This is a genomic window from Pandoraea nosoerga, assembly GCF_902459585.1.
Classification (GTDB): Bacteria; Pseudomonadota; Gammaproteobacteria; order Burkholderiales; family Burkholderiaceae; genus Pandoraea; species Pandoraea nosoerga.
In genome coordinates this window covers 168,393-213,331 of record NZ_CABPSC010000010.1, presented here as the reverse complement: position 1 = coordinate 213,331, position 44,939 = coordinate 168,393, and the positions used below count along the sequence as shown (strand labels likewise).

43 protein-coding genes (1 of these 43 only partly in view) are annotated in these 44,939 nt (G+C 67.1%); 28 read left to right on the top strand and 15 right to left on the bottom strand.

Translation table 11 applies throughout. From position 1 onward, the window contains the following. Positions 1 to 248: 248 nt before the first annotated feature. Together PNO31109_RS14535 and PNO31109_RS14530 are read right to left on the bottom strand one after the other, a co-directional pair. The gene (locus tag PNO31109_RS14535; protein WP_150556172.1) at positions 249 to 1,049 is read right to left on the bottom strand and encodes a basic amino acid ABC transporter substrate-binding protein; all 801 of its coding nucleotides are present in this window, start codon (positions 1,047 to 1,049) and stop codon (positions 249 to 251) included. Between the two features lie 84 nt (positions 1,050 to 1,133). Further along, entirely contained in the window at positions 1,134 to 1,910 is a 777-nt protein-coding gene (locus PNO31109_RS14530) for an enoyl-CoA hydratase (RefSeq protein ID WP_150556171.1), read from the bottom strand. Between the two features lie 502 nt (positions 1,911 to 2,412). Here PNO31109_RS14530 and paaN point away from each other — a divergent pair. The 5 genes from paaN (at position 2,413) to paaK (ending at position 8,350) form a co-directional block, all read left to right on the top strand. After that, positions 2,413 to 4,107 (top strand): phenylacetic acid degradation protein PaaN, encoded by a 1,695-nt coding sequence (paaN, locus tag PNO31109_RS14525; RefSeq protein WP_150556170.1) that lies wholly within the window; start codon positions 2,413 to 2,415, stop codon positions 4,105 to 4,107. A gap of 196 nt (positions 4,108 to 4,303) precedes the next feature. Beyond that, positions 4,304 to 5,506 carry a 3-oxoadipyl-CoA thiolase gene (pcaF, locus tag PNO31109_RS14520; protein WP_150556169.1) on the top strand — a complete coding sequence of 401 codons (1,203 nt, stop codon included), beginning with the start codon at positions 4,304 to 4,306 and terminating at the stop codon, positions 5,504 to 5,506. 46 nt (positions 5,507 to 5,552) lie between these two features. After that, a complete protein-coding gene (gene paaG / locus PNO31109_RS14515; RefSeq protein ID WP_150556168.1) occupies positions 5,553 to 6,335 on the top strand; it encodes a 2-(1,2-epoxy-1,2-dihydrophenyl)acetyl-CoA isomerase PaaG in 783 nt (260 codons plus the stop codon). 143 nt (positions 6,336 to 6,478) lie between these two features. Then, positions 6,479 to 6,937 carry a hydroxyphenylacetyl-CoA thioesterase PaaI gene (paaI, locus tag PNO31109_RS14510; protein ID WP_174966395.1) on the top strand — a complete coding sequence of 153 codons (459 nt, stop codon included), beginning with the start codon at positions 6,479 to 6,481 and terminating at the stop codon, positions 6,935 to 6,937. A 117-nt stretch (positions 6,938 to 7,054) separates the two neighbouring features. Beyond that, positions 7,055 to 8,350 (top strand): phenylacetate--CoA ligase PaaK, encoded by a 1,296-nt coding sequence (gene paaK, locus PNO31109_RS14505; RefSeq protein ID WP_150556167.1) that lies wholly within the window; start codon positions 7,055 to 7,057, stop codon positions 8,348 to 8,350. 82 nt (positions 8,351 to 8,432) lie between these two features. On the opposite strand, the gene mltA is transcribed toward paaK, so the two are convergent. Next, the gene (gene mltA, locus PNO31109_RS14500; RefSeq protein ID WP_150556166.1) at positions 8,433 to 9,575 is read right to left on the bottom strand and encodes a murein transglycosylase A; all 1,143 of its coding nucleotides are present in this window, start codon (positions 9,573 to 9,575) and stop codon (positions 8,433 to 8,435) included. Between mltA and PNO31109_RS14495 the strand changes: the two genes are divergently transcribed. Then, the gene (locus tag PNO31109_RS14495) at positions 9,574 to 9,828 is read left to right on the top strand and encodes a hypothetical protein (protein ID WP_150556165.1); all 255 of its coding nucleotides are present in this window, start codon (positions 9,574 to 9,576) and stop codon (positions 9,826 to 9,828) included. The genes mltA and PNO31109_RS14495 overlap by 2 nt on opposite strands. A gap of 31 nt (positions 9,829 to 9,859) precedes the next feature. On the opposite strand, the gene apaG is transcribed toward PNO31109_RS14495, so the two are convergent. Further along, positions 9,860 to 10,234, bottom strand: coding sequence for a Co2+/Mg2+ efflux facilitator ApaG/CorD (gene apaG / locus PNO31109_RS14490; RefSeq protein ID WP_039375444.1), 375 nt, complete (start codon positions 10,232 to 10,234; stop codon positions 9,860 to 9,862). Positions 10,235 to 10,531: 297 nt separating this feature from the next. Between apaG and rpe the strand changes: the two genes are divergently transcribed. The 8 genes from rpe to PNO31109_RS14450 all read left to right on the top strand — a co-directional run bounded on the left by rpe (position 10,532) and on the right by PNO31109_RS14450 (position 18,752). Next, positions 10,532 to 11,212 carry a ribulose-phosphate 3-epimerase gene (rpe, locus tag PNO31109_RS14485; protein ID WP_150556164.1) on the top strand — a complete coding sequence of 227 codons (681 nt, stop codon included), beginning with the start codon at positions 10,532 to 10,534 and terminating at the stop codon, positions 11,210 to 11,212. After that, on the top strand, positions 11,209 to 11,928 hold the full coding sequence (locus tag PNO31109_RS14480; protein WP_150556163.1) for a phosphoglycolate phosphatase: 720 nt from the start codon (positions 11,209 to 11,211) through the stop codon (positions 11,926 to 11,928). The genes rpe and PNO31109_RS14480 overlap by 4 nt, the downstream gene beginning before the upstream one ends. Positions 11,929 to 12,428: 500 nt before the next feature. Then, complete coding sequence (gene trpE / locus PNO31109_RS14475; RefSeq protein WP_150556162.1) at positions 12,429 to 13,934, top strand: anthranilate synthase component I; 1,506 nt, start codon at positions 12,429 to 12,431, stop codon at positions 13,932 to 13,934. A gap of 370 nt (positions 13,935 to 14,304) precedes the next feature. Beyond that, positions 14,305 to 14,892 carry an anthranilate synthase component II gene (locus tag PNO31109_RS14470; RefSeq protein ID WP_150556161.1) on the top strand — a complete coding sequence of 196 codons (588 nt, stop codon included), beginning with the start codon at positions 14,305 to 14,307 and terminating at the stop codon, positions 14,890 to 14,892. A 54-nt stretch (positions 14,893 to 14,946) separates the two neighbouring features. Continuing rightward, positions 14,947 to 15,975 carry an anthranilate phosphoribosyltransferase gene (gene trpD, locus PNO31109_RS14465; protein WP_150556160.1) on the top strand — a complete coding sequence of 343 codons (1,029 nt, stop codon included), beginning with the start codon at positions 14,947 to 14,949 and terminating at the stop codon, positions 15,973 to 15,975. Between the two features lie 142 nt (positions 15,976 to 16,117). Beyond that, positions 16,118 to 16,930: an indole-3-glycerol phosphate synthase TrpC gene (gene trpC / locus PNO31109_RS14460; protein WP_150556159.1), complete on the top strand. Its 813-nt coding sequence runs from the start codon at positions 16,118 to 16,120 to the stop codon at positions 16,928 to 16,930. A gap of 143 nt (positions 16,931 to 17,073) precedes the next feature. Beyond that, the gene (locus PNO31109_RS14455) at positions 17,074 to 17,769 is read left to right on the top strand and encodes a CYTH domain-containing protein (protein WP_150556158.1); all 696 of its coding nucleotides are present in this window, start codon (positions 17,074 to 17,076) and stop codon (positions 17,767 to 17,769) included. 119 nt (positions 17,770 to 17,888) lie between these two features. Next, positions 17,889 to 18,752, top strand: coding sequence for a uracil-DNA glycosylase (locus tag PNO31109_RS14450; RefSeq protein ID WP_150556157.1), 864 nt, complete (start codon positions 17,889 to 17,891; stop codon positions 18,750 to 18,752). Positions 18,753 to 18,808: 56 nt separating this feature from the next. On the opposite strand, the gene PNO31109_RS14445 is transcribed toward PNO31109_RS14450, so the two are convergent. Both PNO31109_RS14445 and PNO31109_RS14440 read right to left on the bottom strand, forming a co-directional pair. After that, entirely contained in the window at positions 18,809 to 19,771 is a 963-nt protein-coding gene (locus PNO31109_RS14445) for a pirin family protein (RefSeq protein ID WP_150556156.1), read from the bottom strand. Positions 19,772 to 19,811: 40 nt separating this feature from the next. Continuing rightward, a complete protein-coding gene (locus tag PNO31109_RS14440) occupies positions 19,812 to 20,411 on the bottom strand; it encodes an FMN-dependent NADH-azoreductase (RefSeq protein ID WP_150556155.1) in 600 nt (199 codons plus the stop codon). A gap of 271 nt (positions 20,412 to 20,682) precedes the next feature. Between PNO31109_RS14440 and PNO31109_RS14435 the strand changes: the two genes are divergently transcribed. After that, positions 20,683 to 21,636 carry a LysR family transcriptional regulator gene (locus PNO31109_RS14435; RefSeq protein ID WP_150556154.1) on the top strand — a complete coding sequence of 318 codons (954 nt, stop codon included), beginning with the start codon at positions 20,683 to 20,685 and terminating at the stop codon, positions 21,634 to 21,636. A gap of 69 nt (positions 21,637 to 21,705) precedes the next feature. Here PNO31109_RS14435 and PNO31109_RS14430 read toward each other — a convergent pair whose 3' ends face one another. From PNO31109_RS14430 to PNO31109_RS14420, 3 genes are all read right to left on the bottom strand, one after another. Next, positions 21,706 to 23,514 carry a M61 family metallopeptidase gene (locus tag PNO31109_RS14430; protein WP_150556153.1) on the bottom strand — a complete coding sequence of 603 codons (1,809 nt, stop codon included), beginning with the start codon at positions 23,512 to 23,514 and terminating at the stop codon, positions 21,706 to 21,708. Positions 23,515 to 23,553: 39 nt separating this feature from the next. After that, positions 23,554 to 24,336, bottom strand: a complete 783-nt coding sequence (locus PNO31109_RS14425) for a DsbC family protein (protein WP_150556152.1) — start codon at positions 24,334 to 24,336, stop codon at positions 23,554 to 23,556. 85 nt (positions 24,337 to 24,421) lie between these two features. Beyond that, positions 24,422 to 25,612, bottom strand: a complete 1,191-nt coding sequence (locus PNO31109_RS14420; protein WP_150556151.1) for a UbiH/UbiF family hydroxylase — start codon at positions 25,610 to 25,612, stop codon at positions 24,422 to 24,424. A gap of 191 nt (positions 25,613 to 25,803) precedes the next feature. Here PNO31109_RS14420 and ypfJ point away from each other — a divergent pair, with 191 nt between their 5' ends. Both ypfJ and ychF read left to right on the top strand, forming a co-directional pair. Then, entirely contained in the window at positions 25,804 to 26,667 is an 864-nt protein-coding gene (ypfJ, locus tag PNO31109_RS14415) for a KPN_02809 family neutral zinc metallopeptidase (RefSeq protein ID WP_150556150.1), read from the top strand. 201 nt (positions 26,668 to 26,868) lie between these two features. Next, positions 26,869 to 27,963 carry a redox-regulated ATPase YchF gene (gene ychF, locus PNO31109_RS14410; protein WP_150556149.1) on the top strand — a complete coding sequence of 365 codons (1,095 nt, stop codon included), beginning with the start codon at positions 26,869 to 26,871 and terminating at the stop codon, positions 27,961 to 27,963. Positions 27,964 to 27,973: 10 nt separating this feature from the next. Here ychF and PNO31109_RS14405 read toward each other — a convergent pair whose 3' ends face one another. Beyond that, a complete protein-coding gene (locus PNO31109_RS14405) occupies positions 27,974 to 28,672 on the bottom strand; it encodes a GntR family transcriptional regulator (RefSeq protein WP_150556148.1) in 699 nt (232 codons plus the stop codon). Positions 28,673 to 29,123: 451 nt separating this feature from the next. On the opposite strand from PNO31109_RS14405, the gene PNO31109_RS14400 reads away from it, so the two are divergent. Then, positions 29,124 to 30,425, top strand: coding sequence for a glycosyltransferase family 87 protein (locus PNO31109_RS14400; RefSeq protein ID WP_150556147.1), 1,302 nt, complete (start codon positions 29,124 to 29,126; stop codon positions 30,423 to 30,425). Positions 30,426 to 30,430: 5 nt separating this feature from the next. Further along, positions 30,431 to 31,576, top strand: coding sequence for a glycosyltransferase family 2 protein (locus PNO31109_RS14395; RefSeq protein WP_241014205.1), 1,146 nt, complete (start codon positions 30,431 to 30,433; stop codon positions 31,574 to 31,576). A 22-nt stretch (positions 31,577 to 31,598) separates the two neighbouring features. Here the strand turns inward: PNO31109_RS14395 and PNO31109_RS14390 are convergent, their stop codons facing one another. Then, positions 31,599 to 32,033, bottom strand: coding sequence for a GtrA family protein (locus PNO31109_RS14390; protein WP_150556146.1), 435 nt, complete (start codon positions 32,031 to 32,033; stop codon positions 31,599 to 31,601). 206 nt (positions 32,034 to 32,239) lie between these two features. Between PNO31109_RS14390 and PNO31109_RS14385 the strand changes: the two genes are divergently transcribed. Continuing rightward, positions 32,240 to 34,693 carry a penicillin acylase family protein gene (locus PNO31109_RS14385; RefSeq protein WP_150556145.1) on the top strand — a complete coding sequence of 818 codons (2,454 nt, stop codon included), beginning with the start codon at positions 32,240 to 32,242 and terminating at the stop codon, positions 34,691 to 34,693. A gap of 97 nt (positions 34,694 to 34,790) precedes the next feature. Here PNO31109_RS14385 and PNO31109_RS14380 read toward each other — a convergent pair whose 3' ends face one another. Continuing rightward, positions 34,791 to 36,290 carry an MDR family MFS transporter gene (locus PNO31109_RS14380; RefSeq protein WP_150556144.1) on the bottom strand — a complete coding sequence of 500 codons (1,500 nt, stop codon included), beginning with the start codon at positions 36,288 to 36,290 and terminating at the stop codon, positions 34,791 to 34,793. Between the two features lie 409 nt (positions 36,291 to 36,699). Then, the gene (locus tag PNO31109_RS14375; RefSeq protein ID WP_150556143.1) at positions 36,700 to 36,954 is read right to left on the bottom strand and encodes a GlsB/YeaQ/YmgE family stress response membrane protein; all 255 of its coding nucleotides are present in this window, start codon (positions 36,952 to 36,954) and stop codon (positions 36,700 to 36,702) included. A gap of 309 nt (positions 36,955 to 37,263) precedes the next feature. On the opposite strand from PNO31109_RS14375, the gene hemA reads away from it, so the two are divergent. From hemA to PNO31109_RS14345, 5 genes are all read left to right on the top strand, one after another. Next, positions 37,264 to 38,556, top strand: a complete 1,293-nt coding sequence (gene hemA / locus PNO31109_RS14370) for a glutamyl-tRNA reductase (RefSeq protein WP_150556142.1) — start codon at positions 37,264 to 37,266, stop codon at positions 38,554 to 38,556. Continuing rightward, positions 38,557 to 39,639, top strand: coding sequence for a peptide chain release factor 1 (gene prfA / locus PNO31109_RS14365; RefSeq protein WP_150556141.1), 1,083 nt, complete (start codon positions 38,557 to 38,559; stop codon positions 39,637 to 39,639). It abuts the gene before it with no gap. Then, positions 39,639 to 40,499 (top strand): peptide chain release factor N(5)-glutamine methyltransferase, encoded by an 861-nt coding sequence (prmC, locus tag PNO31109_RS14360; RefSeq protein WP_150556140.1) that lies wholly within the window; start codon positions 39,639 to 39,641, stop codon positions 40,497 to 40,499. The genes prfA and prmC overlap by 1 nt, the downstream gene beginning before the upstream one ends. 137 nt (positions 40,500 to 40,636) lie before the next feature. Beyond that, positions 40,637 to 40,951, top strand: a complete 315-nt coding sequence (grxD, locus tag PNO31109_RS14355; RefSeq protein WP_150556139.1) for a Grx4 family monothiol glutaredoxin — start codon at positions 40,637 to 40,639, stop codon at positions 40,949 to 40,951. A 76-nt stretch (positions 40,952 to 41,027) separates the two neighbouring features. After that, positions 41,028 to 41,630: a UbiX family flavin prenyltransferase gene (locus PNO31109_RS14345; protein WP_150556138.1), complete on the top strand. Its 603-nt coding sequence runs from the start codon at positions 41,028 to 41,030 to the stop codon at positions 41,628 to 41,630. Positions 41,631 to 41,657: 27 nt separating this feature from the next. Here PNO31109_RS14345 and PNO31109_RS14340 read toward each other — a convergent pair whose 3' ends face one another. Beyond that, positions 41,658 to 42,170 (bottom strand): VOC family protein, encoded by a 513-nt coding sequence (locus tag PNO31109_RS14340; protein WP_174966394.1) that lies wholly within the window; start codon positions 42,168 to 42,170, stop codon positions 41,658 to 41,660. 227 nt (positions 42,171 to 42,397) lie between these two features. Between PNO31109_RS14340 and PNO31109_RS14335 the strand changes: the two genes are divergently transcribed. Together PNO31109_RS14335 and PNO31109_RS14330 are read left to right on the top strand one after the other, a co-directional pair. Then, a complete protein-coding gene (locus PNO31109_RS14335; protein WP_150556136.1) occupies positions 42,398 to 42,691 on the top strand; it encodes a hypothetical protein in 294 nt (97 codons plus the stop codon). 404 nt (positions 42,692 to 43,095) lie between these two features. Next, positions 43,096 to 43,401, top strand: coding sequence for a hypothetical protein (locus tag PNO31109_RS14330; protein WP_150556135.1), 306 nt, complete (start codon positions 43,096 to 43,098; stop codon positions 43,399 to 43,401). 134 nt (positions 43,402 to 43,535) lie between these two features. Here the strand turns inward: PNO31109_RS14330 and PNO31109_RS21950 are convergent, their stop codons facing one another. After that, positions 43,536 to 43,673 (bottom strand): hypothetical protein, encoded by a 138-nt coding sequence (locus tag PNO31109_RS21950; RefSeq protein WP_174966393.1) that lies wholly within the window; start codon positions 43,671 to 43,673, stop codon positions 43,536 to 43,538. 721 nt (positions 43,674 to 44,394) lie between these two features. Here PNO31109_RS21950 and PNO31109_RS14325 point away from each other — a divergent pair. Further along, on the top strand, positions 44,395 to 44,939 hold the beginning of the coding sequence (locus tag PNO31109_RS14325; RefSeq protein WP_150556134.1) for a methyl-accepting chemotaxis protein. It continues 1,153 nt past the right edge of the window; 545 of the gene's 1,698 nt are visible here — the first part of the coding sequence; it begins with the start codon at positions 44,395 to 44,397; its stop codon lies off the right edge, out of view.

Here is a 44,939-nt window from a genome sequence, read left to right as displayed (position 1 = left end):
GTTTTTTCGCACCTCCCGCTCGCCGCCGTAGCGACTCGCCCGCTCAAAACCGCCAACCACCGGGGCCTCTCGGCCCCTCCCGCCCCGTCGCTTCGCCGCTTGCGCCGCGTCGCCGTCGTTGCGAGAGACGAGATATTAGTGAAAACCCCGAAGCCGTGCAAGGCCTTTGTGAAAATAATTTGAATGCCCATGAAAAAACCCCGTCGTGACGGGTTTTTTTCCATGCGGGCGGCTTACGCCGCGACTTCTCATTTCTTGCCGAAGTAGCGCTCGTAGATGGCGTCGTACGTGCCGTCGGCCTTGATCGCATCGATACCCTTGTTGATCTTGGCGAGCAGCTCCGCATCTCCCTTGCGCACGGCAATGCCGTAATACTCCTTCGGGAAACTGCTATCGGAAACCGTGCGCAGCTTGGCGTTCGGATTGTTCGAGATGAAATTCACGACCACGCCGTTATCGGCGACCACCGCGTCCACACCGCCAGCCTCGAGTTCCTTCATCGCAAGCGGCGTGCCTTCGAAGCGCTTTACGGACGGATTGTTCTTGCCCATGAGCTTCTGCACGACTTCGTCGCCCGTCGTGGCCGTCTGCACACCGACCTTCAACGATTTCAGGTCGTCGAATTTCTGAACGGTCGAGTTGACCGGCACCGCGATGAGCTGCGACGCCTCGAAGTACGGCGTCGAGAAGTCCATCTGTTTGCGACGCTCGTCCGTGATCGTGATCGCCGAAATCAGAATATCCCTGTCGCCCTGTACCAACGAGTTGAAGATTCCCTCGAAAGGCGTATTGATGAACCGGACGGAAATGCCCGCCTTGTCGGCGACAGCCTTCATGACATCGATGTCGAAGCCGGCGATCTGGCGGGTATCGGTCTCGAACTCGAATGGCGCGTAGGCCGCGTCCGAGCCCACGACGTACACGGGTTGCGAGCCTTCAGGCCCCACCGACCGGCCCGCGGCGGATTCCTCCTTCTTTCCGCAGGCGCCCAACAGCAGCCCCGAGGCCAACATCAAGGCCAGCGCAAATGCACGTCGGTTGATCGACATCGTTTTGTCCCTTGCTGAAAAAACCGGCAGCCTATCACAGGACGGCCTCCAAAAAGGAAGCCGTCGCGGTTTTTCACCGACGCGTCAGCGATGCTTGAAAACCGGCTTGCGCTTTTCGACGAACGCCGCCATGCCTTCTTTCTGATCTTCCAGTGCGAACAGCGAATGAAACAGCCGGCGCTCGAACTGCACGCCCTCGTCGAGCGTCGATTCGAAGGCACGATTGACGGCCTCCTTGGCGGCCATGACGACCGGCAGCGAGTATTCACAGATGGTGTTGGCCGCGCCCACGGCCTCATCGAGCAGTTTGTCGAGCGGCACCACGCGCGACACCAGTCCGGCACGCTCGGCCTCCGTGGCGTCCATGAAGCGGGCCGTGAGACACATGTCCATGGCCTTGGCCTTCGACACGGCGCGCGTGAGACGCTGCGTGCCGCCCGCCCCCGGTATCACGCCGAGCTTGATCTCCGGCTGACCGAACTTCGCGTTGTCCGCCGCGATGATGAAATCGCACATCATCGCCAGTTCGCAGCCGCCGCCCAGCGCGAAACCCGCCACGGCCGCGATGACCGGCTTGCGGATACGGCGCACGGTTTCCCAGTTGCGCGTAATGTAGTCGCCCTTGAACACGTCGGCGAAGGTGTACTTCGACATCATGCCGATGTCGGCGCCCGCGGCGAACGCCTTCTCGCTGCCGGTGATCACCATGCAGCCGATGGCGTCGTCGGCGTCGAAAGCGCTGAGCGCCGCGCCCAGTTCGTCCATGAGCGCGTCGTTGAGCGCGTTGAGCGCTTTCGGACGATTCAGCGTGATCAGGCCGACGCGGCCGCGCGTCTCCACCAGAATGTTCTCGTAAGTCATCCTCTTCTTCCTCCAGTCAAAGTCTCGTCTTGTGATAGGGGCTGATGGCCGCGAGGCAGCGGCAACCCAGCGGCAACGCGGCGGCAGCGCGGCGGCGCACGCGACGAACCAGCAGTAGCGGCTCACCGGGCGTCGACTGCAGTGGTTAGGCATGATGCCATCGATCCCCGGGGGACGCACCTCTCGTTCCGCCACGCAGACAACGCCCCCCCTTATTGCGCCCTCATTGCCCCGCTCATCGCCCCCCCCCGCGCCGTGCCCACCGGCGCGGCGCCGCAGCGCCGCTGGCGTCGGGGAAAACCCGGCGTCATCGCATGCCACGCCGAAAAGATTTGATGCTATATTAACAAACCAACCGGTCGGTTAATTAATGTCGACAAACGATATCGACGACGACCGCCGGGGCCGTCCCGGCGTCTTGCCGCGCGCGTCGTGCACGACCGTGCCCGCCGGCAGACAACGAACCCGCCAGCCGCATCCCGACACGGACAGATCCACGACCATGACCCATCCCTTCTTCGCCAAACACCAGGAGACCCTCGAGCGCGCCCTGCAGGCCATCGCCACGCGTGGTTACTGGAGCCCGTTCACCGAAATGCCGAGCCCGCGCGCCTATGGCGAAACGGCCGCCGCCGATGGTGAAGCCTCCTTCAAGCAATATCTGAATGCCGCATTTCCGCTGGCGCAGCGCGGCAGCACGGGCAGCGTCGGCCAGGAAGTCTCGCCGTTCGGCTTTGCGCTGGGTACGACTTATCCCGGTTTCGAGATCGACGCCCTGCTCGCCCGCGTAAGCGACGCCCACAAGACCTGGCGCGCCGCGCCGCCGCAGACCTGGGTGGGCGTGTCGCTGGAAATCCTCAAGCGCCTGAACGAGCGCAGTTTCGAGATGGCCAACGCGGTCATGCACACCACGGGCCAGGCTTTCATGATGGCCTTCCAGGCCGGCGGCCCGCATGCCCAGGACCGCGGCCTCGAAGCCGTGGCCTACGCCTGGGACGAGCTGCGCCGCATTCCGGACACGGCCTACTGGGAGAAGCCGCAGGGCAAGAACCCGCCGCTGGCGATGGAAAAGCGTTACACCGTCGTGCCGCGCGGCGTGGCGCTGGTGCTGGGCTGCTGCACGTTCCCGACATGGAACGGCTACCCGGGCCTGTTCGCGAGCCTCGCAACCGGCAACGCCGTGATCGTCAAACCGCATCCGGGCGCCATCCTGCCGTTGGCCATCACCGTGAAGGTCGCGCGTGAAGTGCTCGAGGAGGCCGGCTTCGATCCGGACGTCGTGACCCTCGCCGCCACCAATCCGAACGACGGCGCCCTCGTCCAGCAACTCGCCAGGCGCGACGAAGTGCGCGTGATCGATTTCACCGGCAGCACCGCCAATGGCGACTGGCTCGAGACTCACGCCCGCCAGGCGCAGGTCTACACCGAGAAGGCCGGCGTGAACCAGATCGTGATCGACTCGACGGACGATCTCAAGGGCATGGCACGCAACATCGGCTTCTCGCTGGCGCTGTACTCGGGCCAGATGTGCACCGCGCCGCAGAACATCTACATCCCGCGCGACGGCATCCAGACGCCGGACGGCAAGGTCTCGTTCGACGAAGTGGTCGCGGCCATTGCCGCGAGCGTGCAGAAGACCTGCAGCGACCCGGCCAAGGCCGTGGAACTGCTCGGCGCCATCCAGAACGAGGGCGTGCTCGCACGCATCGACGAGGCGCGCAAGCTCGGCCGCGTGGTGCTCGACAGCCAGCCGTTGCAACACCCCGCGTTTGCCGACGCCCGCGTGCGCACGCCGCTCATCGTGGCGCTCGACGTGGCCGACGAAGCCACTTACACGCGCGAATGGTTCGGCCCGATCACCTTCGTGATCGCCGTGGACAGCAGCGCCCAGGCCTTCGCACTGGCCGGACGCACCGCCGCCCGGCATGGCGCGCTCACGCTGTCGGCCTACACGACGAGCGCCGAGGGCGAGGCCCAGGCGCTCGACGCCGCCCTCGAAGGCCGCGTTGCCCTGTCGCTGAATCTCACCGGTGGCGTCTTCGTCAACCAGTCGGCCGCCTATTCGGACTACCATGGCACGGGCGGCAACCCGGCCGCGAATGCCAGCCTGGCGGACGCCGCCTTCGTCGCCAACCGTTTCCGCGTCGTGCAAAGCCGCCACCATGTGGCGGCCCGGTCCGAAGCGGGCGGCGCCTGAGCGGCACGCGGCCCTACTGAGCGGCACACGACCCCTATATTAGAGAGAGGACACCGGGCGAAGTCACCGCACACGCGCCCGCGCGACAGGAAGTCATTACCATAGTCACTCGCCGTCGCGCGGACCGCCGCCGGCCGCACCACGCGCGCCGCCGCCCCCTCTTCTATAGCTCACGACAAGACAGGAACGAGACATCATGACCGAAGCCTTCATCTGCGACGCGATCCGCACGCCCATCGGCCGATACGGCGGCGCCCTGAAGGACGTGCGCGCCGACAACCTTGGCGCGATCCCGCTCAAGGCGCTCATGGCGCGCAACCCGAACGTCGACTGGACGCAGGTCGACGACGTCATCTACGGCTGCGCGAACCAGGCCGGCGAAGACAACCGCAACGTGGCCCGCATGGCCGCGCTGCTCGCCGAGTTGCCGATCGACGTGCCGGGCGCCACGCTCAACCGCCTGTGCGGCTCGGGCATGGACGCCATCGGCACCGCCGCGCGCGCCATCAAGGCGGGTGAAGCCGGCCTGATGATCGCCGGCGGTGTGGAATCGATGACGCGCGCGCCGTTCGTGATGGGCAAGGCGGACAGCGCCTTCTCCCGCCAGGCGGCGATTTTCGACACGACCATCGGCTGGCGTTTCATCAATCCGCTCATGAAGGCGCAGTACGGTGTGGACTCGATGCCGGAGACGGCCGAGAACGTGGCCGACGACTTCAAGATCAACCGCGAAGACCAGGACCGGTTCGCGCTGCGCAGCCAGGAAAAGGCGGCGCGTGCGCAGGCCGACGGCACGCTCGCGCAGGAAATCACGCCGGTCTCGATCCCGCAGAAGAAGGGCGACGCCATCGTCGTCGAGCGCGACGAACACCCGCGTGGCACGAGCCTCGAAGCGCTGGCCAGGCTCAAGGGCGTGGTGCGCCCGGACGGCACCGTGACGGCCGGCAACGCCTCGGGCGTGAACGACGGCGCCTGCGCCCTGCTGCTCGCGAGCGAGAGCGCCGCCAGGCTGCATGGCCTTACGCCTCGAGCCCGCGTGCTCGGCATGGCGACGGCCGGCGTGGCGCCGCGCATCATGGGCATCGGCCCGGCGCCGGCGACCGTCAAGCTGCTCAAGCAGTTGAACATGACGCTCGACCAGTTCGACGTGATCGAGCTCAACGAAGCGTTTGCGAGTCAGGGTCTGGCCGTGCTGCGTCAGCTCGGCGTGGCCGATGACGACGCCCGCGTGAACCCGAACGGCGGTGCGATCGCGCTGGGTCACCCGCTGGGCGCCTCGGGCGCGCGTCTGGTGACGACGGCCATGTACCAGTTGCACCGCACGGGCGGCCGCTACGCGCTGTGCACGATGTGCATCGGCGTGGGCCAGGGCATCGCCATCGCGATCGAGCGCGTCTGATTTCGCGCGCCGTTCGTCACTACAAGACATCCGGAGGAAGACACCGATGACCGCCACGGTTCAACTGACGCTGCAAGCCAACGTCGCGACGATCACGCTCAACCGCCCCGAGAAGCTCAACAGCTTCACACGGCAGATGCACGCCGAGCTGCGCGACGCACTCGACGCCGCCCAGGCGCAAGGCGCGCGTGCGATCGTGCTCACCGGAGCCGGCCGCGGCTTCTGCGCCGGCCAGGATCTGGCGGATCTCGACTTCACGCCGGGCGCCTCGACCGACCTCGGCGCGCTGATCGACGAGAACTTCAACCCGCTCGTGCGCAAGCTGCGCGCGATGCCGCTGCCGATCGTGGCGGCGGTAAACGGTATCGCCGCCGGCGCGGGGGCGAACCTGGCGCTCGCCTGCGACATCGTGCTGGCAGGCGCTTCCGTGAATTTCCTGCAGGCATTCGTGAAGATCGGCCTGCTGCCCGATACGGGCGGCACGTGGTTCCTGCCGCAGCGCGTCGGCATGGCGCGCGCCATGGGCCTCGCCATGCTCGGCGACAAGCTCTCGGCCGAGCAGGCGCAACAGTGGGGCCTGATCTGGCGCTGCGTGGACGACGACGCCCTGATGCCCGAAGCCCAGAAGCTCGCCGCGCACCTCGCCACGCAGCCCACGCTTGCGCTGGCGACCATCAAGCAGGCGCTGTACGCGTCGGCGACCAACACGCTCGACCAGCAACTCGATCTCGAGCGGGACGGCCAGCGCGCGCTGGGCGCCTCGTATGATTACGCCGAAGGGGTGAATGCGTTCCTCGAGAAGCGCGCCCCGAAGTTCGAGGGCCGCTGAGCCCCGCCCCCTCAGGGCAAGCCAACCGGATCGCCATCACGAACGGCCCCACAGACAACACCAGCGACGCACCGAACGCCAGGACCGCACGCACCGCGCGGCAGACCATAACAAGCGCAGCACAACGAGACGAGACAGACACGATGAGCCCGAGCACCCCCGCCACCATGGCGACCGCCGAGATGACCCCGGAAGCACTGGCCCGCGCCACGGGCGAGGCCATGTACCGCAGCGACCGCGCGAGCCAATGGCTCGGCATGGAACTGCAGGAAGTGCGCCCGGGCTACGCCCGCATGACGATGCGCGTGCGCGACGAGTTCCTCAACGGTCACGCCATCTGTCACGGCGGCCTCATGTTCACGCTGGCGGACTCGACGTTCGCTTTCGCGTGCAACAGCTACAACGTCAATGCCGTCGCAGCCGGTTGCAGCATCGAATTCCTGAAGCCGGTCGCCGGTGGCGATACGCTCACGGCCGAGGCACAGGAGCAGGTGCTCTCGGGCCGCCATGGCATCTACGACATTCGCGTGACGAACTCGGCCGGCGATGTGGTCGCCATGTTCCGCGGCAAGTCCGCACAGATCAAGGGCAGCGTCATCTGAGCTGGCGGCCCGGCAGTACGCGCTTTCGCTTCGGTCCCGGGACACACGACCAGGGCCATGAGAGCGCGAGACACACGTTTGAGCACTAGTAAGTTGCAAGTCCCCAAGGAGACAGTCATGACCACCGCCTTGCCGCTCGAGCCGATCGAGAAAGCGAGCCTCGACGAACTGCGCGCCCTTCAGCTCGAACGTCTGAAGAAGACGTTGCGGCATGCCTACGACAATTCGCCGGTCTACCGCCGCAAGTTCGACGAAGCCGGCGTCCATCCCGACGACGTGAACTCGCTGGCCGATCTGGCCAGATTCCCGTTCACCACGAAGCAGGATCTGCGCGACAGCTACCCGTTCGGCATGTTCGCCGTGCCGATGGAGCAGGTCTCGCGCGTGCATGCGTCCTCGGGCACCACCGGCAAGCCGACGGTCGTGGGCTATACCGCCAACGACATCAGCACGTGGGCCGACCTGGTGGCGCGCTCGATCCGCGCATCCGGCGCGCGACGCGGCGACAAGGTGCATATCAGCTACGGCTACGGGCTCTTTACGGGCGGCCTGGGCGCGCACTATGGCGCCGAGCGCGCGGGCCTCACCGTGATTCCGTTCGGCGGCGGCCAGACCGAGAAGCAGGTGCAGCTCATTCAGGACTTCAAGCCGGACATCATCATGGTCACGCCGAGCTACATGCTCGCGATCGCCGACGAGCTCGAGCGCCAGGGCATCGTGGCCGCCGAGTCGTCGCTGCGCATCGGCATCTTCGGCGCGGAGCCGTGGACCAACGACATGCGCTCGGCCATCGAAAAGCGCATGGGCATCGACGCCGTCGACATCTACGGCCTGTCCGAGGTGATGGGTCCGGGTGTGGCGTGCGAGTGCGCCGAGACCAAGGACGGTCCGACCATCTGGGAAGACCACTTCTACCCCGAGATCATCGATCCGGAAACCGGCGAAGTGCTGCCCGACGGCGAGTTCGGCGAACTGGTGTTCACTTCGCTCACCAAGGAAGCGCTGCCGATCATTCGCTATCGCACGCGCGATCTCACGCGTTTGCTGCCGGGCACGGCGCGCACGATGCGCCGCATGGAGAAGATCACCGGCCGCTCGGACGACATGATGATCATCCGTGGCGTGAACGTCTTCCCGTCGCAGGTCGAGGAGCTGCTGCTGCGCCAGCCGGTGCTCTCGCCGCACTACCAGATCATTCTGGACAAGGAGGGCCCGATGGACACGATGGCCGTGGAAGTCGAAGCCGCCGTGGGCTGCGACGACGCCGCAGCGCTGCAGACGGCGGGCAACGAGCTCAAGCGCGACATCAAGACGCTGATCGGCGTGTCGTGCGCCGTGCGCGTGAAGCCCGTGGGCGGCATCGAACGCTCGGTCGGCAAGGCGCGCCGCGTGATCGACAAGCGCACGCGCTAACGCCACGAGCGCGCACGTCGCCATGAAAAAGCCCGCGAATTCGCGGGCTTTTTTTGCGTCCTGGCGGCCGTGCCGCCGCGGCTTACTGATTCGGCAGGAACACCCACATGCGGCCGCTTTGCCGCATGCGTCCGGCCAGGTCGCCCGCGTCGTCGCCGAGCCCCCAGAAGAAGTCGGCGCGCACGCCGCCCTTGATGGCGCTGCCGGTGTCCTGCGCGAACATGAGCCGGTTGATCGGGGCGTTCGCCTGCGGACCAAAGGGCGGACGCGTCGTCGAGAGAAACACCGGGCTGCCCAGCGGAATCGACGCCGGATCCACCGCGATGGAGCGCTCGGCCGTGAGCGGCACGCCCAGCGCGCCGATCGGGCCTTCGATGCCGCCCACGCCGTGATTGGGCATCTCGCGAAAGAAGACGAAGCGCGGGTTCACGTCGAGCAGCGCATCGACGCGCGAGGGATTGGCGCGCGCCCAGGCGCGGATGCCCTGCATGGTCGCCTGCGCGGCCGTGATCTCGCCGCGATCGATCAGCCAGCGGCCGATCGACTTGTACGGCTGATCGTTGCTGCCCGCGTAGCCCACGCGCATGACGCTGCCGTCGTCGAGCAGAATCTGTCCCGAGCCTTGCACCTGCAGGAAGAACGCTTCGATGGGATCGTCCACGTAGACCAGTTCGTTGCCGCGCAGCATGCCGCTGCGGTTGAGCTCCGCCCGGGCGGGCAGCGTGCCGGGCTTGCGACCGGAGGGCCATTTGTAGAGCGGCGTCTGGTACACGCCGCCGCGCACGCGCGAGCCGTGCAGCAGCGGCTCGTAGTAGCCGGTGATCAGGCCGGTCTGCGTGCCGTCGGAGTTCGCAATGCGGAACGGCGTAAAGTATTGTTCGAAGAACTGCCGGACGGCCGCCGGATCGAGATCGTCGAGGCGCTCGGAGGCGCGGCACGCCGGCTGCCAGGACGGCTGGCGGCTCAGTTTGACGCAGCTCTGCGCGAGCGCCAGACGCGCGCCGATGAGCGAATCGTCCTGCCAGCCCTCGACCTGAGACCACGACACGGGCTGCATGCGGCCGGCGCCGGCAGGCGGCGTCGCCACGTTCGAGGGCGGCGCGCCTGGACGATAGGTGCCCGACGGAGGCACACTGGAACAACCATAGAGCAATGCGGCAAACGCGGCGAGCGCCAGGCCCCGGCCGGCGCGCCACCGCCCGAACACATTCAGGAAAAGCGTCATGGGTAATCTGTTCGATGAATATCCGGCCTTGCTGGTCCTGCCGGAGGTGTTGCTGGCGATCGTGATCGTCGCCGCGATCGTGATCCTGCGTCGCAAGCCGTCGCCCACGCGCCGCAGGCGCCACACACGCGTGGTGCAACCGATGCCGAGCGACACCGTCGAGGGCATCGACCCGCTCGAGCCCGATCCCGCCGCGCGCGCGACCTCCGGCGATCCGCTCAAACGGGAAGACTGGTCCGACGACCGTCGCTGACGTTCGGTGAGCGCTGCGCGCATGCCGCGGCTCAGTGCAGGGTGCGCGGCATGGTGAGCGCGAATTCGGCAATCGGCGCTTCGAAGCGCGTGCCGTCTTCCGCCACGCAGAAGTACTCGCCTCGCATGGTGCCCACGGGTGTGGCGACCATGGCCCAGCTCGTGTATTCGAACTGTTCGCCCGGTTGCAGGAACGGCTGATGACCGACCACGCCCAGGCCGTTGACCTCCTGCACGTGGTTGTCGCCGTCGGTGATGACCCAATGGCGCGAGATCAGCTGGGCCGGCACTTCTCCGCTGTTGCGAATCGTGATCGTGTAGGCGAAGGCGAACTGCCGACGGTCCGGTTCCGATTGCTCCGGGAGGTATTGCGGGCGCACCGTGACGGTAAATTCGTACTGGCTCATCGCGTGTTCCTGTTGCGCATGCGTGCTCTGTGTTGGCGTTCTGGTCTGGCGGCTCGCGCCGCTCGTTCGATGACGGCCTGCCGGGTGTGCGAGGCACACGGGCCGTCTCGTTTTGCAAGGCATTCTGCGGCAAGTCGCGACGGGTCGCAATGGGTCGCAATCGGTCGCAGCGGGCCGCCGCCGGCCTCGGGCGGGCCCCGGCAATCGGCGCCGGCGCGGCGCCCGGTCGGCCGGCGGCGGACAGGCGCCATGCGAAAGCTTTAAAATACCGGTTTTGACGCTACTCCCCCGCCCGCCATGACGCAATTCTGTATCGCCCCCAGTATCCTGTCCGCCGACTTTGCCCGGTTGGGCGAAGAAGTCCGTAACGTCGTGGCGGCGGGCGCCGACTGGATCCATTTCGACGTCATGGACAACCATTACGTTCCCAACCTGACGATCGGCCCGATGGTTTGCGAGGCGATCCGTCCGCACGTGGACGTGCCCATCGACGTGCACCTGATGGTGCGCCCGGTCGATCGCATCGTGCCCGACTTCGCCAAGGCGGGCGCGAACCTCATCACGTTCCACCCGGAAGCCTCCGAGCACATCGACCGGACGCTCGGCCTGATCCGCGATAACGGCTGCAAGGCCGGCCTGGTGTTCAACCCGGGCACGCCGCTGCATTACCTCGATCACGTGATGGATCGCCTCGACATGGTCCTGATCATGTCCGTGAACCCGGGCTTCGGCGGCCAGTCGTTCATTCCCGAAGCGCTCAACAAGCTGCGCGCCGTGCGCGCGCGCATCGACGCCTACACCGCCGACACGGGCCGCGAAATCCGTCTCGAGATCGACGGCGGCGTAAAGGTCGAGAACATCGCCGAGATCGCGGCGGCGGGCGCCGACACCTTCGTCGCCGGCTCGGCCATCTTCGGCAAGCCCGACTACAAGGCGGTGATCGACCAGATGCGCGCCCGACTCGCGAGCGTGGCATGACACAGTCGCAAACCCCACCGCGCCTGGACGGCATTCGCGCAGTCCTGATCGACCTCGACGGCACGCTCGTCGACACGGCCGGCGACTTCGGCGTGGCACTCAACGCCATGCTGGCCGATCTGGGCGCCGAACCTGTGCCGACCGAGCGTCTGATGACGTTTGTGGGCAAGGGCACCGCGAACCTCGTGCGCAAAACGCTGGCCGAGCGCTTTCCCGCGGACGAGATCGACGCCCTGTTCGAGCGCGCTCAGGACAAGTACGAAGCCGTCTACACGTCGATCAACGGCCAGCACACGGCGCTTTATCCGGAAGTGCGAGAAGGTCTCGCGGCCCTGCGCGCCGCCGGCCTGCCGGTGGCGTGCATCACCAACAAGCAGCATCGCTTTGCGGTCGATCTGCTCGCGCACTACGGCCTGTCGGATCAGTTCGACCTGGTGTACGGCGGCGACTCGTGGCCCAGGCGCAAGCCGGACCCGATGCCGCTCGTCAAGGCATGCGAGGCGTTCGGTGTGCCGCCGTCGCAGGCGGTGCTCGTGGGCGACTCGGGCAACGACGCGCAGGCCGCCCGGGCGGCGGGCTGCCGCTCGCTCACGGTGCCATACGGCTACAACCACGGCGAATCTATACAAACGATCGACACGGATGGTATAGTCGCCTCAATTCTGGGCGCGGCCAGGGTGATCCTGCCCGATGCAACGCCCACACTGGCGAGCTGAATTCGTCATCTTCCACCGTGCATTCAAACGCATGTTCCTGAACAAGAAACGGAGTCTGAGCGTGATCGACCGGGGGGCCTGGCCCTGGCGACGCTGGTCCTGCTAAACCCTTCCAAGGGGTGGCCGGGACCGCTGGAGCTCGTCTTCAGCAACCCGTTTCTTGCATCGTTGTCGTTCCCAAGAGTCAATGCATCGGCGCGCCGCGTTCACGGCGTGCGTGTTCGTCGAGGTCGGCCGACGCTTGCCGCAAGGCAGCGCCGCGTCCGCCCAAGCGCCTGACGTCGCGCGCCTGCGGCCCACGGGCCTCGACCCACGTCCTTGCCCGGCCTGTCGCCGCGCAAGCGCCGCCGGTACGGGTGACGACGCAAGCCATCATCCGGCCCGGCGGCGCGCATCGATCTCCCGGTCAGGCCACCCCGCAAGCGACTCAGGTATTCTCAACGCCAACCACGCCGATTCCGCGGGACCGCCCGCCGGCAAACCTTCAGGCAGAGTGCAACATGACCGAACTCGAATTCAAATCGCTGGCCAACCAGGGCTACAACCGTATCCCGCTGATCGCCGAGGCATTCGCCGACCTCGACACGCCGCTCTCGCTCTACCTGAAGCTCGCGCTGGGCGACCGGCGCGGCGCCAACACGTTCCTGCTCGAATCGGTGGTGGGCGGCGAGCGTTTCGGGCGTTACTCGTTCATCGGCCTGTCCGCGCATACGCTGCTGCGCAGCTTCGGCCCGAAGACCGAAGTGGTGCGCGACGGCACGGTCGTCGAGACGCACGAAGGCGACCCGCTCGAGTTCATCACCCGGTTCCAGGCGCGCTTCAAGGTGGCGCTGCGCCCCGGCATGCCGCGCTTCTGCGGCGGCCTGGCCGGCTACTTCGGCTACGACGCCGTGCGCTACATCGAGAAGAAGCTCGCGCACAGCACGCCGCGCGACGATCTGCATCTGCCCGACATCCAGTTGCTGCTCACCGAGGAGCTGGCCGTGATCGACAACCTGACGGGCAAGCTCTACCTCATCGTCTACGCCGACCCCACGCAGCCCGAAGCCTATTCGAAGGCCCGTTTGCGTCTGCGCGAGCTGCGCGCGCGCCTGAAGGCGCCGGTCGACGCGCCGGTAACGTCGGGCAGCGTGCGCACCGACACTTTCCGCGAGTTCGCCAAGCCCGACTATCTGGCGGCCGTCGCCAAGGCGAAGGAAGCCATTGCCGCCGGCGAGCTCATGCAGGTGCAGGTCGGTCAGCGGCTCATCAAGCCCTACCGCGACGCCCCGCTCTCGCTCTATCGCGCGCTGCGCTCGCTCAACCCGTCGCCGTACATGTATTTTTACAACTTCGGCGACTTCCAGGTCGTGGGCGCTTCGCCCGAGATCCTCGTGCGCCAGGAGCGCCGCCAGACGCCGGACGGCGAGCACGAAATCGTGACGATCCGCCCGCTGGCCGGCACGCGTCCTCGCGGCGCCACGCCCGAGCGCGACGCCGAACTCGCCACCGAACTGCTCGGCGACCCGAAGGAAATCGCGGAGCACGTCATGCTCATCGATCTGGCGCGCAACGACGTGGGCCGCATCGCGCAGACGGGCACCGTCGAAGTGACCGACAAGATGGTCATCGAGAAGTACTCGCACGTGCAGCACATCGTCAGTTCGGTGGAAGGTCGCCTGCAACCCGGCCTGTCGAACATCGACGTGCTGCGCGCGACGTTCCCGGCCGGCACGCTCACCGGCGCGCCGAAAGTGCGGGCGATGGAACTGATCGACGAGCTCGAGCCCGTCAAGCGCGGCCTGTATGGTGGCGCGGTCGGTTATCTCTCGTTCGGCGGGGAAATGGACGTGGCCATCGCGATCCGCACCGGCGTGATCAAGGACGGCAACCTGTACGTGCAGGCCGCGGCCGGCATCGTGGCCGACTCGGTGCCCGAATCGGAATGGCAGGAAACGGAGAACAAGGCGCGCGCCGTGCTGCGTGCGGCCGAGCAGGTGCAGGACGGTCTCGACGCCGAGTATTGAGCACACTGGCGAGAGGGCGGCCATCGCAGAATCATCGAACGACCATGGCCGCCGCACGCAAATTCTTGCACAAAACGCCGAGACCACGCCTGAAACGCCTCGATCGACCGCTTTTTACGACACCCCGCCCACGGCACCCCATGCTTGCTGCTACAATCGACGCCACCATGAAGTCGTACCTGTCTTCCTCCCTCCTCTGGTCGCCCCTGACCGCTGCCCTGCGCTGGTGGCGGTAACCCGCCACGTCCATCTCATCCCCATAGCGCCCTCCCCCCGCGGACACGCGACTCAATGTGGGGGCATGCTCAGGGGGAATTCGCAAATCTCACGCGTTCGACAATCCTTTGTCACCAGACGAACAGGGACCATCATGCTGCTGATGATCGACAACTACGACTCGTTTACCTACAACATCGTCCAGTACTTCGGTGAGTTGGGCGAAGACGTGCGCGTCTTTCGCAACGACGAGATCACGCTCGACGCGATCGCCGAGCTCTGTCCCGAGCGCATCTGCCTCTCGCCCGGCCCGAGCTGCCCGGCCAACGCGGGCATCACGCTCGACGTCCTCAAGCGCTTTTCCGGCGAGATCCCGATTCTCGGCGTCTGTCTCGGTCATCAGGCCATTGGCGAAGCGTTCGGCGCCAAGGTGGTGCGCGCGCAGCAGATCATGCACGGCAAGGTGAGCGAGATCGAGACCACGCAGCAAGGCGTGTTCGCCCATCTGCCCAAGCGTTTTACCGTCACCCGCTACCACTCGCTTGCCATCGCGCGCGACACGCTGCCCGACTGCCTCGAGATCACCGCGTGGACCGACGACGGCGAGATCATGGGCGTGCGCCACAAGACCCTCGACGTCGAAGGCGTGCAATTTCACCCCGAGTCGATCCTGTCGGAGCATGGTCACGCCGTGCTGCGCAATTTCCTGCAAGCCGCGCCGCGCGCCGCACGCGCTGCCTGAACCCACGCCCGCCACTCCGGGCCACGCCCCCGGGACAGAGGAGAACCGCATTCCATGATTACCGCACAAGAAGCCCTGCAGCGCACCATCGAACACCGCGAGATCTTCCACGACGAGATGCTGCACCTGATGCGTCTCATCATGAAGGGCGAGATTTCGCCGGTCATGTCGGCGGCCATCATCACCGGCCTGCGCGTGAAGAAAGAGACCATCGGCGAGATCGCCGCGGCCGCGCAGGTGATGCGCGAGTTCGCCAATCACGTCGATGCACCGGCCGACGAGCACTTCGTCGACATCGTCGGCACGGGCGGCGACGTCTCGCATACGTTCAACATCTCCACGGCGTCGATGTTCGTGGCCGCGGGCGCGGGCGCGAAGGTCGCCAAGCACGGCAACCGCGGCGTGAGCTCGAAGTCGGGCAGCGCCGACGTGCTCGAAGCGCTCGGCGTGAACATCATGCTCTCGCCCGGACAGGTGTCCGAGTGCCTTCGCGAGGTCGGCATCGGCTTCATGTTCGCGCCTAACCATCACCCGGCCATGAAGAACGTGGCGGCCATCCGCAAGGAAATGGGCGTGCGCACGATCTTCAACATTCTGGGCCCGCTCACGAATCCGGCCGGCGCGCCAAACCAGCTGATGGGCGTGTTCCACCCCGATCTGGTCGGTATCCAGGTGCGCGTGATGCAGCGCCTGGGCGCCGAGCACGTGCTCGTGGTGTACGGCAAGGACGGCATGGACGAAGTGTCGCTGGGCGCCTCCACCCTGGTCGGCGAACTAAAGGACGGCAAGGTCACCGAGTACGAGATCCACCCGGAAGACTTCGGGTTGCAGATGGTGAGCAATCGCAGTCTGAAGGTGGGCAGCGCCGATGAATCGAAGACGATGCTCATCGAAGCGCTCGACGACACGCCGGGCACCGCGCGCGAGATCGTCGCGCTCAACGCGGGAACGGCGCTGTACGCCGCGAACCGCGCGGCCTCGATCGGCGACGGTATCAAGATGGCGCGCGAGTCCATCGCAAGCGGCGCCGCGCGCGCGAAGCTCGACGAGTTCGTCCGGTTCACGCAACGCTTCAGGGCCTGAGGCGAGCACGCGCACGGGCGGCACGGCGCCGCGCAGCGCGGGCGGCCGCCGAACACCCATATGGCACCGACATAGCCGATATAGCCGATATCACACCGGCATCGCACCGATATCTCAACGAAGCCCGAATTTCCCGATTGCCATGTCCACCGTTCTCGACAAGATCCTGGCCGTGAAGGCCGAAGAAGTCGCTGCTGCGAAGCGCGTCCGCGAGCTCGCCGGTCTGCGCCGCGACGCCGAAGCGACCGTTGGCGACAGCGCACTGCGCACGCGCGACTTCGTGGGCGCGCTGCGCACGAAGATCGGCGCCGGCGTGCCCGGCGTGATCGCCGAAATCAAGAAGGCCAGCCCGTCGAAGGGCGTGATCCGCGAGCATTTCGTGCCGCCGCAGATCGCCGAGTCGTACCAGCGCGGCGGCGCCGCGTGCCTGTCCGTGCTCACCGACGTGCAGTTCTTCCAGGGCGCTCCCGAGTATCTGAAGGCCGCGCGCGCCGCGTGCGAGCTGCCCGTGCTGCGCAAGGACTTCATGATCGACGCCTATCAGGTGTACGAGGCGCGCGACATGGGCGCCGACTGCATCCTGCTGATCGCCGCCGCGCTCGAGCTCTCGCACATGCGCGATCTCGAGGCGCAGGCGCACGAACTCGGCATGGCGGTAATCGTCGAAGTGCACAACGGCCGCGAGCTGGACGCCGGGCTCGAGTTGAAAACCCCGCTGCTGGGCATCAACAATCGCAATCTGCATGACTTCGAGGTCACGCTGGACATCACGCTGGGCCTGCTCAAGCACATCCCGGACGATCGTCTGGTGGTGACGGAGTCGGGTATCCTGTCGCGTGACGACGTGGCGCGCATGCGCGCGGCCAACGTCAACGCCTTTCTCGTCGGCGAGGCCTTCATGCGCGCGCCCGAGCCGGGCGACGCCCTCGCCACGCTGTTCGACATGCCCCGCTGACTCGCGCACGCGAGCGGCATCGGGCAATCGGGGGTGCGGCGTCCCGCCCGGACGCCGTCACGGCTTCCCGCGGGCGGGGCGCGTCGCATCCCGGCACGGCACCGCACCGGCCTAACCGTCCGACGCCCTCACAGGAGCGGCCCGTGGCCATCGAACGCGAACTCAAACTTGCCCTGCCGGGCGATCTTCCCGACCAGCGCGCCGACGCGCTGATCGCTCATCTGGACCAGTTGCCGGGCGCGCAGGCGCGCGGCGAACGCCATCTCGTCAACCGCTATTTCGACACGGCCACGCTGGCGCTCGCGCGCGCCAAAGCGGCGTTGCGCCTTCGCTATGTCGCGCGCGACGGTCATGCCGGCCAGTGGCTGCAAACGCTCAAGTCGGTGGGAGAAGCACGCGACGGATTGCATGTGCGCCATGAATGGGAGCAGCCGGTCAAAGGCGAGGCGCTGGACCTGCCGCAGCTGATTGCCGCGTGCGACGTGCCGGCCACGGCGGACATCCTGCGCCGCGAAGGCGCGAGCGTGGTGGCGCAGTTCGAAACCAATTTCGTGCGACGTCTGTGGCGCTACGTGGCGGGCGATGGCACCGTCGTGGAAATCGCATTCGACCGCGGAGAAGTGGCGGTCGAGGCCGATGGCCGGCGACACACCGAACCACTGCTGGAAGTGGAACTCGAATTGCTCGACGCCCCCGACGGGGATCGCGCCGGCCAAGGCGAACGCATGCTCCACGCCCTGGCTGAGGATTTGCGTCGGGTGCTGCCCGAGTTGCACGGCGACGACCTCAGCAAGGCGCAACGCGGCTACCGCCTGCGACAGAGGGTGCTCGGCGACTGAGCGTCTTCGTGCACGAGGCGCCTGGTTGGGGCGGCTGGCCCCACCGCTCGCCGTCGGGCATCGCTTACCGGCACATTGTCCGTCGACGCAACCCCACTCATCGTTTGACCGATCCACGCATGGCAACACGCTCACGCAAGCCTACTTCCAAGACGTCGGCGCATTCCGACGAACGCCAACGTTCCCTGTTCGACGACCCGGCATCCAAGCCGCGCGCCACTGCCGGCGCGAATGCTGCTCCCCCCGGCGCTCGCATCGAAGGCGCGCTCAGGGGGCGCGTCGAAGACCAGTTCGAAGCATTGCCCGCCGCGTGGCGATCGCTCGTGGCCCCGTTCGTGGACAGCGACGCCTACGCACCGCTATGCCGCTATGTCGATGCCGAGGTTGCCGCAGGCAAGACCGTCTATCCCGCGGATATCTTCCACGCGCTGCGCATGACGTCGCCGCAAGACGTGAAGGTCGTCATCCTGGGGCAGGACCCGTATCACGGCGACGACAACGGGATCGCGCAAGCGCACGGTCTGGCGTTCTCGGTGCAGCGCGGTGTGCGCGTGCCACCGTCGCTGCGCAACATCTACAAGGAAATCGAGCGGGATCTGGGCATCGCGCCGCCGTCGCACGGCAATCTCGACGCGTGGGCAAGACAGGGCGTCCTGCTGCTCAACACGACGCTCACCGTGGAAGCCGGCAACGCCGCGAGCCACGCCAAGCCGTTCAGGACCGGCGGCTGGCAGGCCTGCACCGACACCCTGCTCTCAGGACTCGCCGCGCGGCACGGGCCGCTGGTGTTCATGCTGTGGGGCGGCCACGCGCAGGCGAAGGCGCCGCTGCTCGAGGGTCACGGCCATCTGCTGCTCGAAGCGCCGCATCCGTCGCCGCTGTCGGCGCACCGCGGCTTTCTCGGCTGCGGGCACTTCAGCGCCGCCAACGCGTTCCTGGAGCGGCACGGCAAGCCGCCGATCGACTGGCGCGTGCCGGCGTGACTTCGCCAAATGGAGGCGGGTGGTGACGGGATGGGGGGCGAGATCGGCTTGCCCGCTCACTCGCCGGGGCACGTGAGCGTGCCCATGGCCCCTTGTTGATAGCGGCGCGTAAGCGCCACGAGATCGCTCTCGTCGCGCGCGGCGAAGTTGCCGCGATAGACGACCGGCTCGCCGAGCGGTTCGCCGCCCGCCAGCAACAGGCGGGTGCCGGCGCGGCCGGCCAGTTGCCACTCGCCGGGCGGTAGCGCCAGCGCCTGCGCCGCGCCGCCCTCTGCGCGCAGCGCATGCCCCGCCAGCGCGGCGTCGCCACGCACCATCAGCGCGATCCAGCGCCGGCCGTCGCACGGTACCCGCAGCGTGCGCAGATCGTCTTCCTGCCAATCGAGTTGCAGGAGCGTCGTGCGCTCGCCAACGTCATTCCGCTCGCCCTTCTCGCTGCCGCCACGTATCTCATGCGACGCATGCATCTCCTGCACCTCGCGCGGCACCCGACGCTCGTGCCACTGGCCGCAGACGAGCGTCAACGCCAGCGCGCCCTCTCGCCAGTGCGGCATTGCATCGGCGCGCACGACCGTCTGCGCGGGCGCACCGTGCGCGTGGCGCCCCGCCCGATTCACGATCATGCGCACGCCGCGCGCGATCGCGCCCGCATGCTCGGGCAGTTCCTCGTGCACCGTGCCGCAATTCGTGTCGAGCCACAGCAGGTCGCCGGGACGCACCACGTCGTCGCCGCCATGCGCGTGACGGCAACGCATCGCCGTCGTGGAATCGGGAAAGAGGTAAGTCGCCACCGTGCAGCCCGCGTGCGGATGCGGCGGAATGGACGCGCCGTGGCGCCGGAAGATGTCGATCGACAGAAACGGATCGGTCTGCTCGACCTGATCGAAAACCCCCGCCCCCGCGACCGCGGCGCAGCGACCGGGACGGGAGACGGGAAGCACGCGCGGCATGGCGCGCGCGTCGGCATGCGAGGCCAGGCGCTTCGCCGGACGCGGATGCAGAGGCGTCGGACGAGCCATGGGGGCGCCTGCGCGTGCGTTCGAGGTGCAGCCGCCCCGCTTACAGCGCGGCGATGGCTTCACGCGCGGTCGCGAACCCGGCAGCCGCCGACTCCGGACCGCGGGCCAGACCCTCGGCGTAGATGAACGTCACGTCCGTCATGCCCAGGAAGCCCAGGATCGACTTCAGGTACGGGGTTTGGCTGTCGGCCGGCGTGTCCTTGTAGTTGCCGCCGCGCGCGAACGCCACGATCACCTTCTTGCCCTGGATGAGGCCTTCCACGGTGCCGTCTTCGCGATAGCGGAAAGTCACGCGGGCGCGGGCGATCCAGTCGAAGTACGCCTTGAGTTGCGTGGGCACCTGGAAGTTGTACAGCGGCACGCCGAACACGACGTAGTCGGCTGCCTGGATTTCGGCGATGAGCGCATCGCTGCGGGCGATGATGGCATTCTGCTCCGGCGAACGCTGCTCTTGCGGCGTGAAGAACGCGCCAATCACGGCTTCGTCGAGGTGCGGCACGCCGTCGGCGAGCAGGTCGCGCACGACGACCTTCGCACCGGGGTTCTTGGCGACCAGTTGAGCGACGGTTTCGTTGGCGAGCGTGGTCGAGTTGGCGCCTTGCGAGCGGGCGGCCGAGTTGATTTGCAGAATGGTGGTCATTTCAATGGCTCCTGAGCCTGGGGGTTCGAGAATCCGGTGCGCATCGGGCCCCCATCTCGGGATCACCGTCCGTTGCGCGTCGGCTTGGAATGAATTCTAGTTACCCCCAAAAATGAAACAAGCCGGTAAAATCGAATTGTTTGTTCCCTTTTTGGAACAATGGTCTTTCCCTTTCGGTACCGGCTTTTTTGGGCCCTTTTTCAGCCCACTTTCCGGCCCACCGTGGTCTTTTTGACGTGCCGCACCACCGCGTCACCGAGGAGCGCCTGCGATGATTGACGACCTGAACGACATGCTGATCTTCGCCGAGGTGGTGCGCTCGGGCAGCATCACCCGCGCGGGCGAACGGCTGGATCTGCCCAAGGCCACCGTGAGCAGACGGCTCTCCCGGCTCGAAGCGCGCCTCGGTACCAAGCTGCTGCACAAGACCACGCGGCGTCTCGAACTGACCGAAGTCGGCGAGGCCTACTACGAGCGCTGTCTGCCGATTCTCGAAGAGGTGGAAGAGACGCGCGACTTTGCCTCGCAACTCTCGAGCAAACCCCGCGGACGCCTGCGCATCACCGCGCCGGCGGACTTCGCCGCGCAATGGCTGGCCGTGCCGCTCGCCACGTTCTGCGCGGCATATCCCGAAATCATGGTGGACGTGGACCTGAGTTCGCGCCACGTGGATCTGATCGCGGAACGGGTCGACGTTGCCATTCGCGCCGGCCAGCTCTCGGACTCCACGCTGGTGGCGCGCCCGCTGCTCAAGCTCACGCGCAGCCTTTACGCGAGCCCCCTGTATCTGAGTGCGACGGGACTGCCCGCCACGCCCGACGAACTCGACGGGCATCGCTTCGTGATCCTGCAGGGCGCACGGCGCCTGTTCAACACCGATACGCTGCATAAAGGGCGTCAGCGCGTGGACATCACCATGCACGGTGCGATTCAGGTCAACAGCATGGGAATGGTCAAGGAAATGGCGCTCGCGGGCAGCGGCATCGCGGCGCTCACGGACATCCTGGCGGAGGACGCCTTGCGCACCGGCCGTCTCGTCAAGGTACTGCCGGAGTGGTCGCTGCCAGCGAGCCCCGTGCATCTCGTCACGCCCTCTCGGCGCTTCCTGCCACGCAAGACGCAGGCGTTCATCGAACACATGCTCGCGGTGGCGAGAACCTGTCCCGAGGAAAACCGCGACCCGAGCGTGCCCGGTCCCTCGGAGGGTGAAACGCCCCGCGTCTAGCGGGGCGTTGGCAGGACATGCTCGGCACTCGGGAACGGGCGGGGATCGTCCGCCGTGCCCGCTCGGCGCTCACGCGCCCAGCCACTTCTCCCGGCGCTGAGCGGCCGCGCGCTCGCGCGACTCGGTAATGCGGTACTGCGTGATTTCGGGGGCGCCGAGCGTGAGCGGCGTCTCGCGCAGCTCGTCGCGGCGAAACGCGTGCACCGTCACGCGATCGCCGGGGCGATAGCGCTCGAGCAGCTTGTCGAGATTGCCGGCCGTCACGCGCAGACCGTCGATGGCGACGAGCGTGTCGCCCGCCGACAGCCCGGCGGCCTGCGCCGCGCCGCCGTCGAGCACCTGCGCCAGCGCGAGCTCGTCGCCGCGCTTCGTCGTCTTCGCACCCAGGGCCGGGCGGCCGTTCTGCGGCGTCACCGGCTCCAGCGTCAGCCCCATGCGGGCGAGCAGCGCCGCGAGCGGCAAGTCACGCGTGCCGTTGATCGCCGTGGCGAAGAACTCCGACAGATCGAGTCCCGAGACTTCCTCGAAAAGCGGCTGCACGGCGTCTTCCTCGATACCGATCGGCTTGCCGCGGTAGAAATCGCGTCCGTAGCGCTGCCACAGCGCACGCATGATGTCGTCGAGCGACTTCTGGCCGCGCGTCTGCGCGCGGATGGTCAGATCGAGCGCCAACGCCACGAGCGAGCCCTTGGTGTAGTAGCTCACGATGGCGTTCGGCGCGTTCTCGTCCTGGCGGTAGTATTTCGTCCACGCGTCGAACGAGCTCTCGGCCACGGTCTGCTTGAGGCGCCCGCTGCCGCGCAGCACGTTCGCCACGGTCTTGGCAACGAGTTCGTAATACGCGCTCGGCTCGATCACGCCGCTGCGCACGAGCATCAGATCGTCGTAGTACGACGTGAAACCCTCGAACAGCCACAGCAGCCGCGTGTAGTTCTCCACACTCAGCGTGTACGGCGCGAAGGCCGCCGGCTTGATGCGCTTGACGTTCCAGGTATGGAAATACTCGTGGCTCACCAGGCCGAGAAAGCCGCGATAGGCGTCGCTCATGCGCGCTTGCCCCTGCACCGGCAGATCGTTGCGGCTCGCGAGCAGCGCCGTGGACGCGCGGTGCTCCAGGCCGCCGTAGCCGTCGCCGACGGTCATGAGCAGGAAGACGTAGCGCGACATCGGCGCGCGCGCGCGGGCGCCGGGCTCGAACAGACGGATCTGCGCCTCGCAGATCTTCTTCATGTCGCGCAGCAGGCGCTCCAGGTCGAGGTTCGGCACCGGACCCGTGATCGCGACCTCGTGCGTCACGCCGCAGGCCTTGAACGCGCCATGCACGAACGTGCCCATCTCGACCGGCGAATCGATGAGCTCGTCGTAGTCGACGGCCAGATAGCGGCCGAAGTCGAGCGCCGCCGTGCCGTCGGCCGGCGCGAGCGCGGTGGCCACGCGCCACGCCTTGAAGGCGGCGCCGCGCGGGCGCAGGATGTCGACCTCGCAAGGCGCGTGTTCCTGCCCTTCCACGCGCAGGAACACGCTCGTGCCGTTGAAAAAGCCGTGCGTGTCGTCCAGGTGAGCGGCGCGCACCGACAGGTCCCACGCATACACCTCATACGTCACGATCAGCGTGCCCTTGCACGGCGCGGCCTGCCACGTGTGCTTGTCGAGCTTGTCGAGCGCAACCTTGCGGCCGCGACACGTCGCGCCGATCGTCACGATGTTGCGCGCGAACTCGCGCACCATGTAGCTGCCCGGAATCCACGCGGGCAGCGTGAACCGCTGGCCCCCGGGTGCGGGGTTCGAGACCGTTACCGTCACTTCGAACAAATGGGCGGCGGGCGACTTCGGAACGATCGCATACCGGATCGCGGACGGAGCAGACATGGCTTTCATGACGTGGCGGCTTCTTGTTGTTGAGGGATGGCGGGCGCCTTACCGGACCGAGGCCAGCGCCTTCTCGAGTTCTTCGGCGGGCACGGCGCCCGGCAGGCGACGGCCGTCGGCGAGAATGATCGTCGGCGTGCCGGTCACGTTGAACTGGCGGCCCAGCGCAACGTTCTGCTCGATGGCGGCGTCGTCGCACCTGGCTCCGGCCGTGGGCGGCGCCTTCTTGTCGAGCATCCAGTCATGCCATGCCTTGAGTCGGTCGGGCGCGCACCAGATCGCCTTCGACTTGGCGTCCGAGTCGGGACCGAGCACCGGGTACAGGAAGGTATAGACGGTGATGTTGTCGAGCTTGGACGTCTTGAGCGTATCTTCGAAGCGCTTGCAATACGGGCAGTTCGGATCCGAGAACACGGCGATCTTGCGCGCGCCGTTGCCCTTCACGTACTTGATCGCGCGATCGAACGGCAGCTTGGCGAAGTCGACCTTGTTGAGTTCCGACTGGCGCGCTTCGGTCAGGTTCTGACGCGTCTTCGTGTCGACGAGATTGCCGCCGAGGATCACGTATTGCGCCTTCTCGTCAGCGTAGATGATCTCGCCGCCGATCGCCACTTCGTAGAGTCCCGGCACGGGCGTGCGCGCCACCGACTTGATCGGAGCGTCGGCGCCGAGGGTCTTTTGCACGGCGGCCTTGACGCGATCGAGCGTGGCGTCGGACTTGTTCTGCGCGACGGCGGGCGTCGTGGAAGTCACGACACAGACGGCCGCCAGGCCCAGCGCCGTGAACGCGGTGAGCGCGGGGAGCGCCGCGGCGCGATAACGTTGCAACATCGAATATCTCCGGAAGTGAATCGATCGAGAGGCGAGAGACGCGTTTGCGGCTGGCGCCGCAAACCGGCCATGGCGCCCGGTGAGGTCAGCCCAGGGCGCGTCCGATCAGGAACTTCTTGACGAACGGCAGCATGTTCACGCTGTCGAGGCCCGCGTTGCGCACGAACTTCGCGAGCGGGCTGCTCGCCGAGAACAGCTTGTGCAGCCCGTCGGTGGTAAACGCCATGCTGCCGATGTCTTCCTTGCGCGCGCGCTCGTAGCGCCGCAACACCGCCGCATCGCCGCAGTCGCGGAACGATTCACGACCGGCCAGTGCGTCGCCCAGCGCGGCGACGTCGCGCAGGCCGAGGTTCATCCCCTGGCCCGCCAGCGGATGTACGACGTGTGCGGCATCGCCAACGAGCGCCACGCGCGGCGCGATCAAACGCCGGGCGTGTGCGAGCACGAGCGGAAATCCCTGGGCGCGCGCTGAGACTGGCGTGAGCGCACCGAGTTCACTGCGCGAGAACGTGCCGACACGCTCGGCGAGGTCTTTGGGATCGAGCCCAAGCAGTTGCTTCGCGTGCGCGTCTGCGGCCGACCATACGAGCGAGACATGCTGATCGGGCAGCGGCAGCAGCGCGATGATCTCGCCGTCGTGAAACCACTGGAACGCGGTGTCGCGATGCGGCCGTTCGGCGCGAAAGTTGCAGACCACGCCGAGCTGTTCATAAGGACGCACCGAGCCGTCCAGCCCGGCGGTGCTGCGCACCCACGAGTGCGCGCCGTCGGCGCCGACCACGAGCGAGGCGCGCAGCGTCTTGCCGTCCGACAGACGCACCGAAGCAGCGGCGGCGTCGACGTCGAGCGCTTCGGCGCGCGCGTCGATCCACTGCACCTGCGGCGAGAAGCGCAGCGCGGCGTCGAGCGCGCGCTCCAGGTTGGACGATTCGGCGATCCAGGCCAGTTGCGGCACGGCGGCCTGATAGGCGCTGAAGTGCAGCGTGCCACGTTCGTCGCCAAACACTTCCATGTCGTAGACGGGGCACACGCGCGCCGGATCGACGGCCTGCCACACGCGCATGCGCTCGAACAGCGCCTGCGAACTGGCCGAGAGCGAGTAGATGCGCGCGTCCCACTCGTCGGCGCCGGCGCCAGGCGCGGCGGCGGCCGGCTGGGCGAGCAAGGCAACGGACAGACGGGCCTGCGAGAGCAGCAAGGCGGCAGCCTTGCCGACCAGGCCGCCGCCGACCACGACGACGTCATGCGTTTGGCTGGGGGTTTGCGTGAATGACATGCGGCGAATACAGCGTCAGCGCCGGGATCGCGCGAGACCGCTGGTTCAGAAAACGAGATGGCGTATTGTCGCACGCCTGCCGCACCGGCGACGCCCTGCCGCCCGGCGCGCTGCTGCGACGCAGCGTCGCGCGTCACGGCCCGGCGCTATACTTGCGCGCATAGCGAAACCAGATTCAGGGAGCCCGACTCATGCGCCTCGATAACGAGTCCGAAAGCCAGAACGTCGAAGATCGCCGCGGCGGCGGTTTCGGCGGACGGACCACCATCGGCATCGGCACGATCGTGGTGGCGCTCGCCGCCTCATACTTCTTCGGCATCGATCCGCGCGTGATCGTCCAGGGCTCGCAGATGATCCAGGGGCAGACCTCGTCGCAGCCCGCCCCGAACGCCGCGCCCGCCAACGACGCGAACAGCGTCTTCACGCGCAAGGTGCTTGGCAATATCGAACGCACCTGGGCGACGGTGTTCCCGCAGCAGCTCAATCGCCAGTACGTGGCGCCCAGGCTGGTGCTGTTCACGGGCGCGACGCCCACGGCGTGCGGCACCGGGCAGACGGCGATGGGCCCGTTCTATTGTCCGGGCGACAGCAAGGTGTACATCGATCTGGCGTTTTATGACGAACTGCGGCAGCGCTTCGGCGCGGGCGGCGACTTCGCGCAGGCCTACGTGATCGCGCACGAAGTGGGGCATCACATACAGAACCTGCTGGGCATCTCGGAGAAGTTCGACGAGTTGCGACGCCGCATGAGCGAGGCGCAGGCCAATGCCTTGTCGGTGCGCCTGGAGCTGCAGGCGGATTGCTTCGCGGGCGTCTGGGCAAACAATGCGGCGAAGGCCAACGATCAGTTGCTGGAGCCGGGCGACATCGAACAAGGCCTGAAGACGGCCGCGGCCATTGGCGACGACCGCCTGCAGCAGCAGTCGCAGGGCCGCGTGGTGCCGGAGTCGTTCACGCACGGCACGAGCGCGCAGCGCGTCTACTGGCTTCGTCAGGGCCTGCAGCATGGCGACGTGCGCAAGTGCGACACGTTTTCCGCCAAGCAACTGAGTTGATGAGCGCGCCCGCGGCGGGGGCGCCCGAGGGGGGCCGGCGCGCCGCGAATGCGCAGGGCGAAACGGGTACAATAGCGGACTTTGCGCGACGCTACCGGCGCGCCGTGCCGGCGCCCCGCACGGCCTGAAGATAGTAGATAGCGTCGTAGAGACACAGACGCATGCGCGCGCGGCGCCATCATCGGATAGACAGGATTTAGCATGAGCCTCAAATGCGGCATCGTGGGCTTGCCCAACGTGGGTAAGTCGACGCTTTTCAACGCACTGACCAAAGCGGGCATCGCCGCCGAGAACTACCCGTTCTGCACCATCGAGCCGAACGTGGGCGTGGTGGAGGTGCCGGACCCGCGTCTGGCCAAGCTCGCGGAGATCGTGAAGCCCGAGCGCATTGTGCCGGCAACGGTGGAGTTCGTGGACATCGCGGGCCTGGTGGCAGGTGCCTCCAAGGGCGAGGGCCTGGGCAACCAGTTCCTCGCGAACATCCGCGAGACGGACGCCATCACGCACGTGGTGCGCTGCTTCGAGGACGAGAACGTGGTTCACGTCGCGGGCAAGGTGAACCCGATCTCGGACATCGAGGTGATCAACACCGAACTGGCGCTGGCGGATCTGGGCACGGTCGAGAAGGCGCTGCAGCGATACACGAAGGCAGCCAGGTCGGGCAACGACAAGGAAGCGGCGAAGCTGGTGGCGGTGCTGGAGAAGGTGGCGCCGGTGCTCAACGAAGCGCGCCCGGTGCGCTCGATCAAGCTCTCGGACGAGGAACTCGCGCTCATCAAGCCGTTCTGCCTGATCACGGCCAAGCCGACGATGTATGTGGCCAACGTGAAGGACGACGGCTTCGAGAACAACCCGCATCTGGACGCGGTGCGCAAGTACGCCGAGGCGGAGAATGCGCCCGTGGTGGCGGTGTGCGCGGCGATCGAGGCGGAAATCGCGGACATGGACGATGCGGACAAGGCCGAGTTCCTGGCGGACATGGGCATGGACGAGCCGGGGCTCGACCGTGTGATCCGTGCCGGCTTCAAGCTGCTGGGGTTGCAGACGTACTTCACGGCGGGTGTGAAGGAAGTGCGCGCGTGGACCATCCACGTGGGCGACACCGCACCGCAGGCAGCGGGGGTGATCCACACCGACTTCGAGCGCGGTTTCATCCGTGCGCAGACCATCGCGTTCGACGACTACATCCAGTACAAGGGCGAACAGGGCGCAAAGGAAGCCGGCAAGATGCGCGCCGAAGGCAAGGAATACGTCGTGCATGATGGCGACGTGATGAACTTCCTGTTCAACGTCTGACGGCCCGCCCCTATTCCCCCCACCCCTCGCGAATGATCTGCGCGATCCGTTCGCCCGTCGCGCGGTTGTGGGCCTGTACCAACGCGACGGCGCCGGCGTCGTCGCCTTTCGCGCACAGACGCAGCAGTTCGCGGTGCTCCGCGTGCGAACGCTGCGCGTTGCCGGCCTTCTGCCACGACAGGAATAGATACCGTCCCAGGTTCAGCCGCGCCGTCGCCACCGCCCGCTGAAAGTACGGGCGCCCCGCCTTCGCATAAAGCATTGCGTGAAACGACGCGTTTCGCGTCACGATGTCGGCCACCTCGGTCGCCGCCTCCAGGGCGTCCAGCGCCGCCTGAGCCCGCGCGATATCGGCGCGCGAAAGGTTCGGCATCGCAAGCGCCATCAACCGGCCCTCCAGCAGCGCCCGATAGTCGGCCAACTCCAGCGCATCGTCCTCGGTCAACGCCGACACCACCGTGCCCCGGTTCATCCGGCTCTGCGCGAGCCCGTCTGCCGCGAGCATCGTCAACGCCTCGCGAACCGGGACATGGCTCACCCCCAGCTCCGCGGCCAGGTGATCCTGGCGCAGCGCCTCGCCCGGCTTCAACTCGCCGCGCCCGATCCGCTCGCGCAGGTCTTCATACGCCCGCTCCACCGCCGTGGCTGTCCCGGATTCCCGATGCATCGTCTGCTTCATCGACTGATAATATATAATTTGAGAAATCATATATTATCAGCACTTCCCTATCGCCTCCTCGCCTCCTCGCCTCCACGGCGCCCCGGTGTTTCCCGCCCCCTTCCGACACTCACTTTCAAACGGCGGTTTGCACACTGCGCTGCCGCAATCCATAGGACGGCATGTTTTCGGACTCCGTCTCGTCTAATATGGAATCGCGGCGCGGGCCCAAAGGTATCTCGATGTTCGAATCACTACGCCAATACGTCACGACATCGGGTTGCGCCCCCCGGCCCGGCAGAAAACCACGCCACGCCGCACGTCACATCGGGAATGCCCTGCTTGAGATTGCTGCGCACTGCCAGTGACAATCGACCGAAAGACAACGTGCGTCCTGCGACAGCCGTGCCGCCGCCGTGGTCCGCAGTCCCTGATCCGCAGTCCGCAGTCCGCAGTCCGTAGTCGAATCGCCGTTTGCATGCCGCCTAGGGGGAGTCCGCGCATGACATCGAAGTCGTCGGCTGCCGTTGAGAAAACGCTGCGCGAGCGCCGGCACTGGTCGGAGGACCGCGCTCGCATCCGCCTGTACAGCGGCGCCGGCCTGCTGTGCCTCGTCGGCGTGATCGTCCTGTGGTGGTATCTGCACTTTCTCGCCGCCAATCCGAAGGTCGGCCCGATCGGCCTCGACTTCCTGCCGTTCTGGGGCGCCTCGCACTTCGTCCTCCAGGGTCACCCGCTCGACGCCTACAACGTCGAGATCATGTCGCGCGCGCAAATCGCCGCGCTTCCCTACGCCGAGAAGATGGGCGGCTACATGCCGTGGCTGTATCCGCCCGTGATGATGCTCTTGCTCGCCCCGATCGCCCTGCTGCCCTTCGCCTACGCGTATGTGGTCTATGCCTGCATCGGGTACGGCGCCTATTACGCGACGCTGCGCCGCACGGCCCCCTGGCGCGACGCCCGCCTGCCCACACTCGGCTTCCCCGGCGCATTCATCGTCCTGCTCGCCGGCCAGATCGCGCTCTACACCACGGCCATCGCCGGCGCCTCGCTCGTGTTGCTGCGCAAGCGGCCCGTGTTGTCTGGCGTCTTCGCCGGCCTGCTCTTCATCAAGCCGCATATTGCGCTGCTGTTCCCGCTTGCGCTCCTGTGCGCGCGGCAATGGCGCGCGCTCGCCGCTTGCGTCGCGACCGTGGCCTTTACCACCGCACTCGCGGCGGCCGTCTTCGGGGCCGAGGTATATGCCGTGTTCCTGCATGCCACGGACTTCGCGCGTCAGAGCGTCGTCAGCGGCAACGCGCAAATCGCGCGCGTGCCGACCTTCTTCGTCACGGCCCGCATGCTGGGTGCGCCGGTGATCCTCGCCGCGGTCGTCCATGGCGTCGTCGCGCTGGCCGCCGTGGCGGTGATGGCCGACTTCTGGCGGCGCCCCGGGGCATTTGCGCTGCGCGCGGCCACCCTCGTTTGTGCAAGCACGCTCGTGAGCCCGTACCTCTACGACTATGACCTCGCGATTCTCGCCCTCGTCATTGCCTGGTACGTGCGCGACGGCCTGGCGCGCGGCTGGCTGCGCGGCGAACGCGAATGGCTCGTCGTGCTTTGGCTCACCCCGGCGTTCGGCCTGTTCGGCGTGCTGCACGTCGGCTTCCAGTTCATGCCGTTCATCACGCTGGCCACACTCCTGATGTTGTGCCGCCGGCGTCGGCGTCTCACCCACGTGCCGGACGGCCCCGACGCGTTCGACGTCCCGGACGGCGGCGCCGCCGTGCGCCGCACCGGCCCCACGCCCGCGTTCACGAGGTAATCGCCATGCCCCGCGCCGCCGCCCCCCACTCGCCGTCCGGCACGCTTGCCACGCCGCAGGACGGGCCGCTCGTCTCGCTTGTCGTGCCGTGTCACAACGAAGCGCCCGCGCTCGACAGGTTCTACCGCGCCGTGGCGCCCGTGCTCGATACGGTCGTCGGCGTGCGCTTCGAGATCGTGTGCGTGAACGACGGCAGCACCGACGCCACGCTCGACGTGCTGCTCGCGCTGCGCCGGGCAGACGCGCGCATCCGCGTCATCGACTTCACCCGCAACTTCGGCAAGGAAGCCGCGCTGAGCGCCGGTATCGACGAGGCGCAGGGCGACGCCGTGATCCCCATCGACGCCGATCTGCAGGATCCCCCCGCGCTCATCCCGGTGATGATCGAACGCTGGGGAGACGGTGCGGAAGTGGTGCTCGCCAAACGCACGAACCGTGCGAGCGACAGCGTCGCCAAGCGCGTCGCCGCCGGTCTGTACTACCGCGTTCACAACCATCTGTCCGAAGTGAAGCTGCCGGAGAACGTCGGCGACTTCCGCCTGATCGACCGCCGCGTGGTCACGGCGCTCAGGCAACTGCCGGAGCGCCGCCGCTTCATGAAGGGCCTCTTCGCCTGGGTCGGCTTTCATACGGAGATCGTCGAGTACGTGCGCGAGCCGCGCAGTGCGGGCGAATCGAAGTTCTCGGGCTGGCGTTTGTGGAATTTCGCGCTCGAAGGCATCACGAGCTTCAGCACGGTGCCGCTGCGCTGCTGGACGTATATCGGCGTCTCGCTGGCGCTCGTCTCGCTCGCCTACGGCGCCTACATCGTCCTGCGCACGATCATTCACGGCGTCGACGTGCCGGGCTATGCCTCGCTGCTCGTCGGCGTGCTCTTCCTCGGGGGCATCCAGCTCGTGGGCATCGGCGTCATCGGCGAGTACGTCGGCCGGATCTACTACGAGTCCAAGGGCCGGCCGCTGTATCTCGTGCGCCGGCGCTACCAGTCGAGCGTCAAGGTAAGCCATCTGCCCGCACGCGCCGGCAGCCGCGCGCTTCGTCATCCGCACGGCGCCGGCGCGGCGCTCCCGCCTGCGCGCAAGGCATTGCGCACCCCGACCGGCGCCAGCATGTCGTTCGCCACGCGCGCACGCCGACTCCCGTCGCGCTGACGCCGCACGCCCGCCGCCGCGCTCAAACGTTCCGGTAAGTCCAGTAGCGATGCAGCACGAAGGTCGTCGGCGGCACGACGAGCACCACGGCCGCGATACCCAGCCAGTGATTGCCGCCCAGGCCCTCCACCGTGCGCGCCACCACGGCGGTGAGCAATAGCCCGAAGATCGAGACCGGCACGAACCGCACGAGGCTCGCGCGGTGTACGCGCGCCGAAAAGCTCCACAACGTATTGAGCAGGTAGGAGCAAGGCGTGGCCGTGCAGAACGCGATGGCATTCGCGAGCACCGGGCCCGCACCGAACGCCTCGATCAGCGTGATTGCCACGATCACGTGCACCGCCGTGCAGACCACCCCCGACACCCCGAAGCGCAGGAGCGGCACGACGAGCGTGCGCACGCGCGGCGATGCGCGCAGCCGTTGCATGGTCGTCGACGAAGGACGCGGATCGGACATGGCGAAGGTTCGCGAAAGACGGCGCGTGGTTCGCCTGACGATACGAACGCCGGCGACCGCCACGGGTCGCGAGCCCGCCGTCAGGCCTCGATGATCATGAATTTATTCCATTTCCCGGAATATGGGTTGCATGCCCACGGGATGCGTCTAGGATTGCGTGGTACTCCGCAACAATGACACCCCCCGACAAGAACAGGAGGAAGACAATGCAACGCCCCAACGCCATCCATGCCGCGAGCCTGCTGGTCTTTGCCGCCGCGGCGTGGAGCACCGCGGTCGCGGCCGCCCAGACCGCGCCCGCGCCCGTGATGGCGCCTGCCGCGTCGCAGACGCTCACGGTGGCCGGCCTCTCGCAGCCGGCCGACATCCTGATCGACCGCAACGGCGTACCGCACATCTTCGCCGCCAACGAACGCGACGGATTCTTCGTGCAAGGCTTCAACGCCGCGCGCGACCGGCTGTTCCAGATCGACCTGTGGCGCCGCCGCGGCCTCGGCCAGCTCTCCGAAGTGTTCGGCCGCGCCTATGTCGCGCAGGACGACGCCGCGCGCCGCTTCCTCTACCGCGGCGACATGGCGGCCGAATGGCGCCGCTACGGGCCGGACGCCAAACCGGCTGCCCAGGCGTTTGCCGCCGGCGTGAACGCCTACATCGACTGGCTCGCCGCGCATCCGGACCAGATGCCCTACGAGTTCCGCAAGGTCGGGTACTGGCCGTCGAAGTGGACCGCCGAGGACATCGTGCGCATTCGCAGCCACGGCCTCACGCGCAATCTGAAGAGCGAAGTCGCGCGCGCGAAGGTCGTGTGCAAGGCGTCGCTCGACGCGGACAGCGTGCGCGTCGGCCTGCAGCCGGCCTGGAAGACGCAGGTGCCCGACGGGCTCGACCCGTGCCTGCCCGACGATCTGCTCAAGGTTTTCGATCTGGCCACGCAGGGTGTGAAAATCACCCGGGAGTCGTTGCAGCGGGCCGACGCCGACATCGTCGAGCTGGCCGACGCCGGCCCTTACGATGCGTCCACCGAATCGGCCGAGGGCAGCAACAACTGGGTCGTCTCGCCGCAGAAATCGGCCACGGGGCGCGCCATCATGGCCAATGATCCCCACCGCGCCTACGCCGCCCCGAGCCTGCGCTACATCGTGCAGGTGAGCACGCCCACCCTCGATCTGATCGGCGCGGGCGAGCCGGCCATTCCCGGCGTGGCGATCGGCCACAACGGCACGATCGCGTTCGGCCTCACGATCTTCAACATCGACCAGGAAGACCTCTACGTCTACGACCTGAACCCGGCCAACCCCGATCAGTACCGGTATCGCGGCAAGTGGGTGCCCATGCGCACGGTGCGCGAGTCGATCGCCGTGCGCGACGGTGCCCCCGTGCAGACGGACCTCAAGTTCACGAAGCACGGTCCGGTGATCTACGTCGACCGTGCGAAGCACCGCGCGTATGCCGTGCGCACCGCCTGGCTCGAACCCGGCATGTCGCCGTACTTCGACGCCATGCGCTACATGCGCGCGAAGAACTACGCGCAGTTCCAGAAAGCGCTCGACACCTGGGGCGCCCCGACCGTCAACCAGGTCTACGCGGACGCGTCGGGCAACATCGGCTGGGTGCCGAGCGGCATGGCGCCGATCCGTCCGAACTGGGACGGCCTGCTGCCCGTGCCCGGCGACGGGCGCTACGAATGGGCGGGCTTCTGGCGGCGCGATCAGCTGCCCTCGGCGTACAACCCCGCCGCGGGTTACTTCACGACGTCCAACGAGATGAACATGCCTGCGGGCTACCCTTACGCGCAACGCAAGCTCGGCTTCGAGTGGACCAACGGTTCGCGCCACGCGCGCATCGATGAAGTGCTGCGCGCGAAGGACAAGGTCTCGCTCGAGGACTCCGAGCGCCTGCAGAACGACATCGTGTCGATTCCGGCGCGGCGCCTCACGGCGCTGCTCGCCCCGCTCTCGAGCGACGACCCGCAAACGGCCGCCGCGCTGCGCCTGCTCAAGGGTTGGGACGCCGAAATGCGCGCCGATTCGGCCCAGGCGGCGCTCGAGGAAGTGTGGTTCAGCCGCCATCTGGGCCGCGCGTACAAGAACGCCGTGCTGCCCAAGGCGGCTGCGGACAGCTTCGGTGCGCCCGACCCTGCCGCCATGCTCGACGCCCTGGAGCAACCCGCCGCCCGCTTCGGCGAGAATGCCGGCGCCAGGCGCGACGCCGTGCTGCTCACGAGCCTCGGGCAAGCCTGGGGCGAGATGGTCAGGCTCCAGGGCCCCGACCCGGGCGCGTGGCAATGGGGCAAGCTGCAGACGAACCTCAACGCCCACCCGCTCGCCGACGCGGTGGACGCCGACATGCGCGCCAGGCTCAACGTCGGTCCGATGCCCAAGGGCGGCAGCGCGTTCACGCCCAACCAGTCCACGTACCGCGTGAGCGACTTCCGGCAGACCAACGGTCCGTCGTTCCGGATCGTGGTCGACGTCGGCAACTGGGACAACACGCGCGCGATGAATCTACCGGGCGAGTCGGGCAATCCGGACAGCCCGCACTATCGCGACCTCGCGCAGAAGTGGCTCGACGGCCAGTACTTCAGGCTGCCCTATTCGCGCGCGGCGGTCGAGGCTGATACCGAGACCCGGCTGCATCTGGTGCCGGAGTCGGCGCGCTGAGCGCGAAGACGCGTCGTCCCGCATGAAAAACGGCCGGCGGGAAATCCCGACCGGCCGTATTGCCGGGTGAACGCTCCCGGGCAAGCGCGACGCTCGCTCAATGTCCGCCGGCAACGAACTCCGGCTTCTCGCGCTTGCGCTCGCGCGAGCGATCGACCGCATTCGTGGGCACGAGCAGGAACAGCAGCACGACGCCGATCGAGATCGCGAGAATCGACAGGAACGTGAGATGCAGCGAGTGCTGCAGCACCGCGCGGATCGCCTCGTCGGCCAGGTTCGACACGCCGCGGTCTTCGAGCACATGGCGCAGTTGGTCCGAAGTCACCGGGCCGAGTCCGCTCGAATGCGTCAACCCGAAGTTCAGCACGGCGCCGAACAGCGTTGCGCCGAGCGTGCTGCCCAGGTTGCGCGAGAAAATGTTCGACGCCGTGGCGCTGCCGCGCTGCGACGGGTCGACAATCTCCTGAATCAGCACGAGCGCGCTCACGCTGCCCGTGCCCATCGAGAAGCCCATCAGCAGCGAGCCGAAGCCGGCGAGCAGCGGCGAGCTGCTCGGCCCGAGCAGCGCGAACACGATGCCGCCCAGCGGCATGAGCAGGCTGCCGCCCACGAGAATGCGCCGCAGGCCGAAGCGCGCGAACGTCTTGGCCGCGATCGTCGATCCGATCGGCCAGCCGACCATGATCATCGTGAGCGCCATGCCGGCCACGACCGGCGTCTGGCGCAGCACGCCCTGCGCGTACATCGGCAGGAACGTCGTCAGGCCCATGAGCACCATGCCCGAGAGCAGGGTCGCCGCGTTGGCCGCTGCAATCGGGCGATGGCTCCACAGCGCGAACGAGATCATCGGGTCCCTGGCGCGGCGTTCCTGCCAGACGAACAGCGCCGACGCGACCGCGCAGACAAGCACACCCGACCACACATGCGTGTCGGTAAAGGCGTTCGCATCGGTGAGCGCGATCATCAGCCCGGCCACGGCAACCGTAAACAACGCGGCGCCCGGCACGTCGATGCTCGGCCGCTGGCGCGGCGCCTCTTCATGCAGATAGGCGACGAAGCCCGCGGCGGCGAGCAGGCCGATCGGGATGTTGATCCAGAAGATCCACGCCCACGACAGATCGCGAATGATGAGACCGCCGAGCATCGGGCCGAGCACGGCCGAGATGGCCCACACGCTCGCGAGATAGCCCTGCACCTTGCCGCGCTCGCTGATCGGGTAGTAGTCGGCAATGATCGTCAGGCTGACCGGCTGGATACAGGCCGCGCCCACGCCCTGCAGCAGGCGAAACGCGATCATGGCGGGCATCGACCAGGCCAGCCCGCCGCCGAGCGAGGCGACCAGGAACACGGCAATGCCCACCAGAATCACCGGCTTGCGGCCGTAGAGGTCGGCGAGCTTGCCGAAGACCACGGTCATGGCCGTTTGCGCGAGCAGAAAGGCGGAAAAAACCCAGCTGTAGAGATTCAGGCCGCCGAGCTGGGCAACGATTTGCGGCATGGCCGTCGAGATGATCGTGGCTTCGATGGCCACCATCGACGTGGCCGCCATCACGGACGCCACGATGAACGGCCGCACGGAATTGCGTGTCGCAGACATGTGTTTCTTGGTTTTGGGGGATGAAGGCAACAACTTGCGAGGATCGCCGCCCTCCTGTCGGGGGCAGCGGCAACGCCGGACGGCGGAAGACGGATCGAACGTGGCGGCAGCGGCCGCGCGCGTCGTCAAGACGACTTGGGCCAGGCGATGCAGCCAAGCATAGCCGAATGCGGGAAAACGCGTATGACGCCGCGACGCACGGCCGACAGCGTGGCGCAAAGCCTTGTGCGACGGGGACTTACGCCGCGCATAACCCTGCCCGAAGGCGGGTTATCGACGTTTTGCGTGCGCAAGCGCACAGACGCGCCCCCCGACCGTCGCCGCGCGCGTTGCCCGCGCGCGACAGTCGCCGTCCCCCGATTCAGGCGCGCCGATGCGGCCTGGGGCCGCACCCGCCGCGCGCGCGGCGTCACGCCGTGCGATTGCGCTTGAGAATGCCGTAGATCACGAGCAGGACGATGGCGCCGAGGATCGACGCAATCCAGCCGGCCGACTGGCCTTCGGTGTAGAGGTGCAGGGCCTGGCCGACATATTTGGCGAGCAGCGCGCCGGCAATGCCGAGGATGATGGTCATGATGATGCCCATATTGTCCCGGCCCGGATGCAGCGCGCGGGCAACGAGGCCGACGATCAGACCAACGACGATGGTGCCGATAATGCCCATGACGTGTCTCCAAGGACGGTAACCCGAACGCAGTATAGCGTCGAATCCGGCCGATTCGGCAACCGTCCCGGCGAGCCCCGGCCCGCGGCCTTGCGGCCCACATGCCGGGACCGTCGACGCATGCCGCGATGCTATGCCGCCTATAAGCGCCGGCTATTTGTCAAAAATCCCCGGCTGCGCCATCATGAGGCACGCTAGCCAACCTGCGGGGGCGCAGCGCCCGTGCAGCCACGCGGTCCCGGCCGTGCGGCGAGGAAACGGGCGTCGCGTCGACGCGCTATAATCTGGGGCTATCAGATCCCCCACATCATGCAACTGCTCGCTCTCGGCCTGAATCACCACACGGCGCCCGTTTCGCTGCGCGAACGGGTGGCGTTTCCGTTCGAGCGGATCGAGCCGGCGCTGGCGGGACTCCGGAGCCTGTGGGCCGGCAGCGGGAGCGGCCGGTCGAGCGCGCCCGAGGCCGCCATTCTCTCGACGTGCAATCGCACCGAGATCTACTGCGTGACGGATGATGTCGCCGCCCGCGAGCGCGCGGTGCATTGGCTGTCGCAGTTCCACAACATCCCGGCGGGCGAGCTCGCCCCGCATCTGTACGCGCTGCCCCAGTCGGACGCCGTGCGTCACGCCTTTCGCGTGGCGAGCGGCCTGGATTCGATGGTGCTCGGCGAGACGCAGATTCTCGGGCAGTTGAAGGACGCCGTGCGCACGGCCGCGGAAGCCGGCGCCCTGGGCACGTATCTGAACCAGCTTTTCCAGCGCACCTTCGCGGTGGCCAAGGAAGTCCGCGGCCAGACCGAGATCGGCGCGCACTCGGTGTCGATGGCCGCCGCCGCGGTGCGTCTGGCCCAGCGCATTTTCGAAAGCCTCAGCACGCAGAAGGTACTCTTCATCGGCGCGGGCGAGATGATCGACCTGTGCGCGACGCACTTCGCCGCGCAGACCCCGAAGGCCTTGTACATCGCCAACCGCACCGCCGAGCGCGGCGAGAAGCTCGCCGAGCGCCTGGGCGGCACGGCGATCCGCCTCTCGGAGCTGCCGCAGCGCCTGCACGAGTTCGACATCGTCGTGTCGTGCACGGCGAGCACGCTGCCGCTCATCGGGCTGGGTGCGGTCGAGCGCGCCATCAAGGCGCGCAAGCACAAGCCGATGTTCATGGTCGATCTGGCCGTGCCGCGCGACATCGAGCCGGAGGTCGGCCGCCTGACCGACGTTTTCCTGTACACCGTCGACGACCTCGGCGCAGTCGTGCGCGAAGGCAACGCACTGCGCCAGGCTGCCGTCGCGCAAGCCGAAGCGATCATCGAGACGCGCGTACAGAACTTCATGCAATGGCTCGACGCCCGCAGCGTCGTGCCGGTCATCCGCGACATTCACGGCGCGGCCGAGGCCATGCGTCTTGCCGAACTCGAGCGCGCCCAGCGCATGCTCGCACGCGGCGACGACCCGGCCGCGGTGCTCGACGCCCTGTCCCAATCCCTCACGAAGAAATTCCTGCACGGCCCGACCCACGCGCTGAACACGGCGCGCGGCGATTCGCGCGAGCAGATCCTTCACCTCATTCCCGAACTGTTCCGCACCTCGGGATCCGCCGACAAATAGATGAAAGCGAGCATGCAAGCCAAGCTCGACCAGTTGACGCAACGTCTGGTCGAGCTTGATGGCCTATTGAGCCAGGGCGACGTCACCCGCGATCTGGACAACTACCGCAAGCTCACGCGCGAACACGCCGAGCTGGCCCCCGTGGTCGCGCAGTATCAGCAATACCGCCAGGCGCACAACGACGTCACGGCCGCGCATGAGATGGCGTCCGACCCCGAAATGCGCGAGTTCGCCGAAGCCGAGGCGGCGCACGCGCGTGCCCGCATGGAAGACATGGAAGGCACACTGCAGCGCATGCTGCTGCCGCGCGATCCGAACGACGATCGCAACATCTACCTGGAAATCCGCGCGGGCACCGGCGGCGACGAATCGGCGCTCTTCGCCGGCGATCTGCTGCGCATGTACACGCGTTACGCCGAACGCCAGCGCTGGCAGGTCGAGATCATGTCGGCGAGCGAGTCGGATCTGGGCGGCTACAAGGAAGTGATCGTGCGCCTGGTCGGCCAGGGCGCCTACTCGCGTCTGAAGTTCGAATCGGGCGGCCATCGCGTGCAGCGCGTGCCGGCCACGGAAACGCAGGGCCGCATCCACACCTCGGCCTGCACGGTCGCGGTAATGCCGGAGGCCGACGACGTCACGGACGTCGAAATCAATCCGGCCGACATCCGCATCGATACGTTCCGCGCGTCAGGCGCCGGCGGCCAGCACGTCAACAAGACGGACTCGGCCGTGCGCATTACGCACCTTCCCACGGGCATCGTCGTCGAGTGCCAGGACGATCGCTCGCAGCATCGCAACAAGGACAAGGCGCTCAAGGTCCTGGCCGCGCGCATCAAGGACGCGCAGTTGCGGGCCCAGCAGGCCAGGGAAGCGGCCACGCGCAAGAGCCTGATCGGCTCTGGCGACCGCTCGGAGCGCATCCGCACGTACAACTTCCCGCAGGGCCGGATGACGGATCACCGCATCAATCTCACGCTCTACAAGCTCGAATACATCATGGACGGCGATCTCGACGAGTTGATCAACGCGCTGGTGACCGAGCATCAGGCGGAACTGCTGGCGTCGCTGGGCGAGACGGCGTGATGGCGCACGGCCCGACGGGAAACGCGCCGGCGTCCGGGCCGCTCACCGTCGCGACGTTGTTGCGCGAGCCCGGTCTGCCGGCGCTCGAGACGCGCATCCTGCTCGCGCACGTGCTTGGCTGGAGCCGGACGCAGCTCATCACGCGAGACCGCGAACCCCTCGCGCCCGACACGGTCGCCGCCTATCGCGAGTTGCGCGCCCGACGCCTCGCCGGCGAGCCCATTGCCTATCTGGTCGGCACGCGCGAGTTCTTCGGGCTGACGCTCTCGGTCAGCCCCGCCGTCCTCATTCCCCGCCCGGAAACCGAATTGCTCGTGGAGCTGGCGCTCGAGCGTCTGGCCGCACGCCAGGCGCCGCGCGTGCTCGATCTGGGCACCGGCAGCGGCGCGATCGCCCTGGCGATCGCCCACGCGCGCCCCGACGCGAAAGTGATCGCGCTCGATCGCTCGGACGCGGCGCTCGGCGTCGCCCGCGAGAACGCCCGCCGGCTCGGCCTGACGCACGTGCAATGGCTCGCGAGCGACTGGTACGCCGCCCTGCCGGCCGACACCGCGCCCTTCGACGTCATCGTCTCGAATCCGCCGTACATCGTCGCCGGCGACGAGCACCTGTCGCGGGGCGATCTGCGCTTCGAGCCCGTCGACGCGCTCACCGATCACGCGGACGGCCTCGCCGCGCTGCGCACGATCGTGAGCGGTGCGCCCTCGCGACTGGTGGCGAACGGCTGGCTGCTGTGCGAGCACGGCTACCATCAGGCGGCCGACGTGCGGGCGCTGTGCGCCGCGGCGGGCTTCGCGGACGTAGTCTCCGAGCGCGATCTGGCCGGCATCGAGCGCACGACGGGCGGACGGCGCCCCTGAGCTCGGGCCGGCGCCGGCATTGCGGGGCACCGACGCGATGTCCGCCGCCGCCGCCGCGTTGGCCCCGACGGCCGCGGCGGAAAACCGCTAAAATGGCGGATACGCCGATTTTCCGGCATCCCCACGGGCTTTCCACCATGACTACCCAGCAACGTATCCAGCAAATCGTCACCGACCACCCGGTCGTGCTCTTCATGAAGGGCAATGCGCAATTCCCGATGTGCGGCTTTTCGGGCCGTGCCGTGCAGATCCTGAAGGCGTGCGGCGTCGACAACCTGTTCACGGTGGACGTGCTGCAGGACGAGGAAATCCGTCAGGGCGTGAAGGAATTCGCCAACTGGCCGACCATTCCGCAGCTCTATATCAACGGCGAATTCATCGGCGGCTCGGACATCATGATGGAGATGTACCAGAGCGGCGAACTCAAGCAGATCCTCGCCGAAGTCGCGTAATTCGGCGCCAATGACGCCTTCGACGCCCCCCGCGTCCTCCGCGCCCTCGGCACCCTCGGCACCCTCGGCACCCTCGATGGCAACGGCGGCGGCGACACCCGCGCGGCTGGTCGTCGCCATCACGGGGGCGACCGGCGCCGTCTACGGGGTGCGTCTGCTCGAGCGCCTGCGCGCCATGGGCGGTGTGGAGACTCACCTGCTCGTCTCGAGCGCCGGCTGGCTGACCCTGCGCCACGAGCTGGGACTCGAACGCGCCGACGTGCAGGCGCTGGCCGATCAATACCACAGCGTGCGCGAGATCGGCGCGAACATCGCGAGCGGCTCGTTCGCCACGGCCGGAATGGTCGTGGCGCCTTGCTCGATGAAGACGCTTGCCAGCGTGGCGCACGGTCTGTCCGACAACCTCATCTCGCGCGCCGCCGACGTCACGCTCAAGGAACGGCGCCGTCTCGTGCTGATGGTGCGGGAGACGCCGTTCAACCTCGCGCATCTGCGCAACATGACCGCCGTCACCGAGATGGGCGGCATCGTCTATCCGCCCCTGCCCGCCTTCTACAACCACCCGGCATCGCTCGACACAATGGTCGACGACACGGTTGCGCGCGTCATCGATCTGTTCGGCATCGCCCCGCCGGTCTCCACGAGCTGGGACGGCCTCGGCAAGGGCGCGGAAGCCTGACGCCGGCAGTCCCGCGCAGCGCACGCACTAGCGCACGCCGTCGACCCAGCGCTGCAGCGTGTCGAGCGCGCCCTGTGGCTGGCCGGCGGCGGACTCGGGCGTCTGCACGCACAACTCCAGCATGACCTCGTTGGGATCGAGCAGATAGAGATGCTCGCCGTCGCCATGCCGCTCGGCGGCGAACGGCACGTCGTAGGCGTCGAGCCGCGCCTTCCAGCGCTCGATGCCTTCGCGATCGCGCACGCGCAGCGCCACATGGTGGATCTGCGCCGCGGGCGTGTCGTGATGGTCGGTCGGCGCGAGTCCGTCGCAATTGAAGAAAGCCAGCGCCGCACCGGGCGCGAGTTCGTAGCTCACGAGCAGGTAGGGTTTGCCCCACAGACGGCTCATGCCCGTCTGCGCGCCCGCAAGCCGAAAGCCCATGACGTCGACGTAGAAGCGGTGGGTGAGAATCGCGTCGTAGCTCGGATACGCGACATGGTCGATGGCCACGGGGGTCACCGTTGCCGACGGATCGACGGCGGAGGTGGGGTCAAGCACGGCCTGAGTCATCACGATCCCCCGGGCAGCGAAGTGGCGATGCACGCCAGCGAGCCGCCGCGCGGGGCGACGGCATTCGGGAAACTGCGTTTGTAGTGTAGTCTCGCAACCCGCGTGGCGACAACCGAGTGTCAGTCCGAGCGGCATGAACTATAGTAAAAACGCTACACTTCGCGTGCCAGGCCGCATGCCCCCTGCATGCGACATGTCCGCAACCGGAGTTCGCCATGGAGACCGCCCTCTCGCCTGTTGTCGTCTATGCCGTTGTCATGCTTCTGTTCGTCATGCTCGTGCTCGTCGTACCGGCGGGCGCGCGCTGGCGCACGCTCGCGTGGCCGGCGTCGATGCCGCCGCTCTCGCCGCACCGGCCGGGCGAGTTGCTCGGCACGCCGCGCACGCCCTATTGGCGCTCCCCGCAGGACACGCAGGCGCTTCGGCGTCCGTCGTATTTCGCCACCTCGGCCCGGCGCGGCCGTCGTCCGGCCAGCTTTCTCGCGCCGCGGGACCACGAGCGGCGCTGAGCGCCGCCCCCCCTCAACTCCCTGACTTCCCTGACTTCCCTGACGTCTCTTGCGTCTCTTGCGTCCCTCACGCCTCTTACGGCGCTCATGCCTGCCCACGCCCGCCGCCCCTCGGCCCCTCGGCCCCTCGGCCCCTTGGCCCCTTGGCCCCTTAGCCCCTTAGCCCCTTAGCCCCTTACGCCTTGTTACATCTGTAGTGCCGCCGTAGCACCGTCGGGCGTGCACGCTTCGTAAAATCGGGGCTCGTGATTCGCGCGCCGGCGCACAGGCAGACGCCGACCACGGGGTCACGACAGGACCACCACACGGTCGCCCCACAGTCGCCCCACAGTCGCCACAAGGTCGCCACAAGGTCGCACCGACCTCGTCCGCGCGGGGAGCGCGTCGTCAAACAAGGAGAACAGATGAAAGGTCACTACTGGATCGCCGCTGTGGGCTTCGCGGCCGCGATCGCCTCGGGCAGCGCCCTCGCGCGCACCGACGTCTCGGTCAACATCGGTATTCCCGGTCCCGCCATCGTGGCCCCGGCGCCGGTCTATGCGCCGCCTCCCCTCTATGCGGCGCCCGCACCGCTGGTCGTGGCGCCGCCCCCGCCGGTGATCTATGCACCGCGCCCGCACTACTGGCGTGGACCGCCCCCGGGGCACTGGCGTCACGATCGCGGCTGGGATCGCCGCTGGGACCGCCACGGCGGCCACTATCGCCACTGATCCACGCAAGCGCAGCAACGAAAAGCCCCGCCGGACAACCATCCCGCGGGGCTTCGTCTTGCTGGCGGTGCGGTTTCACCGCCTGGGGCGCCGGGGACCGGATTGCCGCTTGTCCGCCCGAGGCCGGCGAAGGGTCAATAGCGGTAGCAGCAGGGGTGACTGTAATACCCGCCGTAATATCCACCGTGATATCCGCCGTAGTACGGCCGCGCCGGTACGACGACGCATCCGGCAAGGGTGACGGCCAGCAATGCAGCAACGACTAACTTCATGGTCTGACTCCTGATAGGGGAACGTGCATCCGTTCGCTTCCTTTATATCGTTGCGTCGTCTGCGGGCCCATCACGCGTCTGTAAGCCGTGTAAGCGAAGGTTGCCAAACACCACACGTGTCGCACTTTGTTACGTAACATGGCCGGGCGAAGCCGTAACACCGCACCCCGATTCACCGATCGAAACCAGTCACCATGCGGGTTTTGGCGAGGCAACGACGCTGGCATGCGGTTTGCGTATGGCTAAGCGTCGCTCTTTCAATTGCCCCGAAAAGTGCGGCCTTGAGTCAACCCTCCTCCCGTTTCAGACGCGGGAGGAGGGACTTTTTTTTCCCGTTCGGCAGGCATGGGATTTCACATGCCGGACCGCCTCTCCTTCCCCGCCATCGAGCTTCGCCACTTGGCCGCGTCTTTCCTTCGCGTCTCAAATCGAGTCTTTATTCCATCCATGCGTTTGAAAGGTAATAACGCGATAACGGCGTCGACTTTCAATTTGTTTCCTTTATCTTTGAATCCTTATCCGACGGGCCTTTCCGAAGCGTTCGCCTTTCAAAGACCAGGCAATCCTCGGGCAAGTACCGACCTAAAGTCGAATTTGATGGTGTCGTAATCACCGCTATAGGGGGCTGTGCAATTCGGTTAGGTAATTTGAATTCAAACAACAGTGCTTTCGTGATGGCCGCAAGTTACGCGCCGGGGCAAGCGCAACAGGGGAAAAAGTCATGGAAATCGCAACGCCTGAATTCCAGATGGAACAGCAGGAACTGCAGGCCATCAGCGCCGCACTCAACCGGGTTCAGGCCATCATCGAATTCGACATGCAGGGCCACGTACTGCACGCAAACGATAATTTCCTGAAGACGCTCGGCTATTCGCTCGACGAGATCGAGGGCAAGCACCATCGCATGTTCTGCGACCCGGAGTACGCGGGCTCGAGCGCCTACCGAGACTTCTGGGCGCGGCTCAATCGGGGCGAATTCGACTCGGGCGAGTACCGCCGCATCGGCAAGGGCGGGCGCGAAGTGTGGATCCAGGCGTCGTACAACCCCGTCATGGACGCCGAGGGCCGTCCGTACAAGGTGGTGAAGTTCGCCTCCGACATCACCGCGCAGCGGCGCCAGGCGGCCGAGTTCGAGGGCAAGGTGCGCGCGATCGATCTGGCTCAGGCGGTCATCGAATTCAATCTCGACGGCACGGTCATTACCGCGAACGACAACTTTCTGAAGACGCTCGGCTACACGCTCGACGACATTCGCGGCAAGCATCA

Bases quoted from the DNA above. Each gene is read 5' to 3' on its own strand.
- PNO31109_RS14425 (WP_150556152.1), bottom strand. From the start codon at position 24,336: ATGTTGCAACGTTATCGCGCCGCGGCGCTCCCCGCGCTCACCGCGTTC.
- paaG (WP_150556168.1), top strand. From the start codon at position 5,553: ATGACCGCCACGGTTCAACTGACGCTGCAAGCCAACGTCGCGACGATC.
- prfA (WP_150556141.1), top strand. From the start codon at position 38,557: ATGAAAGCGAGCATGCAAGCCAAGCTCGACCAGTTGACGCAACGTCTG.
- PNO31109_RS14535 (WP_150556172.1), bottom strand. From the start codon at position 1,049: ATGTCGATCAACCGACGTGCATTTGCGCTGGCCTTGATGTTGGCCTCG.
- paaN (WP_150556170.1), top strand. From the start codon at position 2,413: ATGACCCATCCCTTCTTCGCCAAACACCAGGAGACCCTCGAGCGCGCC.
- mltA (WP_150556166.1), bottom strand. From the start codon at position 9,575: ATGACGCTTTTCCTGAATGTGTTCGGGCGGTGGCGCGCCGGCCGGGGC.
- PNO31109_RS14385 (WP_150556145.1), top strand. From the start codon at position 32,240: ATGCAACGCCCCAACGCCATCCATGCCGCGAGCCTGCTGGTCTTTGCC.
- PNO31109_RS14390 (WP_150556146.1), bottom strand. From the start codon at position 32,033: ATGTCCGATCCGCGTCCTTCGTCGACGACCATGCAACGGCTGCGCGCA.
- paaK (WP_150556167.1), top strand. From the start codon at position 7,055: ATGACCACCGCCTTGCCGCTCGAGCCGATCGAGAAAGCGAGCCTCGAC.
- ypfJ (WP_150556150.1), top strand. From the start codon at position 25,804: ATGCGCCTCGATAACGAGTCCGAAAGCCAGAACGTCGAAGATCGCCGC.
- PNO31109_RS14400 (WP_150556147.1), top strand. From the start codon at position 29,124: ATGACATCGAAGTCGTCGGCTGCCGTTGAGAAAACGCTGCGCGAGCGC.
- trpD (WP_150556160.1), top strand. From the start codon at position 14,947: ATGATTACCGCACAAGAAGCCCTGCAGCGCACCATCGAACACCGCGAG.
- rpe (WP_150556164.1), top strand. From the start codon at position 10,532: ATGACGCAATTCTGTATCGCCCCCAGTATCCTGTCCGCCGACTTTGCC.
- PNO31109_RS14445 (WP_150556156.1), bottom strand. From the start codon at position 19,771: ATGGCTCGTCCGACGCCTCTGCATCCGCGTCCGGCGAAGCGCCTGGCC.
- prmC (WP_150556140.1), top strand. From the start codon at position 39,639: ATGGCGCACGGCCCGACGGGAAACGCGCCGGCGTCCGGGCCGCTCACC.
- PNO31109_RS14395 (WP_241014205.1), top strand. From the start codon at position 30,431: ATGCCCCGCGCCGCCGCCCCCCACTCGCCGTCCGGCACGCTTGCCACG.
- PNO31109_RS14495 (WP_150556165.1), top strand. From the start codon at position 9,574: ATGGGTAATCTGTTCGATGAATATCCGGCCTTGCTGGTCCTGCCGGAG.
- PNO31109_RS14440 (WP_150556155.1), bottom strand. From the start codon at position 20,411: ATGACCACCATTCTGCAAATCAACTCGGCCGCCCGCTCGCAAGGCGCC.
- PNO31109_RS14435 (WP_150556154.1), top strand. From the start codon at position 20,683: ATGATTGACGACCTGAACGACATGCTGATCTTCGCCGAGGTGGTGCGC.
- grxD (WP_150556139.1), top strand. From the start codon at position 40,637: ATGACTACCCAGCAACGTATCCAGCAAATCGTCACCGACCACCCGGTC.
- trpC (WP_150556159.1), top strand. From the start codon at position 16,118: ATGTCCACCGTTCTCGACAAGATCCTGGCCGTGAAGGCCGAAGAAGTC.
- PNO31109_RS14480 (WP_150556163.1), top strand. From the start codon at position 11,209: ATGACACAGTCGCAAACCCCACCGCGCCTGGACGGCATTCGCGCAGTC.
- paaI (WP_174966395.1), top strand. From the start codon at position 6,479: ATGAGCCCGAGCACCCCCGCCACCATGGCGACCGCCGAGATGACCCCG.
- PNO31109_RS14375 (WP_150556143.1), bottom strand. From the start codon at position 36,954: ATGGGCATTATCGGCACCATCGTCGTTGGTCTGATCGTCGGCCTCGTT.
- PNO31109_RS14330 (WP_150556135.1), top strand. From the start codon at position 43,096: ATGAAAGGTCACTACTGGATCGCCGCTGTGGGCTTCGCGGCCGCGATC.
- PNO31109_RS14335 (WP_150556136.1), top strand. From the start codon at position 42,398: ATGGAGACCGCCCTCTCGCCTGTTGTCGTCTATGCCGTTGTCATGCTT.
- pcaF (WP_150556169.1), top strand. From the start codon at position 4,304: ATGACCGAAGCCTTCATCTGCGACGCGATCCGCACGCCCATCGGCCGA.
- PNO31109_RS14420 (WP_150556151.1), bottom strand. From the start codon at position 25,612: ATGTCATTCACGCAAACCCCCAGCCAAACGCATGACGTCGTCGTGGTC.
- PNO31109_RS21950 (WP_174966393.1), bottom strand. From the start codon at position 43,673: ATGAAGTTAGTCGTTGCTGCATTGCTGGCCGTCACCCTTGCCGGATGC.
- PNO31109_RS14470 (WP_150556161.1), top strand. From the start codon at position 14,305: ATGCTGCTGATGATCGACAACTACGACTCGTTTACCTACAACATCGTC.
- PNO31109_RS14405 (WP_150556148.1), bottom strand. From the start codon at position 28,672: ATGATTTCTCAAATTATATATTATCAGTCGATGAAGCAGACGATGCAT.
- trpE (WP_150556162.1), top strand. From the start codon at position 12,429: ATGACCGAACTCGAATTCAAATCGCTGGCCAACCAGGGCTACAACCGT.
- PNO31109_RS14530 (WP_150556171.1), bottom strand. From the start codon at position 1,910: ATGACTTACGAGAACATTCTGGTGGAGACGCGCGGCCGCGTCGGCCTG.
- hemA (WP_150556142.1), top strand. From the start codon at position 37,264: ATGCAACTGCTCGCTCTCGGCCTGAATCACCACACGGCGCCCGTTTCG.
- PNO31109_RS14380 (WP_150556144.1), bottom strand. From the start codon at position 36,290: ATGTCTGCGACACGCAATTCCGTGCGGCCGTTCATCGTGGCGTCCGTG.
- PNO31109_RS14345 (WP_150556138.1), top strand. From the start codon at position 41,028: ATGGCAACGGCGGCGGCGACACCCGCGCGGCTGGTCGTCGCCATCACG.
- ychF (WP_150556149.1), top strand. From the start codon at position 26,869: ATGAGCCTCAAATGCGGCATCGTGGGCTTGCCCAACGTGGGTAAGTCG.
- PNO31109_RS14430 (WP_150556153.1), bottom strand. From the start codon at position 23,514: ATGAAAGCCATGTCTGCTCCGTCCGCGATCCGGTATGCGATCGTTCCG.
- PNO31109_RS14450 (WP_150556157.1), top strand. From the start codon at position 17,889: ATGGCAACACGCTCACGCAAGCCTACTTCCAAGACGTCGGCGCATTCC.
- apaG (WP_039375444.1), bottom strand. From the start codon at position 10,234: ATGAGCCAGTACGAATTTACCGTCACGGTGCGCCCGCAATACCTCCCG.